The sequence below is a fragment of the Leucobacter manosquensis genome (genome assembly GCF_018304845.1).
Taxonomy (GTDB): Bacteria; Actinomycetota; Actinomycetes; order Actinomycetales; family Microbacteriaceae; genus Leucobacter; species Leucobacter alluvii.
The window spans coordinates 113,059-168,627 of sequence record NZ_JAFEVO010000001.1 but is presented as its reverse complement, the minus strand read 5'-3'; the positions used below and the strand labels follow the sequence as shown (position 1 = coordinate 168,627).

At 67.7% G+C, this 55,569-nt stretch carries 57 protein-coding genes, 1 tRNA gene, 1 other RNA gene and 1 pseudogene (2 of these 60 cut by a window edge); 27 read left to right on the top strand and 33 right to left on the bottom strand.

Features of this window, described 5'->3' with window-relative positions; all coding sequences use genetic code 11:
• Together ilvD and JSQ98_RS00815 are read right to left on the bottom strand one after the other, a co-directional pair.
• On the bottom strand, window positions 1-1,356 hold the 5' portion of the coding sequence (gene ilvD, locus JSQ98_RS00820) for a dihydroxy-acid dehydratase (protein ID WP_090147809.1). Its footprint begins 339 nt before the window's first position; the window shows 1,356 of its 1,695 coding nt (coding positions 1-1,356); the start codon lies at window positions 1,354-1,356; its stop codon lies off the left edge, out of view.
• A 113-nt stretch (window positions 1,357-1,469) separates the two neighbouring features.
• Window positions 1,470-1,709, bottom strand: a complete 240-nt coding sequence (locus JSQ98_RS00815; protein WP_090147806.1) for a hypothetical protein — start codon at window positions 1,707-1,709, stop codon at window positions 1,470-1,472.
• A gap of 138 nt (window positions 1,710-1,847) precedes the next feature.
• On the opposite strand from JSQ98_RS00815, the gene JSQ98_RS00810 reads away from it, so the two are divergent.
• The 4 genes from JSQ98_RS00810 (at window position 1,848) to JSQ98_RS00795 (ending at window position 3,556) form a co-directional block, all read left to right on the top strand.
• A complete protein-coding gene (locus tag JSQ98_RS00810) occupies window positions 1,848-2,057 on the top strand; it encodes a hypothetical protein (RefSeq protein ID WP_211647936.1) in 210 nt (69 codons plus the stop codon).
• Window positions 2,058-2,180: 123 nt separating this feature from the next.
• Window positions 2,181-2,253, top strand: a tRNA-Lys gene (locus JSQ98_RS00805).
• A gap of 77 nt (window positions 2,254-2,330) precedes the next feature.
• Window positions 2,331-3,140 (top strand): inositol monophosphatase family protein, encoded by an 810-nt coding sequence (locus tag JSQ98_RS00800; protein WP_211647934.1) that lies wholly within the window; start codon window positions 2,331-2,333, stop codon window positions 3,138-3,140.
• Window positions 3,137-3,556, top strand: a complete 420-nt coding sequence (locus JSQ98_RS00795; protein ID WP_211647932.1) for a DUF3054 domain-containing protein — start codon at window positions 3,137-3,139, stop codon at window positions 3,554-3,556. The genes JSQ98_RS00800 and JSQ98_RS00795 overlap by 4 nt, the downstream gene beginning before the upstream one ends.
• Window positions 3,557-3,612: 56 nt before the next feature.
• Here JSQ98_RS00795 and gap read toward each other — a convergent pair whose 3' ends face one another.
• From gap to JSQ98_RS00780, 3 genes are all read right to left on the bottom strand, one after another.
• Entirely contained in the window at window positions 3,613-4,611 is a 999-nt protein-coding gene (gap, locus tag JSQ98_RS00790) for a type I glyceraldehyde-3-phosphate dehydrogenase (RefSeq protein ID WP_211647930.1), read from the bottom strand.
• Window positions 4,612-4,759: 148 nt separating this feature from the next.
• On the bottom strand, window positions 4,760-5,701 hold the full coding sequence (locus JSQ98_RS00785) for a GlxA family transcriptional regulator (protein ID WP_211647929.1): 942 nt from the start codon (window positions 5,699-5,701) through the stop codon (window positions 4,760-4,762).
• An 84-nt stretch (window positions 5,702-5,785) separates the two neighbouring features.
• Window positions 5,786-6,274 (bottom strand): type III secretion system chaperone family protein, encoded by a 489-nt coding sequence (locus JSQ98_RS00780; RefSeq protein WP_211647928.1) that lies wholly within the window; start codon window positions 6,272-6,274, stop codon window positions 5,786-5,788.
• A gap of 178 nt (window positions 6,275-6,452) precedes the next feature.
• Between JSQ98_RS00780 and JSQ98_RS15320 the strand changes: the two genes are divergently transcribed.
• The 4 genes from JSQ98_RS15320 (at window position 6,453) to JSQ98_RS00760 (ending at window position 10,298) form a co-directional block, all read left to right on the top strand.
• Window positions 6,453-6,857, top strand: a complete 405-nt coding sequence (locus JSQ98_RS15320) for a Fur family transcriptional regulator (RefSeq protein ID WP_211647927.1) — start codon at window positions 6,453-6,455, stop codon at window positions 6,855-6,857.
• Between the two features lie 181 nt (window positions 6,858-7,038).
• Complete coding sequence (locus JSQ98_RS00770; RefSeq protein WP_211647926.1) at window positions 7,039-8,043, top strand: permease; 1,005 nt, start codon at window positions 7,039-7,041, stop codon at window positions 8,041-8,043.
• Window positions 8,033-8,830: a TIGR03943 family putative permease subunit gene (locus JSQ98_RS00765; protein ID WP_211647925.1), complete on the top strand. Its 798-nt coding sequence runs from the start codon at window positions 8,033-8,035 to the stop codon at window positions 8,828-8,830. The genes JSQ98_RS00770 and JSQ98_RS00765 overlap by 11 nt, the downstream gene beginning before the upstream one ends.
• Window positions 8,820-10,298 (top strand): hypothetical protein, encoded by a 1,479-nt coding sequence (locus tag JSQ98_RS00760; RefSeq protein WP_211647923.1) that lies wholly within the window; start codon window positions 8,820-8,822, stop codon window positions 10,296-10,298. Before JSQ98_RS00765 ends, JSQ98_RS00760 begins: the two co-directional genes overlap by 11 nt.
• A 27-nt stretch (window positions 10,299-10,325) precedes the next feature.
• Here JSQ98_RS00760 and rpmJ read toward each other — a convergent pair.
• Window positions 10,326-10,448 (bottom strand): annotated as a pseudogene (gene rpmJ, locus JSQ98_RS00755) (50S ribosomal protein L36).
• 80 nt (window positions 10,449-10,528) lie between these two features.
• Here rpmJ and JSQ98_RS00750 point away from each other — a divergent pair.
• Window positions 10,529-11,542, top strand: coding sequence for a GTP-binding protein (locus JSQ98_RS00750; RefSeq protein WP_211647921.1), 1,014 nt, complete (start codon window positions 10,529-10,531; stop codon window positions 11,540-11,542).
• A gap of 2 nt (window positions 11,543-11,544) precedes the next feature.
• On the opposite strand, the gene JSQ98_RS00745 is transcribed toward JSQ98_RS00750, so the two are convergent.
• The 11 genes from JSQ98_RS00745 to yczR form a co-directional block, all read right to left on the bottom strand.
• Window positions 11,545-12,171, bottom strand: a complete 627-nt coding sequence (locus JSQ98_RS00745) for a copper resistance CopC family protein (RefSeq protein ID WP_211647919.1) — start codon at window positions 12,169-12,171, stop codon at window positions 11,545-11,547.
• Window positions 12,168-12,920, bottom strand: coding sequence for a YcnI family copper-binding membrane protein (locus JSQ98_RS00740; protein ID WP_211647918.1), 753 nt, complete (start codon window positions 12,918-12,920; stop codon window positions 12,168-12,170). Before JSQ98_RS00740 ends, JSQ98_RS00745 begins: the two co-directional genes overlap by 4 nt.
• Window positions 12,921-12,986: 66 nt before the next feature.
• Complete coding sequence (locus JSQ98_RS00735) at window positions 12,987-13,592, bottom strand: hypothetical protein (RefSeq protein ID WP_211647917.1); 606 nt, start codon at window positions 13,590-13,592, stop codon at window positions 12,987-12,989.
• Window positions 13,593-13,647: 55 nt separating this feature from the next.
• Entirely contained in the window at window positions 13,648-15,144 is a 1,497-nt protein-coding gene (locus JSQ98_RS00730) for an amino acid permease (RefSeq protein WP_211647916.1), read from the bottom strand.
• A 252-nt stretch (window positions 15,145-15,396) separates the two neighbouring features.
• Window positions 15,397-15,769: a transfer-messenger RNA gene (gene ssrA / locus JSQ98_RS00725) on the bottom strand.
• Between the two features lie 152 nt (window positions 15,770-15,921).
• The gene (locus JSQ98_RS00720) at window positions 15,922-16,551 is read right to left on the bottom strand and encodes a TetR family transcriptional regulator (RefSeq protein WP_346728693.1); all 630 of its coding nucleotides are present in this window, start codon (window positions 16,549-16,551) and stop codon (window positions 15,922-15,924) included.
• Window positions 16,548-17,024, bottom strand: a complete 477-nt coding sequence (gene smpB / locus JSQ98_RS00715; protein WP_090147763.1) for an SsrA-binding protein SmpB — start codon at window positions 17,022-17,024, stop codon at window positions 16,548-16,550. Before smpB ends, JSQ98_RS00720 begins: the two co-directional genes overlap by 4 nt.
• 144 nt (window positions 17,025-17,168) lie before the next feature.
• On the bottom strand, window positions 17,169-18,083 hold the full coding sequence (gene ftsX / locus JSQ98_RS00710; protein ID WP_090147760.1) for a permease-like cell division protein FtsX: 915 nt from the start codon (window positions 18,081-18,083) through the stop codon (window positions 17,169-17,171).
• Window positions 18,080-19,243 (bottom strand): cell division ATP-binding protein FtsE, encoded by a 1,164-nt coding sequence (gene ftsE / locus JSQ98_RS00705; RefSeq protein ID WP_211647915.1) that lies wholly within the window; start codon window positions 19,241-19,243, stop codon window positions 18,080-18,082. Before ftsE ends, ftsX begins: the two co-directional genes overlap by 4 nt.
• 87 nt (window positions 19,244-19,330) lie before the next feature.
• A complete protein-coding gene (prfB, locus tag JSQ98_RS00700; protein WP_090147755.1) occupies window positions 19,331-20,440 on the bottom strand; it encodes a peptide chain release factor 2 in 1,110 nt (369 codons plus the stop codon).
• Between the two features lie 88 nt (window positions 20,441-20,528).
• Entirely contained in the window at window positions 20,529-21,992 is a 1,464-nt protein-coding gene (yczR, locus tag JSQ98_RS00695; RefSeq protein WP_090147753.1) for a MocR-like transcription factor YczR, read from the bottom strand.
• A gap of 61 nt (window positions 21,993-22,053) precedes the next feature.
• Between yczR and yczE the strand changes: the two genes are divergently transcribed.
• The gene (gene yczE / locus JSQ98_RS00690; RefSeq protein WP_211647914.1) at window positions 22,054-22,701 is read left to right on the top strand and encodes a membrane protein YczE; all 648 of its coding nucleotides are present in this window, start codon (window positions 22,054-22,056) and stop codon (window positions 22,699-22,701) included.
• A 26-nt stretch (window positions 22,702-22,727) separates the two neighbouring features.
• Here the strand turns inward: yczE and JSQ98_RS00685 are convergent, their stop codons facing one another.
• From JSQ98_RS00685 to JSQ98_RS00665, 5 genes are all read right to left on the bottom strand, one after another.
• Window positions 22,728-24,143: an APC family permease gene (locus tag JSQ98_RS00685; protein ID WP_090147747.1), complete on the bottom strand. Its 1,416-nt coding sequence runs from the start codon at window positions 24,141-24,143 to the stop codon at window positions 22,728-22,730.
• A gap of 152 nt (window positions 24,144-24,295) precedes the next feature.
• Window positions 24,296-25,096, bottom strand: coding sequence for an ABC transporter permease (locus JSQ98_RS00680; RefSeq protein WP_211647912.1), 801 nt, complete (start codon window positions 25,094-25,096; stop codon window positions 24,296-24,298).
• Entirely contained in the window at window positions 25,093-25,953 is an 861-nt protein-coding gene (locus JSQ98_RS00675; RefSeq protein WP_090147742.1) for an ABC transporter permease subunit, read from the bottom strand. Before JSQ98_RS00675 ends, JSQ98_RS00680 begins: the two co-directional genes overlap by 4 nt.
• 10 nt (window positions 25,954-25,963) lie before the next feature.
• Window positions 25,964-27,151 (bottom strand): ABC transporter ATP-binding protein, encoded by a 1,188-nt coding sequence (locus tag JSQ98_RS00670; RefSeq protein WP_211647909.1) that lies wholly within the window; start codon window positions 27,149-27,151, stop codon window positions 25,964-25,966.
• Complete coding sequence (locus JSQ98_RS00665) at window positions 27,148-28,350, bottom strand: ABC transporter substrate-binding protein (protein ID WP_211647907.1); 1,203 nt, start codon at window positions 28,348-28,350, stop codon at window positions 27,148-27,150. The genes JSQ98_RS00670 and JSQ98_RS00665 overlap by 4 nt, the downstream gene beginning before the upstream one ends.
• A 301-nt stretch (window positions 28,351-28,651) precedes the next feature.
• Between JSQ98_RS00665 and JSQ98_RS00660 the strand changes: the two genes are divergently transcribed.
• The 3 genes from JSQ98_RS00660 (at window position 28,652) to JSQ98_RS00650 (ending at window position 31,469) form a co-directional block, all read left to right on the top strand.
• Window positions 28,652-29,119, top strand: coding sequence for an AsnC family transcriptional regulator (locus JSQ98_RS00660; protein ID WP_090147736.1), 468 nt, complete (start codon window positions 28,652-28,654; stop codon window positions 29,117-29,119).
• A 2-nt stretch (window positions 29,120-29,121) separates the two neighbouring features.
• On the top strand, window positions 29,122-30,516 hold the full coding sequence (locus tag JSQ98_RS00655) for an aspartate aminotransferase family protein (protein WP_090147733.1): 1,395 nt from the start codon (window positions 29,122-29,124) through the stop codon (window positions 30,514-30,516).
• Between the two features lie 383 nt (window positions 30,517-30,899).
• Entirely contained in the window at window positions 30,900-31,469 is a 570-nt protein-coding gene (locus tag JSQ98_RS00650; RefSeq protein ID WP_211647897.1) for a hypothetical protein, read from the top strand.
• 122 nt (window positions 31,470-31,591) lie between these two features.
• On the opposite strand, the gene rpsO is transcribed toward JSQ98_RS00650, so the two are convergent.
• The gene (rpsO, locus tag JSQ98_RS00645) at window positions 31,592-31,861 is read right to left on the bottom strand and encodes a 30S ribosomal protein S15 (RefSeq protein ID WP_090147728.1); all 270 of its coding nucleotides are present in this window, start codon (window positions 31,859-31,861) and stop codon (window positions 31,592-31,594) included.
• Window positions 31,862-32,176: 315 nt separating this feature from the next.
• Between rpsO and JSQ98_RS00640 the strand changes: the two genes are divergently transcribed.
• Complete coding sequence (locus JSQ98_RS00640) at window positions 32,177-33,406, top strand: ammonium transporter (RefSeq protein WP_211647896.1); 1,230 nt, start codon at window positions 32,177-32,179, stop codon at window positions 33,404-33,406.
• A 126-nt stretch (window positions 33,407-33,532) separates the two neighbouring features.
• Window positions 33,533-34,369 carry an inositol monophosphatase family protein gene (locus tag JSQ98_RS00635; RefSeq protein ID WP_200329544.1) on the top strand — a complete coding sequence of 279 codons (837 nt, stop codon included), beginning with the start codon at window positions 33,533-33,535 and terminating at the stop codon, window positions 34,367-34,369.
• Between the two features lie 52 nt (window positions 34,370-34,421).
• Here JSQ98_RS00635 and JSQ98_RS00630 read toward each other — a convergent pair whose 3' ends face one another.
• Together JSQ98_RS00630 and JSQ98_RS00625 are read right to left on the bottom strand one after the other, a co-directional pair.
• On the bottom strand, window positions 34,422-35,363 hold the full coding sequence (locus tag JSQ98_RS00630) for an NTP transferase domain-containing protein (RefSeq protein WP_211647895.1): 942 nt from the start codon (window positions 35,361-35,363) through the stop codon (window positions 34,422-34,424).
• Window positions 35,357-36,640, bottom strand: coding sequence for a molybdopterin molybdotransferase MoeA (locus tag JSQ98_RS00625; protein WP_211647894.1), 1,284 nt, complete (start codon window positions 36,638-36,640; stop codon window positions 35,357-35,359). Before JSQ98_RS00625 ends, JSQ98_RS00630 begins: the two co-directional genes overlap by 7 nt.
• A gap of 76 nt (window positions 36,641-36,716) precedes the next feature.
• Between JSQ98_RS00625 and fdhD the strand changes: the two genes are divergently transcribed.
• Together fdhD and JSQ98_RS00615 are read left to right on the top strand one after the other, a co-directional pair.
• Entirely contained in the window at window positions 36,717-37,607 is an 891-nt protein-coding gene (gene fdhD / locus JSQ98_RS00620; protein WP_211647892.1) for a formate dehydrogenase accessory sulfurtransferase FdhD, read from the top strand.
• Complete coding sequence (locus tag JSQ98_RS00615; RefSeq protein WP_211647891.1) at window positions 37,604-39,928, top strand: FdhF/YdeP family oxidoreductase; 2,325 nt, start codon at window positions 37,604-37,606, stop codon at window positions 39,926-39,928. The genes fdhD and JSQ98_RS00615 overlap by 4 nt, the downstream gene beginning before the upstream one ends.
• Before the next feature lie 59 nt (window positions 39,929-39,987).
• Here the strand turns inward: JSQ98_RS00615 and fmdA are convergent, their stop codons facing one another.
• Genes fmdA through JSQ98_RS00600 form a run of 3 tightly spaced genes read right to left on the bottom strand, consistent with a single transcriptional unit; the run spans window position 39,988 to window position 42,210 of the window.
• On the bottom strand, window positions 39,988-41,241 hold the full coding sequence (fmdA, locus tag JSQ98_RS00610) for a formamidase (protein ID WP_090147707.1): 1,254 nt from the start codon (window positions 41,239-41,241) through the stop codon (window positions 39,988-39,990).
• Window positions 41,242-41,285: 44 nt separating this feature from the next.
• Window positions 41,286-41,516: a zinc ribbon domain-containing protein gene (locus JSQ98_RS00605; protein ID WP_234037265.1), complete on the bottom strand. Its 231-nt coding sequence runs from the start codon at window positions 41,514-41,516 to the stop codon at window positions 41,286-41,288.
• 43 nt (window positions 41,517-41,559) lie between these two features.
• Window positions 41,560-42,210 carry an AmiS/UreI family transporter gene (locus JSQ98_RS00600; RefSeq protein WP_211647890.1) on the bottom strand — a complete coding sequence of 217 codons (651 nt, stop codon included), beginning with the start codon at window positions 42,208-42,210 and terminating at the stop codon, window positions 41,560-41,562.
• A 229-nt stretch (window positions 42,211-42,439) separates the two neighbouring features.
• Between JSQ98_RS00600 and JSQ98_RS00595 the strand changes: the two genes are divergently transcribed.
• From JSQ98_RS00595 to moaA, 4 genes are all read left to right on the top strand, one after another.
• Window positions 42,440-42,838, top strand: coding sequence for a TOBE domain-containing protein (locus tag JSQ98_RS00595; RefSeq protein ID WP_211647889.1), 399 nt, complete (start codon window positions 42,440-42,442; stop codon window positions 42,836-42,838).
• 28 nt (window positions 42,839-42,866) lie between these two features.
• On the top strand, window positions 42,867-43,721 hold the full coding sequence (gene modA / locus JSQ98_RS00590; RefSeq protein WP_346728692.1) for a molybdate ABC transporter substrate-binding protein: 855 nt from the start codon (window positions 42,867-42,869) through the stop codon (window positions 43,719-43,721).
• Window positions 43,722-43,789: 68 nt separating this feature from the next.
• Window positions 43,790-44,560 (top strand): ABC transporter permease, encoded by a 771-nt coding sequence (locus tag JSQ98_RS00585; protein ID WP_336661444.1) that lies wholly within the window; start codon window positions 43,790-43,792, stop codon window positions 44,558-44,560.
• A gap of 57 nt (window positions 44,561-44,617) precedes the next feature.
• Window positions 44,618-45,703: a GTP 3',8-cyclase MoaA gene (gene moaA / locus JSQ98_RS00580; RefSeq protein WP_211647887.1), complete on the top strand. Its 1,086-nt coding sequence runs from the start codon at window positions 44,618-44,620 to the stop codon at window positions 45,701-45,703.
• A gap of 5 nt (window positions 45,704-45,708) precedes the next feature.
• On the opposite strand, the gene JSQ98_RS00575 is transcribed toward moaA, so the two are convergent.
• Window positions 45,709-46,122, bottom strand: coding sequence for a molybdenum cofactor biosynthesis protein MoaE (locus JSQ98_RS00575; RefSeq protein WP_090147694.1), 414 nt, complete (start codon window positions 46,120-46,122; stop codon window positions 45,709-45,711).
• A complete protein-coding gene (locus JSQ98_RS00570; RefSeq protein WP_211647886.1) occupies window positions 46,119-47,387 on the bottom strand; it encodes a ThiF family adenylyltransferase in 1,269 nt (422 codons plus the stop codon). Before JSQ98_RS00570 ends, JSQ98_RS00575 begins: the two co-directional genes overlap by 4 nt.
• 61 nt (window positions 47,388-47,448) lie before the next feature.
• On the opposite strand from JSQ98_RS00570, the gene JSQ98_RS00565 reads away from it, so the two are divergent.
• From JSQ98_RS00565 to JSQ98_RS00550, 4 genes are read left to right on the top strand one after another with little or no spacing between them, the layout of a single operon-like run.
• Entirely contained in the window at window positions 47,449-47,697 is a 249-nt protein-coding gene (locus JSQ98_RS00565; protein ID WP_090147690.1) for a MoaD/ThiS family protein, read from the top strand.
• Window positions 47,698-47,699: 2 nt separating this feature from the next.
• The gene (locus JSQ98_RS00560) at window positions 47,700-48,989 is read left to right on the top strand and encodes a molybdopterin molybdotransferase MoeA (RefSeq protein WP_211647885.1); all 1,290 of its coding nucleotides are present in this window, start codon (window positions 47,700-47,702) and stop codon (window positions 48,987-48,989) included.
• Entirely contained in the window at window positions 48,982-49,488 is a 507-nt protein-coding gene (gene moaC / locus JSQ98_RS00555) for a cyclic pyranopterin monophosphate synthase MoaC (RefSeq protein WP_090147685.1), read from the top strand. Before JSQ98_RS00560 ends, moaC begins: the two co-directional genes overlap by 8 nt.
• A complete protein-coding gene (locus JSQ98_RS00550; protein WP_211647883.1) occupies window positions 49,485-49,994 on the top strand; it encodes a MogA/MoaB family molybdenum cofactor biosynthesis protein in 510 nt (169 codons plus the stop codon). Before moaC ends, JSQ98_RS00550 begins: the two co-directional genes overlap by 4 nt.
• A gap of 27 nt (window positions 49,995-50,021) precedes the next feature.
• Here JSQ98_RS00550 and JSQ98_RS00545 read toward each other — a convergent pair whose 3' ends face one another.
• Window positions 50,022-51,473, bottom strand: coding sequence for an NCS2 family permease (locus JSQ98_RS00545; RefSeq protein ID WP_211647881.1), 1,452 nt, complete (start codon window positions 51,471-51,473; stop codon window positions 50,022-50,024).
• Window positions 51,474-51,662: 189 nt separating this feature from the next.
• Window positions 51,663-52,034, bottom strand: coding sequence for an FKBP-type peptidyl-prolyl cis-trans isomerase (locus JSQ98_RS00540; protein ID WP_090147678.1), 372 nt, complete (start codon window positions 52,032-52,034; stop codon window positions 51,663-51,665).
• A gap of 121 nt (window positions 52,035-52,155) precedes the next feature.
• Here JSQ98_RS00540 and JSQ98_RS00535 point away from each other — a divergent pair, with 121 nt between their 5' ends.
• The gene (locus tag JSQ98_RS00535) at window positions 52,156-53,022 is read left to right on the top strand and encodes a fumarylacetoacetate hydrolase family protein (RefSeq protein WP_090147675.1); all 867 of its coding nucleotides are present in this window, start codon (window positions 52,156-52,158) and stop codon (window positions 53,020-53,022) included.
• Between the two features lie 125 nt (window positions 53,023-53,147).
• Here JSQ98_RS00535 and JSQ98_RS00530 read toward each other — a convergent pair whose 3' ends face one another.
• Window positions 53,148-54,659 carry an aspartate ammonia-lyase gene (locus tag JSQ98_RS00530; protein ID WP_090147672.1) on the bottom strand — a complete coding sequence of 504 codons (1,512 nt, stop codon included), beginning with the start codon at window positions 54,657-54,659 and terminating at the stop codon, window positions 53,148-53,150.
• Window positions 54,660-54,822: 163 nt separating this feature from the next.
• Here JSQ98_RS00530 and JSQ98_RS00525 point away from each other — a divergent pair, with 163 nt between their 5' ends.
• A protein-coding gene (locus JSQ98_RS00525; RefSeq protein WP_211647879.1) for a glycerate kinase crosses the window boundary here: on the top strand, window positions 54,823-55,569 show its 5' portion. Its footprint extends 405 nt past the window's final position; 747 of the gene's 1,152 nt are visible here — the first part of the coding sequence; its start codon is at window positions 54,823-54,825; its stop codon lies off the right edge, out of view.

Sequence of the window (55,569 nt, the reverse complement as noted above, 5' to 3'; positions counted from 1 at the left end):
CATGCCCGGCCCGCCCTTCGGGCCCTCGTATCGGATGACGACGATGTCGCCCTTGCCGATACGCCCCTCGGTGAGGGCATCCATCGCGGCGCGCTCGCGATCGAAGACCCGCGCCGGCCCCTCGAAGAGCTCGGCGTCGAAACCGGCCGTCTTGACGACGGCGCCTTCCGGGGCCAAGGTGCCGTGGAGGATCGACAGGCCGCCCGTCGCGTGGATCGGATCGTCGAGGTGATGAATCACGGTGCCGTCGACGGGGTCCGGATTCAGTTCGGCGAGGTTCTCCGCCATCGTCTTTCCGGTGACGGTGAGCGCGTCACCGTGCAGCAGCCCAGCGTCGAGCAGCGCCTTCAGCACGACGGGCACGCCGCCCTGACGGTCGATGTCCGCCATGACGAACTTGCCGAACGGCTTCATGTCGGCGAGGTGCGGAACCTTCGATCCGATGCGGTCGAAGTCTTCGAGCGTCAGGTCGACTTCGGCTTCGCGCGCGATCGCGAGGAGGTGGAGCACCGCGTTCGTCGATCCCCCGTACGCCATGAGCAGCGTGATGGCGTTCTCGAACGCGTGCTTCGTCAGAATGTCTCGCGCGGTGATCCCCAAGCGCAGCATGTTGACGACCGCCTCACCAGACCGGTGGGCGAAGTAGTCCCGTCGTCGATCCGCGCTGGGCGGAGCCGCAGAGCCGGGAAGGCTCATACCGAGCGCCTCCGCGATCGACGCCATCGTGTTGGCCGTGTACATGCCGCCGCACGCGCCCTCGCCCGGAGCGATGGCGCACTCGATGCGCTTCAGATCCTCTTCGCTCATCGTGCCGGCCTTGCAAGCGCCGACCGCTTCGAAGGCGTCGATGATCGTGACTTCCTTCTCCGTGCCGTCGGTGAGCTTCACCCAACCGGGAGCGATCGATCCGGCGTAGAGGAACACTGAGGCCAGGTCGAGACGGGCCGCCGCCATCAGCATGCCGGGCAGCGACTTATCGCACCCCGCGAGCAGCACGGATCCGTCGAGCCGCTCCGCCATCATCACGGTCTCGACCGAGTCGGCGATGACCTCGCGTGAGACGAGCGAGAAATGCATGCCTTCGTGGCCCATCGAGATCCCGTCCGAGACCGAGATCGTGCCGAACTGCAGCGGGTACCCGCCACCCGAGTGGACGCCCTCTTTGGCGCCCTGAGCGAGGCGATCGAGGCTCAGATTGCAGGGGGTGATCTCGTTCCACGAGCTCGCAATGCCGATCTGGGGCTTGTCCCAGTCCGCATCACCCATGCCCACCGCACGGAGCATTCCCCGGGCCGCGGCCTTCTCGATTCCATCGGTGACGTCGCGGCTCCGCGGCTTCATGTCAATCTCTGCCATAACGCCATTCTAAGGGCTGACGCATGCGCGAACCGGCGCGTTGGCGGGTGGGCTCCGCGGGAACGCGAAAGCGGGGCCGGAGGAGCGCCCTCCGACCCCGCCCGCGGAGCGCGTTACTTGCCGCTGATGGGCAGCAGCGAGAACGGGAGCGCGAAGCCCAGGCTGGCCGCAGCGAGGCCGCCCGCGAACGTCCAGAGCTCGGCCGCGCCGAGTTCCGGGTTCACGCCGTAGCTCATGATGACGAACCCGCCCAGCACCAGCACGATCGAGATGACGAATACGATCGCCGTCACAGCGCTCACGGCTCCCTGCGAGCTCTCCTCGAACAGCGCGCCCGTCTCCTGCTTCGCCATACCGGCTTCTCCTTCATCGATCAGTGGTGACCCCGCACGCGCGAAGCCTGTCTCAGCCAGGCTACCGCAACCCCCTCCGCTCCGCGCACCCTCCCACTAGGCTGAAACGGTCATCATCACCGACCGCAGGGAGGCACCGTGTCTATCGGCAAGTACGTCACCAATCCCGGAGTGATCGGCGCCGCGTTCGGCGCCATGAGCACCGCACGCCGCACCGGCTCCATGCGCAAGGACTGGCGCCGCTATCTCGTGTGGGGCGCCTGGCTCGCGGGCCTCGCGCTCGCCATCGCCACCGTTTCCATGCAAGAGCAGGATGCGGAGGAGCAGGCGGGCCGCAAGCATCGCTGAGCCGAACCCGTGCGATCCGGCCGCGACGCGCGCGGGATCCCGCCATCGATTTGAACGGCCTCTCTCGATCGTGCTAGAGTTTCATCCGTTGCTCAGCGAGGCAAGACCTCGGAACAGCGATATGCGCCTTTAGCTCAGTTGGTAGAGCAGCTGACTCTTAATCAGCGGGTCCACGGTTCGAGCCCGTGAGGGCGCACAGATGGAAAGCCCGGTATCTCATACCGGGCTTTTCGCGTATCTGCCCGGTGGTTCCCGCTCATGGAAGGTGTGTCAATGACCCGAGCGCTCCCCTCTCCCGACCTCGCGTTCGCCCTCGATCTGGCGGACCTCGCGGACGGGATCTCGCTCCCCCGCTTCCGCGCCGCTGACCTCGCCGTCGACACGAAGCCCGATCGCACATTCGTGACGGATGCGGACACGGCGGTCGAACGCGCGCTGCGCGCCCATATCTCCGTCGAACGTCCGGGTGACGGATTTCTCGGCGAGGAATCCGGGCGGGAGGATCGGGGCGAGCGGCGATGGATCATCGACCCCATCGACGGCACCTCCAACTTCCTCCGCGGCGTGCCCAACTGGGCCACCCTCATCGCACTCGAGATCGACGGTTCGCCCTCCGTCGGCGTGGTCTCCGCGCCCGCATTCGGCGCTCGATGGTGGGCGGAGACCGGGCACGGAGCCTGGGGCCGTCAGCAGGGTGCCGATCCCCGTCGACTGCAGGTGTCGGCCATCGCAGAGCTCGAGCACGCGTCCCTCAGCTTTCAGAGCATCGAGCAGTGGGATCTCGCCGGGTACCTGGATCCGCTCATCGCGCTCAGTCGAGCGGTCTGGCGGGACCGGGCGTACGGCGATATGTGGTCGTACATGCTGCTGGCCGAAGGCCTCGTCGACATCGTCGCCGAGTTCGATGTGAAGCCCTACGATCTTGCTGCGCTCGTGCCCATCGTGCGCGAGGCCGGTGGGCGATTCACCGACATCGAGGGCGCTGAGAGCGCCTGGAACGGCAGCTCGCTCGCCACGAACGGTCGCCTGCACGGCGCGGTGCTGGATCTCCTCGAGCGCTCGCGAACGGAGTCGCAGTCATGAGCTTGTCGGCCCGAGAGCCAGCCGAGCGCTCCGCCCCGAAGCCACTCCGCTCAGCCGCCCTGGCGCTCGGAATCGATCTCGCGCTCGTTCTGCTCTTCGCCGGAATCGGCCGGAGCAGTCACGAGCGGGCGGCGACCGTGCTCGGACTCCTCGATACGGCGTGGCCCTTCATCATCGGTCTCGGCGTCTCGTGGCTCGCCGCACGAGTCGCTCGGCACCCGATGGCGATCATCAGGGCCGGCCTTCCGATCTGGGTCGGCTCCGTCCTCATCGGCATGCTGGTGCGAGCGGCCACCGGTGCGGGCACCGCCGTCCCGTTCGTCATCGTCGCCACCATCACTCTCGGCGTCTTCCTCATCGGCTGGCGCGCGATCGCAGCGCTCGTGATGCGCCTCCGCACTCGCACAGCGGCGTGAGCACGGCACTGGCCCTCTCGAATGAACGGGAGGGGCCAGTGCGAGTGCTCTTCGACTCAGTCGGCGAGCGTCGCGAGCACCTGAGCGGCGCGGTTCGAGAATCCCCACTCGTTGTCGTACCAAGCGGTCACCTTGACGTGCTTCCCGTCGGCGTACGTGAGCTCGGAATCGAAGATGGAGCTGTGCGGGTTCCCGACGATGTCGGAGGAGACCAGCGGCTCCTCCGAGTATTCGAGCACCCCGGCCAGTGGTCCGTCGGACGCGGCGCGGTAGGCGGCGAGAACTTCATCCCGCGTCACCTCCCGAGACACCACCGCGGTGAGCTCGACGATCGAGCCGACCGGAACGGGTACGCGGAGCGACCCTCCGACGAGCTTGCCGTCGAGCTGGGGCAGCACCTGGCCGATCGCGGTCGCGGCCCCGGTCGAGGTCGGCACGATGTTCAGGGCGGCGGCGCGGGCGCGGCGCAGATCGGAGTGCGGCGCATCCTGCAGACGCTGGTCGGCGGTGTAGGCGTGCACGGTCATCATCGTGCCCCACTCGATGCCGGCGAGCTCGTCGAGCACCTTCGCGAGCGGTGCGAGCGCGTTCGTGGTGCACGATGCGTTCGAGACGATGTGGTGCTGCTCGGGATCGTAGAGGTCGTCGTTGACGCCGACGACGAGTGTCAGGTCGGCGCCCTTCGCGGGAGCGCTCACGAGCACGCGCTTCGCTCCGGCCTCGATGTGCTTCCTCGCATCGGCCGCCTTCGTGAAGAAGCCGGTCGATTCGAGCACGACGTCGACCTGCAGCTCGGCCCACGGCAGTTTCGCGGGATCGCGCTCGCCCAGAATCTCGATGCGGCGGTCGCCGACCACGAGCGTCGTGCCGTCGACCGACACCGGCTGCTCGAGCTTGCCGTAGAGCGAATCGCGGGAGAGCAGATGCGCCAGGGTCGGCGCGTCTGTGAGGTCGTTGATGGCGACGACCTCGAGGTCGTTCTGCTGCTGCAGCAGAGCGCGCAGGACGCCCCGGCCGATTCGTCCGAATCCGTTGATGGCTACCCGACGGGTCATGGGTTCTTCGATCTCCTTCGCAATGATGTGCATGGTGGTCTGATTCCAGACTGGTACGTGAGCGGCGCTCACGCCAGTGGCCGCATTGCCATCATTCGAACGAATCCTGCCAGGATCTCGCAGCCGTTGAACACGGGTGCGAGCCGCATCATCCCGACTGCGAGAACGTGCGCCGATACGCGGTCGGAGCCGTGCCGAGCACCTGTCGGAAGTGCCGGCGCAGGTTCGTCGCGGAGCCCAGTCCGACGGCGGCCGAGATCGCGTCGACGCCGAGTTCCGTCTCCTCGAGGAGCTCCCGCGCGCGATCCACCCGGGCGCGCATCACCCACTGCATCGGCGTATAGCCGGTCTCATCGAGGAACCGTCGGGAGAAGGTGCGCTCCGACACGCGTGCGTGCTGGGAGAGACGCGCGATCGTCAACGGCTCGTCGAGGTGGCGGAGCGCCCACTCCCGCGTCTGCGTGAACCGCTCGCCGATCGACTCCGGCACGCTGTGCGGGAGGTACTGCGCCTGACCACCGCTGCGGTAGGGAGCGGCGACGAGTCGCCGAGCCGCATGATTCGCGACCGCCATGCCGGATTCGCGGCGCAGCAGGTGGAGACAGAGATCGATTCCAGAAGCGGCCCCCGCTGAGGTCAGCACCGAGCCCTCGTCGACGAACAGCACCCGGTCATCGACGCGCACCTTCGGGAACTGCTCGGCGAGGCGCCGCGCGTAGTGCCAGTGCGTCGTCGCCCGCCGACCGTCGAGCAACCCCGTGGCGGCGAGCGCGAACGCTCCGGTGGAGATCGCTGCGAGAATGGCGCCGCGATCATGTGCGGCGCCGAGCGCCGTGATGAGCGCCGCCGGCGGCGGCTCACGGTCGGGGAACCGGTATCCCGGCACGAAGATCAGATCGGCGGTCGCAAGCGACTCCAAGCCGTGCTCGACGTGATAGGAGAGACCGTCTCCCCCGGTGATCAACCCCGGCCTGACGCCGCATACCTCAACCGTGAACGGCATGCTGGCACGGTGCGTGAAGACTTGCGCGGGGATTCCGACGTCCATCGGCTTGGCCCCCTCGAGCACGACGACCGCGACCCGCTTCATGGGTGCCAGCCTACCGGGAGGCTCGCATCGCGCCGCTCTCACCCCGAGACGGCGCACGGCCGGCAGCAATAGCCTCTGGCGCGGTCAGTGCTGGGCCAGGTGACGCGCCCACGCTTCCGGAAACGCGTCGTTGAGGGTCGAGAAGAACGCCATGCTCGTACCGACTGCGCAACGGAGGTGCTGTGCGAGTTGCTCGTCGGTGACGCCGGGATCGTAATCGACCGTGTGCTCGGCGTTCAGCCGGAGCGACCCGTCGTCGTCGCGCCCGACGAACGTCTTCGGCCAGAGCCTGTCGGCATTCCACAGGTTGCAGAGCTCGAGCGCGCGGGAGTACTCCGACGCTCCGAGGCGTCCGCGCCAGTAGCCTCGCACGCAGAGCAGTGCGTCGGCTTCATCGTCGACGAGGAAGAAGAAGGACCCGTACTCCCACCCCCCGCGGATGTCGCCCTCGTCGTCGACGGTGTACCGCCACCCGATGGATTCGAGGACTACTGCGACCCGCTCCTTCGTCAGCCGTGCCAGCACCGCGTCGTCACCCGCGACTGCAGCGGTCCCCTCACCGGAGTACTCCATCTCGAGCGCTCCTTTCCGGTCGTTCGTCCAGATTATCCGGCGCGAGCGGCTCCCGAAAGCGCAACGCCGAGCACGCGATCCTGTTTCTTCTCCGACGCACGCGTTCGCTCGCGGGAGAACCCCGGTCAGGGCGCCGCTGCTACCATCGGGAGCGTCCACCGAACTCTGGAGCCGCATCGTGACCACCATCCGCACTCGGCGTACCGCGCAGGGCACCGCGGTGCGTACGGCGCTCGAATCCATGGCCGGGTTCATCTCGGCGCAGGAGCTGCACCGGCGGCTCGCCGACGGGGGCTCGAAGATCGGCATCGCTACCGTGTACCGGCAGCTCAACACCCTGGTCGAGAATCAGGAGGCCGACGCGATCTCGACCCCCGATGGGCAGTTGTATCGTGCCTGCGAGGATCCGCAGACGCACCATCACCACATGGTCTGCTCGAGCTGCGGCACGACGATCGAGATCGAGCCGCCTGACGAAGCATGGTTCACCTCCGTGGCCCGCACCCACGATTTCGAGATCCACTCCCACACGCTCGAGGTGTTCGGCATCTGCGCTGCGTGCCGCGCCGCGTCCTCGCAGTGAGACCGGATCGGGTCGGTGTCTGACGCTGACCCCGCAGGGGACGGAGCTGCCCCGACACGCGAGCAACGGTCAGGACCGCGCAGAGCCCCGCTTCTATACTGAGAACGATTATCGGCCCGGCGCTTCGAGATTCCCCCTCGTCTCCTGCGGCCGCATCGGCTCGGATCGGATCGGAGACAGCATGGAGGCGGTGAGGCACCGCTCGCGCGCCTTCGCACTCACCGGTCTCGCAGCACTTGCACTGCTCGCAGCCGTCGCACTGCGCGCAGCCACGCATCACGCGGGCGAGGCCCTCGCGCTGCCCACCGCCCTCGCCGATTTCGTCGCGCTGTCGCTCAGCGTCTTCATCGAGTCCCTCCCGTTCGTCTTCCTCGGAATCCTGCTCTCCACCGTCGTGCAGGTGTGGGTGCCCCAATCGGTCATCGACCGGGTGCTCCCGCGGCGCCCGGCCCTGCGACGCGCGGTGCTCTCGGTCACCGGGGTGCTCCTCCCGGTCTGCGAATGCGGCAATGTTCCACTCGCACGCGGGCTCATGATGCGCGGCTTCACGGTGTCGGAGGCGGCGACCTTCTTGCTCGCTGCTCCGATCCTGAACCCGGTCACCATCATCACGACCTACCACGCCTTCGGGTGGAGCGACGGCATTCTGGCGGCACGCGTGATCGGCGGGTTCGCGATCGCGAACCTCGCCGGGTGGCTGCTCAGCCGCTCGGCGAGTCAAGCAGCGCTGCTCACCGACGATTTTCGCACGCACTGCGAGCACGCGCACGAACGCCGACCCGGCGACCGGGTGCAGCGCAGCCTCGTCGGCGTCGCTGAGGAGACGAGTGCCCTGATGCCCGCGCTCATCATCGGATCGGCGCTGGCGGGAGCGATCCAGGTCGGCGCCCCTCGCGATCTGCTGGTCGCGCTCGGGGCCCACCCGCTCTGGTCGGTACTCGCCCTGGTACTGCTCGCATTCATCATCTCGATCTGCTCGAGTGTCGATGCGTTCTTCATCCTGTCGCTCAGCGCCACGTTCCTCCCCGGCAGCATCGTCGCATTCCTTCTCTTCGGAGCGATGATGGATGTGAAGATGCTCGCGCTGCTGCGCACCACGTTCACCGTCCGCGCGCTCGCACTGCTCACGAGCCTCGTGGCACTCTGCTGCCTGGTCATCGGTTGGGGTCTGAACCTTGTCGCGTGAGCAGTTCGATCGGTACTGGCGGGGTCTCGTGCTCAGCGGCCTGGGAATCGCGGCGATCATGTGGCTCGCATCAACCGGACGCCTGGGCTGGTACGTGCATCCACGGTACTTCTGGTTCACCGTCACCATCTGCGGGATCGCGGCGATCGCACTGTGCGCGGCCGTGCCCGTGCTGCATCGCGCCTCTCGTGCGGCGCGCGCGGTAGATCACGACCACGACCACGACCACGACCACGGACCCGGTGCGCCCCCAGCCCGTGCGCGTCGCTCTCCCGTGCAGCGTGCGCTCCCGACGATCGGCGCCGCACTGCTCATCGCGTCGACCGCAGCGGCGCTGCTCATCGCACCCCCGACGACGCTCTCCGTTGCGGCTGCCCAGCAACGCCAGGTCAACTCCGGGAGCGGCCCGGCCGACGGCTCCCCGGTCACCGGAGAGGACGCGGATCGCGACGCGCGAGACTGGGCGATGCTGCTGCGCCAAGGCGGTGGAGCAGAGGCCCAGGGACGCACGGCGAACTTCATCGGATTCGTGCTCCCCGGCACCGACGAGCCGGGCGACGTGTTCTTCGCAGCGCGCTTCGTGGTGTCGTGCTGCGCCGTCGACGCGCAGCCGCTCGGCGTACCCGTGCTCATGCCCGGCTGGGAGCGGGATCACCGCGAGGGAACCTGGGTGCAGGTCGAGGGCGTCTTCGTCGCGAACCCGGATGTGGCGAGCGACCAACCCGTCGTCCTGCGCCCGTTCAGCGTGACGCCGATCGATGAACCGGAGGATCCGTATGTCTACTGAGCGCCGGGCGAACCGGCGCATGCGGATATCGAGGATCACCGTCTTCGCGATCCTCGGCCTGCTCGCCGCCGGTCTCGCCGGAGCGAATCTGGTGCAGCCTCCGCGCCTCAAAGCACTCGATGCGAACACGGCGCTGCTCGTCTCCCGAACGGACCAGCGCGTGCAACTGCATCTGAGCCAGCCGATCGACGCCGTCGCCCCAGATGCGGTCACCGTCACCCCGGCGACCCCTATCGACGTCACCTCGGATGGCAGTTCGCTCACGATCCGATTTCTCGAGATGCTCGACACGGGAACCGAGTACCGCATCGAAGCCCGGGTACGGGGCGCGGCGACCGGCAGCGACGGCGTGATCGCGGCACCGGTGCGCACCCCTGATCCTGCGACGTACACGGTGAACCGCTCGGATGCAGGCGATCGGCTGCTCGAGCACCGCCTGCAGAACCCGGGCGCGACGCGCGCCGTGTTCACCGCGCCGCGGATCCAGGAGTATGCACGCACCGCAGCAGGGCTCGCCGTGGTCTCCCGCGACGAGACCGGGCGGGCCGCTCTCTCGATCCATTCGGAGTCCGGCGGTGGTACCGCACCGAGGAGCTTCACGGACCCCGATCCGTTTCGCATCATGTCTGCGGGGCATCTCGGTCAGCTCCGCAGCGAATCGAACAGCGGAGTGATCGGAGTTGTCGCCTCGGGCGTCGGCGACGACAGCACCGAATACGACCGCACCCTGCTCGTGATCGACCCGGCCACCGTCATCGTCTCGACCGTGGCCGACGTCGATGGAGCAGCGATACCCGTACGCGACTGGCGGTTCATCCCCGGCACGACGTCGCTCGTGTTCCAGAGCCCGGATGGACGACTGTTCGGCTGGGAAGCGGTACCCGAACCCCGTGTCTTCGATCTCGGGCTCACGGCAGATCTGCTCGACTTCATCCCTGGCACCACGACGCTCGCCATCGCAGGCGACTCCGGCGCGGCACTCGTCGACCTCTCGGGAGCGGTGACGGGCACGCTCGATGCGCCCCTCTCGCCCACCCCCATCGAGCCCCCGGAGGAATCCGAGGGCTCAGACCCCTCCGCTGTGCTCGCCGTCAGCTCCGACTCGACGCTCGCTCGACTCGCCCCGTCGGGGGCCGAGACTCACGCGACCGCGGAGAATGTCGACGGCCGCTCGGTGGGCTCTCCGCTCGGCGACGGCTCGCTCGCCGTTGGCGGCAGCGTGGAGGTGCGGGAGAACGGGAAGGCGCGCACGATCTTCACCCCCGCTGCCCAGTCGACCCGGATCGGGCGTGTATGCCTCTCCCCCAACGCAGAGTTCGCGGCGATCGAGACGGTCTCGGCGGGCGGCACCGCGGACGGCACGCCGGTGGCGCTCGGCTTCACCCAGACGACCACGAACTACGTGCGCATCGACTCCGGCGAAACGGTGCGCTCCGCGATCGGCGGCCTCAGCGATTGGTGCGAGTGAACCGCGGAGGCGTCGCCGCCGAGGCAGTCAGCCCTGGCGCCCCTGGTAGCGCGGATTGAGTGCGTTGATGACGTACACGCGGCCGCGTCGGCGTACGACCTGAGCTCAGGGTTGCCGCCGCAGTGACTTGAGTGATGATCGAACCTTCATCGGATGCTCCTCGAATGTTAATGATAAGGATTATCACTATAGTGGGTCGTGGGCGTTCGGCGCCGTCACGAGAGGAACCCATGGAGACCATCGAAATCACGGCCGTCGTCGGCGCGTGCGCACCGGAGCGTCGCGCCTTCGCGCAACGACGCGCGACGCAGATCGGCGCACCCCTGCTCACCGCGGCGCGGCTCTCCGCGAGCGCGGATCCCGTCCTCGAGGCCGTCACCGTCGCACCGTGGTTCGGGTCGTCGGGAGCCGTGGTGATCGAACTGCCGGCCGACGTGCGCGCGACCGACGTGATCCGCGCGTTCTCCGAGGACTCCGAGCGAATCCGTCTGACACATCTCATCTGCGTCGTCGACGCAGCCCACCTCCTCACCGACGTGATGCGCGACGACTACCTGCCGCAACGGGGCGACGCGCTCTTCGTCGCGCGGGCGGAACTGCTCATCACTCAGATGGAGCACGCGTCGCAGATCGTGCTCGTGAACTGGGAGTCGCAGGCGACAGCGCAGCTGGCCGCCCTCATGGCGCTCGTCCACCACCTCGCCCCCCGGGCTCGCCTGCGACTGCAGCAAGACGGTTCCGACCCGATCGCCCCGCCCACCGCGCTCTCACGATCGCAAGATCGGGCCGGCTGGATCGCCGTGCTGAACGATGAACTCGACCCGTACATGACGGACGCGCGGGTCACGGCATTCCGGTACACGCACGAACGGCCGCTGCACGCCGGCCGCCTGCAGGCGCTGCTCGACCATCGCATCGAGCCCGGCGAATTCGGCTTCGTCGTGCGCTCAGCCGGATTCTGCCGCCTGGCCAGTCGACCCCGAACCATCGCGAGCTGGGACCACGTCGGCCGAGTGATCTCTTTCGAACCGATCGGAGCCGGCGGGATCAGTCCTGCCGCCGAACTCCTCGCGATCGGCCAAGACCTGGCGTTCATCGGACTCGACCTCGACATCGCTGGGATCACCGCGGCGCTCGACGCGGTCGCCCTGACGGATGTCGAATTCTCGGCGGGGCCGGAAGCCTGGCTTCGACTTCCGGACCCCTTTCCCGAGTGGGTCACCGCGGAGGAGTCACCGGGGTAGCGTCAGGGTTCCGACCGCGGTCGTCGCAGAATAATGAAGGCCGCAGCGGCTACGGCGATCACGGCGAATCCGCCGACTCCGACTCCGATCCAGAGTCCGCTCACCGGGCTGCGGGTCTCGTCTGACCGGGACTCCTCGGCGGCATCCCCGGCGCCCGCTCCATCGGGGCCGGGCTCGACACCGGGGCTCGCGGCAACGGCTCCGCCGCAGAGCGGGGTCTCCGATCCCGCCCCCTCAGCGACATCGCCCCCGGGCGCATACGTGAACGAGGAGTTCTCGGCGATCGGGTGGCCGTCGGACGACACCACCCGCCACTGCACCTCGTACTCGCCCGGGGCGCCGAGCTCGACCGGCGCCGATACGACGGGACCGGCGAGCGTGGGGCAACCGGTCTCGTAATAGCGCCCATCCGGGCCGATGACCCGCACCAGGTTGCTGTTCTCGAGTCCGAGCGGCGCATTGTTGAACTGCAGCGCGATCTCCTCGAGCGCATCGACCGATGCCCCGTCGACCGGGTCGGCGCTCACCAGCTGATCATGCGCGTTCGCCGCAGTCGAGACCAGCGGGAGGGCGGCGAGCGCCAGCAGGGCGCCCGCCGTTCCTGCCAGAGCCTTGCGCGTGAGGGTCACGCCGATGCCTTCCGCGTCCGTGAGAGCGCGACCGCCCCGAGCAGCACGCCACCGGCGGCGATCACGAGCGCAGCGATGCTCAGTCCGAGGGTGACCCCGCCCGCGTCAGCTGAGGCTTCCGGGGCTTCCGGGGCTTCCGCGGCGGCACCGGCGGCAGCGTCCTGGTCGCCCGAGCCGGCATGATGATCGTCGGCCGGAGGCGCATCGTTGACCCAGAGCACGGGCGCTGGGTCGAGGGTATCGTCTTCCTCGATCTGCTCCGGAGTCGCGGCCCATTCAACCACTGTGCCATCGCTGTACGTCTGGGTGACGGGGATCGCGATGCTCCCCGTGTCGGCGACGGGGCCGACCGAGAGCGTGAACATCTGCACCTGCCCGGGCGCGATCCCTGCGCCTTCCGCCGTGTACACGACCTCGGTCGGCGCCTCACTCACCTCGTTTCCGAGCACATCGACGGGCTCTGGCAGCGTCTCTTCCGTGACCTCGGCCGTCCATCCTGCGACGGGCTGGTACGAGACGTGCGTGAACGGCGTGTCCTTCGGCAGGTGGAATTCGAGCTTCGTGGTGCTCGCCGTATCCGATTCGGTCGGAGCCCGGAAGGTGAGGTACGACCATCCTCCCGCTTCGACCTGATCGGGGGTGACCGTGACGTGGGCGGAGGCCGCGAGTGGCGCCGCGATCGCGAGAAGCGCTCCTGCGCCGATGCCGACGGCCGCGCGCGTGAATTTCTGGGTACGGGTGTGCTGCATGAGATGATCTCCGTTTGACTGCGTGCGGGCGTGACGACGTCGCGCCCGCGATGAAGGTGGGTGGGGTCAGGCCGCGCGCGGCGGACCCCTCCGTCGCATCTCAGTCAGGCTGGTTAGGCGCGGGGCGATGAAGCGCCACGCCGCCAGCACGGGCCGAGGATCGCCCTCGGGTCTGGGGGACCAGTCGAACAGCGCGGCGACGCGCTGCAGCCTCGCAAGGCCGAGAATCGCGACGAGCGCGCGTTCGCCGGCGCCGATCGCCAGCACGGTCAGCACTGCGGCGCACGCGTGGGCGATCCACATCGCGTGGCCTCCGTGCTCGAGGTGCACTGCGGCTTCCGCACCGCCGAACGGCAGGACCTGGGCAGACTGGGCGAGCTCGTGCTGATGCGCTCCGGCTCCGAGTTCGAAGGATCCCCCGCCGAGCCCGAGGCTCAGCAGACCGTGGAACGCGAACTGGCTCGCTCCGACTGCGAGCGCGAGCCGCGTCCACGAGAGCCGGCGGCCGGCGAGCGCGATGCAGACGGGCGCCGAGAAGACCAGGGCGAGCAGCAGCCCGAGCACCGGAACGGAGCCGCCATCAGCCACCGCGTGCGAGAAGACCGCGATGAACGACGCAATCGCCGCGACGACGAGCCCCCGGCTCGTCCGTTCGGCTCGCGATGACGTCACGCTCTGATCCTACCTCGGCGTCACCGCAGCGGAGGAACGAGGCGGGCGCGGGGTATCACGGACGCCCGGCCCGCCACTCCACTGCCGACCGCCGCTCCTGAGCCGCCTTCGCCATGTGATCCGCACGCAGCCGCGCATGCTCCGGGTTCTTGCGCAACAGGAGATATCCGATCCCCACGACGATGAACCACACCGGCGTGGCGATGAGCCCGATCAGCGTCTCGGGATCCTGCGTGAACGCCCACAGCAGGAAGACGAAGAACGCCATCACCACGTACGGCATCGATCGGCCGAGGGGCATCCTGAACGCGCTCGCCGCGTGCTCGTGCGGACGACGACGGCGATAGACCAGATAACTGATGAGGATCATCGTCCACACGAACATGAAGCAGAGCGACGAAATTGTCGTGACCACTGAGAAACCGGCCGATTTGTCGAGCCCGGTGAGCAGCAGCACCAACGAGCTCAGCAGCAGAACGCCGGTCAAGAACAGCGCGTTGCGCGGCACCTTCGCACGCGTCAGCTTGGCGAACACCCGCGGCGCATCGCCGCTCGTCGCAAGGGTGTAGACCATGCGCGAGGTCGAGTAGATGCCCGAGTTCGCCGACGAGGCCGCCGACGTGAGCACGACGAGGTTCACGAGATGCGCCGCCGCACCGATGCCTGCCAGCGAGAAGAGCATGACGAAGGGTGATTCGTCTTTACTGAACGCGACCCAGGGCACGACCGAGATGAGCACGACGAGCGATCCGACGTAGAAGAGCAGGATGCGGATCGGGATCGCCTTGACCGCCTTTGGCAGGTTCTGCTCCGGATTTCGCGTCTCGGCCGCGGCGGTGCCGACGAGCTCGACGCCGACGAAGGCGAAGACCGCGATCTGGAACCCCATGATGAACCCCATGAACCCGCCGCCGAAGAAGCCGCCGCCGATGGTGAAGAGGTTCATGAGCGACGCGGTCCCCTCGATCGTCTCGCCCGTGTGGGTGTCCGTGTACTGGTTCGTGAAGCCCGTCGCGATGAGCACGATGCCGGCGATGATGAGCGCGACGATCGCCACGATCTTGACCATCGCGAACCAGAACTCCGTCTCGCCGAATCCGCGCACCGACGGCAGATTGAGAAGCATCAGCAGCACGATGACGGCGACCGCCGGAATCCAGGTCGGCAGTACGGGCAACCAGTACTTCACGTAGACGGAGGCGATGACGATGACATCGGCGACGCCCGTCACGACCCAGCAGAACCAATACGTCCAGCCGAGGAAGAAGGCCGCTGCCGGCCCGAGGATGTCTCCGGCGAAATCGGCGAAGTTGCGGTAGTCGGTGCGGCTCAGGAGGAGCTCGCCCATCGCCCGCATCACGAAGTACAGCATGAAGCCGATGATCATGTATACGAGCACGACGGACGGACCGGCCACCGAGATCGTCTTCCCGGACCCCATGAAGAGCCCGGTGCCGATCGCACCGCCGATGGCGATGAGCTGGATGTGCCGGTTGCTGAGGGCCCGCTCGAGCCCGTGTTCGCGAGGGAGCTGCGCCCCAGATTTCAACATGTCCCGCTGCATTCCTTTCCTGCGCCGCCTCGATGCGGCATCGGGCTCAGAGCCCCGATCCACCGTATCGCGTCTTCCGCGCATGAGCGCACCGCGTCCGCTGAGCGGGATGCGGCGGGCGCGTGCGCCCGGTGCGACCCGGCGCAGGCGATGCAGTCGTCGACCCGAGCGCGCTCCGAGGATCGGAGCGGACGAGCCACGCGTGCTGCGTCGAGCATCGAACTCGACACCCAGTGCATAATGCGAACGTATCGGTGGAGCCGCGGGGAATTGAACCCCGGTCCACTTCGACGATTCCGTGCCTTCTACGAGCGTAGTTCGTGAAAACGTTCTACTCGGCCCCGCACTTTGCCACGAACACCTAGTGCGACAGGCCCAGCCTCAGAAAAAGTCCCGATACGCCCTGAGACTCGACGTACCAGCAAGCTTCCTAGATGACGCCAGAAAAACGGGGCGGAAGCTCACCCGATCTGACGGACTCGGTCTCGTGCTTAGGCAGCGAGAGCGAAGTCGGTGCGCTTAACGTTGGCACCTATGGTTTGCGAAGGGCGTTTACGAGATAACTCCGCGTCCTCGGCCCGCTTCTCACAGTCTCAAAATCGACGTGTCGAAACCGATCGGCCCCGTAGGTGCACCGGAATACCGGCGCGGTCGGGACGTTCGCATCATGCACTGTGGACTTGTCAGTTCCGGCGCGAAGGCCGGTTCCACCGGTGGATCACCGGAACGTCCAGTCTACCAGCTCGGGCGACGCGGGGCGAGTCTCTCCCCCTTCGCTCATTCCGCTCGCAGCGCACGCGGGTCGACACCGAGGCTCCACCCGGCGACGTCGGCCACGAAGTGCCGGAACGCGGGATGCTCGAAGGGTGACGCGTTGTTCGCATAGACGCCGATCGCGTCGACCGCCATGTAGATGCGGGTGCTCGCCCCGACCGGGTCGGTCGTCTGGAATGCACCGGACGCGACTCCCGCCTCGATCAGCGCGACCATCCGCGCCCGGTCGAGGGATTCCTGCTCGTCGATGGCGACGGCGAGGTTCGGAACCGCCCGCGCGAGGTGCCTCGCATTGAGCCAGAGACGGCACAGCTCGACGGCCTCCTGGCTCTCGGCTCGCCGAACGAACCCTGACATCTGCGCCAGCGGCGCATCTTCCTCGCCGAACAGCCAATCGCGCTCGGCCGTCACCGCGAGCACGAACGCTTCGATGACGAGGACCTCGACGGCGGAGAAGTAGTGGCTGATCAAGCCGGGACGAACCCCGAGCGGCTCGGCTACCGCGCGGAGTGTCACGCGCTCGAGTCCGTCGCGGCGGGCGATGGCGGCGGCCTCCGCGAGAATCTCGGCCCGACGCACCTCGGCCGACTTGCGCACCCGCGACGGGGAAGCATCGCCTCCCACGCGCGTCACTCGCCCATGCGGTTGCGCTGGCGCATGGCGCGCTCGGCTTCGCGCTTGTCCTGCTGCTCGCGCAGCGTCTGCCGCTTGTCGTACTCGCGCTTACCGCGAGCGAGCGCGACCTCGACCTTCGCGCGGCCGTCCAGGAAGTACATCTTCAGGGGGACGATCGTCATGCCGCCCTCTCGCGTCTTCTGCCACAGCTTGTCGATCTCCTGCCGGTGCAGCAGCAGCTTCCGCTTGCGGCGCGGCGCGTGATTCGTCCACGAACCGTTCAGATACTCGGGAATGTACGCGGCATCGAGCCACGCCTCACCGTTCTCAATGAAGACGTATCCGTCGACGAGCGAGGCGCGCCCCATGCGGAGGGACTTCACCTCACTGCCGGTGAGCACCATTCCAGCCTCGTAGGTGTCGAGGATCTGGTATTCGTGCCGAGCCTTCTTGTTCGAGGCGATCAGCTTCTCGCCGGTCTCCTTGGGCATGGCACATCCTCTCTCTCGCGCGGCCGGACCTCCCAGCATAGCGCGATGCGCACCGGCAGTACGCAGGCGATCCGCGTTCTGCGAGGCCGCACGCGGGCGCGGCGGGATGCAGAACGCGGATCGCTGCGCCGATCTCCGGCTTGCCTACACCCGCAAGTAGCGGGTGATCGCGATCTTCGCGGCGATGGCAGAGAGCACCACGCCGACGAGTATGAGTATCGGCGGCACCACGAGCGATTGCTCGACCGTGATGTAGCTCGTGAACGGCACCTCGGTCGCCAGGAATCCCTGGACGAAGAACTTCACGATCGCGACGGATGCGGCGCTCGCGAGCACCGCGCCGATGAGTGCGGCGATGATGCCCTCCAATATGAAGGGCGTTTGTATGAACCGGTTCGAGGCGCCGACGAGGCGCATGATGCCGATCTCCCGACGGCGCGAATACGCCGACAGCCGGATCGTGGTCGAGATGAGGAGCATCGCGGCGATGAGCATGAGACCGGCGATGGCGATGGCGGTGTAGCTCGCGACGCCGAGGAACAGGAAGATGCGATCCAGCAGACTGCGCTGATCCGAGACGCTTTGCACGCCGGGGATGCCGGCGAAGGTCTCCTGGATGATGTCCGAGCGCGACGGGTCCTTCAGTTTGATCCAGAACGTCTGGTTCAGCTGCTCCGGTCTCGTGATCTCGACGATCGGGTTGCCCTCGAACTGCTTCGTGAACTCCTCGTACGCCTGATCGTGATCGACGAAGAACGAATCGTCGATGTAGGGAGCGAGTGTGTCGGAATCGAGCGCGGCCTGCACGGCGGCGATCTCCTCCTCCCCGGCATCCGTCCCCGAGCACGTCGCACTCTGGTCGTAGTCGGTACACAGGTAGACCGCGACCTGAGCGCGGTCGAACCAGAACGTCTTCATCTGCTGGATCTGCAGCTGCATCAGAATCGCTGCACCCACGAACGTGAGCGATACGAAGGTGACGAGCACCACCGAGATCACCACGGAGAGGTTGCGACGGAAGCCGCTCCAGACCTCTCCCAGTACCAGTCCCACCCTCATCGCACGGGCCCCACATCTGTCTGGTCGTCGTCTGGTCGTTTCAACCCGAGGCGTTCGGCGAGGCTCCCGGTCTCCGCCATCTGCACCGGGTCGAGGGGCTGGGCCGGCTCGAGGAAGCTCGGGATGGCGCGACCGCGCGGTCCGTCCGCGTGCACCGTCTCATCGATGTCGTCGTGATCCGCGTCATCGTCGCCGAACGGGTGGGGCTCCTCGAATACCGAGGCCTCCTTCGGGCGCTCCGCGGGCGGAGCGACGGGATCGTGCCGCTCCTCGACCTGCGGATCGGGGGCTGCCGCCGCGACGACCTCTGCGGCGGCGTCGATGAGTGCCGGATCGCGTTCCGCGCTGCCCTGCACCGCCGCCGACCGCGCGGCCTCGTCGAGCATTTCGGGCGCGAGTGCTGCACGCACCACGGCCTCGGAGGTGCGCAGCACCTGCACGCTCGCGTCTGAAAGATCTGCGATGGGGATGGAAGCGGTCTCGCCGTAACCGCCGCCCACTTCGTCGCGCACGACGACGCCCTGCGAGAGCTCGACGACGCGCTGCTGCATGATGTCGACGAAGGTCGCTTCGTGCGTCGCCATGACGACCGTGGTGCCAGCGGCGTTGATCGCGCGCAGGAGCTGCATGATCCCGAGGCTGGTCGCGGGGTCGAGGTTGCCCGTCGGCTCGTCCGCCATGAGGATCGCCGGCTTGTTGACGATAGCGCGGGCGATGGCGACGCGTTGCTGCTCGCCGCCGGAGAGTTCGTGCGGGAACCGCTTCGCCTTATTGGCGAGACCGACCATCTCGAGCGTGTCGGGTACCGCCTCCTGAATGAAGCCGCGCGACTTGCCGATGACCTGCAGCGTGAAGGCGACGTTGTCGTAGACGGTCTTGTTCGTGAGCAGACGGAAGTCTTGGAAGACGGTGCCGAGATTGCGGCGGAAGTACGGGACTTTGCGCGAGGAGATCTTGCTGAGGTCCTGCCCCAGCACGTGGATCTTCCCGGCACTCGGCTGATCCTCGCGCAGGATCAACCGCAAGCAGCTGGATTTCCCAGAACCGGAGGCGCCGACGATGAAGACGAACTCGCCGCGGTCGACCCTGAGGTCGATACCGTCGAGCGCGGGTTTCGCGGTGCCCCGGTATTTCTTGGTGACGTTCTCGAAGAGGATCATGACGAGACGACTGTACGCCCTGACGCCCGGGGCGATGCTGAGGCGCGCTGGTGCGGCCTCGCTTCGGGTGAACTCCCAGTCGCGGTCTCAGTCGTTCTTGGAGAGCGAGCGCCACCGGATTCCCGCAGCGATGAAACCGTCGAGATCGCCGTTGAAGACGGCCTCCGGCTGCGAGGCCTCGTGCCCCGTGCGCAGATCTTTGACGAGCTGCTGCCCGTACAGGAAGTAGGAGCGGATCTGGTCGCCCCAGCTCGCCGTGATGCTGCCCGCGAGTTCTTTCTTCTTCGCGGCCTCCTGCTCGCGCTGCAGCAGGAGCAGTCGCGTCTGGAGCACGCGCATGGCGGCGGCGCGGTTCTGGATCTGTGACTTCTCGTTCTGCATCGAGACGACGATGCCGGAGGGGATGTGCGTGATGCGCACGGCGGAGTCCGTGGTGTTGACCGACTGGCCGCCCGGGCCAGAGGATCGGTAGACGTCGACGCGGATGTCGCTCTCGGGCACCTCGACCTCCGTCGCCTCCTCGAGCAGCGGAATGACCTCGACGCCTGCGAAGCTCGTCTGGCGCTTGTCGGCCGAGCCGAACGGGCTGATGCGGGCGAGGCGATGGGTGCCGGCCTCGACCGAGATCGTGCCGAAGGCGTACGGCGCGTCGATCTCGAACGTCGCGGACTTGATGCCGGCGCCCTCCGCGTACGAGGTGTCGAGCACCTTCGTCGGGTAGTCGTGCTGCTCGGCCCAGCGCAGGTACATGCGCAGCAGCATCTCGGCGAAATCAGTGGCGTCGTCGCCGCCTGCGCCGGAGCGGATCGTGACGACTGCGGCGCGCTCGTCGTATTCGCCCGAGAGCATCGTCTGCACCTCGAGATCCTGGATGACCTTCTCGAGCGCGACGAGCTCCGCCGCGGCCTCCGCAGCCGAATCGGCATCGTCGGCCTCTTCGGCGAGTTCGATGAGCACCTCGAGGTCGTCGAGGCGCTGCTCGACGCTCCGCACGCGCTTCACCCGCGCCTGGCGATGGGAGAGGCCGCTCGTCACCTTCTGAGCGGCTGCGGGATCGTCCCAGAGGTCGGGGGCCGCGGCCTGCTCCTCGAGCTCAGCGATCTCCCGATCGAGCTTGGGCAGATCCAGCACCGCAGCGATGTCTGCGTACGTCGAGCGGAGTGCGCGGATGCGGGCGGAGAAGTCGAGATCGAGCATGGTGCTCAAGCTTACTCGCCGGATCGCCAACGCTGGTGGTCGCAGTTCTGCGCGGCTGAGGATCCGGGGGCCGGTATTCGGGCTCGAGTCAGATCACGGCCTCCGTGAACGGCCGCGCCGCCGCACCGCCCGCCCCGCTGCGCCACGCGCGCGCGAGACGATCCACCGCCTCATCGAGCGTCGCCTCCGGCGCCGAGAAAGGCAGGCGCACGAACCGTTCGAATGTGCCCGGGCTCCCGAAACGCGGGCCTGGCGGCAGATGCAGGTCGAGCTCGGCCGCGGCTCGACTCAACCGGGAGCTCGCGCGCTCGCCGATGTCGACCCAGACGCAGACTCCGCCCACCGCCGGCGAGGGCGTCCACTCCGGAACGCGCTCCGCCAGCCGTTCGACGAGGAACCGATGGCGGGCTGTGAGCTGGTGAGACCGTTCGACGAGGATGTCGTCGTACTGCTCGAGCGCGTGGAGTGCGAGCACTTGCTCCCACGTTCCGGTGCCGAGGTCCCCGATGCGGCGCGCCGCCTCCAGGCGTCCGATCAGATCGGGAGCAGCCCGAATCCAGCCCACGCGCATGCCGCCCCAGACCGTCTTTCCGACCGATCCCACCGTGAGAATCGCATCGTGATGATGCTCCTGCTCGGCATGCGCCGCGAACGGGACGATGGGCACCGGCTCCCCCAGCGAGAGTTCAGCGGTGGTCTCGTCGGCGATGATGTACGCACCCTGACCGGCGAGCGCGGTGATCAGGCGCGACTTCAACCCGACCGGCATGCGGAGGCCGGTCGGGTTGTGGTGATCCGGAATGAGATAGGCGAGTTTCGGCGACGTGCGCTCTGCGATCTCCAGCATGCTCGACGCGTCGTACCCGTCGTGCGAGCCGATGCCGCCTCCACCGACCGGCAGCTCGGCGAGCAGCGCACCCGTCGCCGCGATCGCCTCTCTGGCGTGCGGATAGCTGGGCGATTCGACGAGGCTGCGATCCCCGCGTCGCAGCAGGGTGCGGGCGATCAGGAAGATGGCGTGCTGCGCGCCCAGTGTCACCATGATCTGCTCCGGCGTCGTGGGGAGGCCGCGCGCGGTGTACCGTTCCGCCAGCGAGGCGCGCAGCTCCGGGAGCCCGAGTGTGTCGTAGCCGATGAGCCGAAACGCGGCAGCGTGCTCCGTCGCGGCGCGCGCATTGAGTTCCGCGAGCCCGCTCCACGGCTCGGGGCACGCGCTCGACAGGTCGATTCCGCCGATCGTGCCAGCCCAGAGTCCCTCCCGCGTCGTTCCGCTGCCGCGCACGACGGTGCCGGAGCCGCGCCGCGAGCGCACGACCGCGGTCTCGCGCAAGCGCTGGTACGCCGCGGCCACCGTGGTGCGGCTCACCCCGAGCGACTCCGCGAGCGGGCGTTCGGCCGGCAGCGTGGTGCCCGGCACGATGCGGCCGTCGCGCACGAGCAGCGTCACGCTGTCGGCTAGTTCGAGGTAGCCGTGCCCCGCCCCGCGCCAGCGTCCGAGCAACTCGGTCAGTCGGCGCGCGCTGAGGCGCTGCCCGGTCCACGTCTCGTTCATGAGGCCACGCTATGCGAATTGGCCTCTTGCTGGCAATGCCAATATGAGGTGGACTGCTCGCATGCTCCGACGATTCGCGCGCCTCATCCCCGGCCTCCTGCTCTACGGCGTCGCCGACGCATTCATGATCCGCGCAGCACTCGGCGTCGACCCGTGGACGGTCTTCGCGCAGGGGCTCTCGATGCAGACCGGTCTCGGAATCGGCATTCTCACCAACATCATCGGGCTGCTCGTGCTGCTGCTCTGGTGGCCGCTGCGCCAGAAGCCCGGCATCGGCACGCTGCTCAACATCATGCTCGTCGGGCCCGGCATCGAGCTCGGCCTGTGGCTGCTCCCGACACCCGGATCATTCTGGCTGCGCGTCGCCTACTTCTCCATCGGGCTGCTCCTGCTCGCCGTCGCGAGCGGCATCTACATCGGCGCGAACCTCGGGCCGGGCCCGCGAGACGGCCTCATGACGGGCATCCACCTGCGCTTCGGCACGCCGATCTGGATCGGCCGCACCGCCGTCGAAGTCACCGTTCTGCTCATCGGCTGGTTGCTCGGCGGAAACGTCGGCGTCGGAACCATCGTCTTCGCCGCGCTGATCGGCCCGCTCTGCTCGATCACGCTCCCCCTCTTCGGCGGCCGCGCGATCCGGCGTCGCGACACGAGCCCCCGCACGACGAAGCCCGCCGCGTCGACCGAGGAGGAATCCCTCTCGGCCTGACGCGACGGGCTCCGCCCGCACCGGAGTCAGTCGTCGACCGACACCTTGTTGAAGCCGGTGACGGGCTGGCTCTCGTCGAACGACGCCACCTTCTTCTGGAATCCGCGCGTGATGACGAGCAAGTAGACGAAACCGAGGCCCGTCCAGATCAGGCCGCCGAGCAGCGCGTGCCCGTCGAGGTTCACCCACAGGAGGCCGGTGAGCAACGTACCGATCACCGGCATCACGATGTAGTTGAAGATGTCCTTCGGGGTGCGGCGACGCCCCTTGCGAATCGCGAACCAGGCGATCACCGACAGGTTGACGAAGGTGAAGGCGATCAGCGCGCCGTAGTTGATGTATGCGGCGATCATCTCGAGCGTGAAGGCGATCGCGAGCAGGGAGATGGCACCGGTGAGCACGATGTTGAAGGTCGGCGTGTGCGTGCGCGGGTTCACGTATCCGAAGAATTTCTGCGGCAGCACGTTGTTGCGGCCCATCACGAGCAGCATGCGCGACACCGATGCGTGCGACGCGAGACCCGATGCGAGCGTCGCTGCGAACCCGGCCGCGGTGAGCACCGCGGAGAGCACCGTGCCGCCGACGAGGTCGCCGATGATCGGGAGCGTGCTGTCCTCCACGTACTGCATGTCGCCGCCCGGGGCGAACTCGTTCCAGTCCGGGAAGCGCTGCTGGGTGAAGTACCCGGCGATGAGGAAGATCGCGCCGCCGATGACCACGGTGAGCAGAATCGCCTTCGGCATGATCTTCGGCGTCTTCGCCTCCTCCGCGTACATCGTGACGGCGTCGAAGCCGATGAAGGAGAAGCAGACGATGGTCGCTCCGGCGAGCACCGCTCCGAACTCGACGCCGTTGTGGAAGAAGGGCTTCACGGTCACGACGCCGTTCTCGCCGGCGCCGCCGGCGAGCTGCACGATCACCATGAAGACGAAGATGGCCATCACGACGATCGAGAAGATGAGCAGCAGCATGTTGACGTTCGACGTGCCGCGCATGGTGAGGTAGATGACCGTCGTGACGAACAGCACGTAGACGATGACCCAGACGGCGCCAGGGATGCTCGGGAAGAACGCCTCGAGATAGCTGCGCACGATGAGGCAGTTCACCATCGGCAGCAGCATGTAGTCGATCAGCGCCGTCCAGCCGACCAGGAAGCCGACGTTCGGGTGCATCGACTCCCGCGCATACGTGTAGGCGGACCCGGCGCTGGGGATCGCTCCCGCCATCTTCCCGTAGCTGACCGCGGTGAAGATCATGACGATGAGAGCCACGGTGTACGCGAGGGGCACGACGTTGTTCGTGTCGCGCGCCACGAGACCGAACGTGTCGAATACCACCGTCGGGGTCATATAGCCGAGGCCGAGGCCGACGATCGCCCAGAGCCCGAGGCTCCGCTTGAGGCGAGCACCGTTCGACGAGGCCGGTGCAGACAAAGCGGTCATGTTCTCTCCTTCAAGAACGCAGCTGCGTCGCACGACCAGAATCCGCTCGGCAGCCCTATTGCGGCGACGAGGAATTCGCCAAGCACACATCCTGCACCCGCGCGGTGCTGTCGCGCAAGCCGGACGTGCGAATTGCACGCCCGGCCCGACGGCTACACCCGAGCGAGTCGCTTCCGCTTGGAGATGTTCACCATCTGGACGACGATCACGAGCAGCAGCGCCGACACGAACACGATCGACGCCAGCACGTTCGCCTGGGCGGGCACCCCCTTGAGCGCCGACACGTAGATGAACTTCGGGAACGTCGTCGCCGTGCCCGAATTGAAGTTCGTGATGATGAAGTCGTCGAAGGAGAGCGCGAAGCTCAGCAGCGCGGCGCCGATGATGCCGGGCGCCAGCATCGGCAGTGTCACGCGCCAGAACACCTGCCCGGGCGACGCGTAGAGATCGCGCCCGGCCTCCTCGATCGCCGGGTCGAGGCTCGCCACTCTGGCTTTCACCGCGACGACGACGTACGAGATGCAGAACATCGTGTGAGCCAGGATGATCGTGCCGACGCCCTTCTCCACTCCGGCGAGGAGGAACTGCGCTGCGAGCCCGGCCCCCAGCACCACCTCGGGCGTCGCCATCGGTGTGAAGAGCAGCAGACTCACCGTCGATCGTGCCCGGAAGCGGTAGCGCACGAGCGCGATGGCGATCATCGTGCCCAGTGCTGTGGCCGCGACGGTGGCGACGACTCCGATGAGAATGCTGTTCCCGAAGGCGGTGCACACCTGCGGCGCACCGCACGGGTTCTCCCAGTTGCGGAGCGTGAAGCCGCGCCAGAGGATGTTGTTGCGGCCGGAGTCGTTGAAGGAGAACACGATGACGTGCAGGATCGGGAGCAGGAGGTAGATGAGAACGATCGCGCTCATGACGGGCACGAACGCCCTCCCCAGGCTGAAGTGCTTCACAGCAGATCCTCCGCCCCGCTCTTGCGCACGTACGTGGCGACGAACACCAGGATGATCACCATCAGGATGATCGAGAGCGCTGCTGCCATCGGATAGTTCTGCGTTTGCAGGAAGTTCGACTCGATGACGTTGCCGATCATGGTCGTGGAGGTGCCGCCCAAGAACTCGCGCGATGCGTTGACGTAGTCGCCCGACATCGGGATGAAGCTGAGCAGCGTCCCCGAAACGATCCCCGGCATGGAGAGCGGGAGCGTGACCCGGCGGAACGTGGTGAGAGGCGACGCGTAGAGGTCGGACCCGGCTTCGAGCAGCCTGAGATCGAGCGCTTGGAGCGAGGCGTACATCGGCAGCACCATGAACGGGATGAAGTTGTACACGAGCCCGAAGATGACGGAGAAATGGGTTCCCACCAGCTCGCTCGGCAGGATCGCCTTCCACGCGAGCGTGCGAAGCAGGAAGCTGATGAAGAACGGCGCGACGACGAGGATCAGCAGGATCCCCTGGAGCATCGGCCGCGAGCGCACCTTCACGCCGATCAGGTACGCGAGCGGATAGCTGATCAGGAGGCCGATGATCGTCGCAGAGATCGCGTAGACGAACGATCGCGCGAGGTGCGGCCCGTACTCCTGCAGCGCGGTCCAATAATTCGAGAACTGGGCGGCAGCGACGTACTGCCCGATCCCGCCGGCGTCGGCGGGAGCTTGGAGCGACGTCAGCGCGAGCTGGAAGAACGGGGCCACGAAGAAGAGCAGCATGTAGGCGACGCCCGGTGCGAGCAGCACCAGCGCGACCCAGCCGCGCTTCCGGGGGGCCTGATCGGCCTGCTTCGCGCTCGTCGAGAATGCGGTGAGAGCCACGATCGGTCCCCTACTCTGCGAGAGCGGCTCGGGACGCGATGGCTCGCGTCGACAGGCCCGCATCGACGATGCCGGCGTCGAGCGGATCATCCAGCAGTCCGAACGTGTGCTCGACGCGCCAGCTCAGCCAGACCTCGTCGCCCAGCGCGGCGGTCGGGCCGGCCTGCAGATTCTGAGCGAAGACCTGCACGTCGCCGGCTCCTGGCACCGCTACGGTGTACTGGGTGCTCACGCCGATGAACGACACATCGGTGACCCTCCCCGGGCCGACTGCGTTGGTCAGCGCGTCGGGTTCGGGCTCCGCATGCGCAAGCGTCAGCTTCTCCGGCCGCACGCCGATCGTGATCCGACCGCTGTCGCGCTCGCTCCGGTTACGGGGCACCGAGAGCCTCATGCCGCGGAACTCGGCGTGGAGCACCTGGTCCGTCGTTCCTGCGACCTCTACCGGGAAGAGATTCGACTGACCGAGGAAGTTCGCGACGAAGACGGTCCGCGGCAACTCGTACAGCTCTTCCGGCGCCCCCATCTGCTCGATCCTCCCCTGGTGCATCACCGCGACCGTATCGGCCATCGTCATGGCCTCCTCCTGATCGTGGGTGACATGCAAGAACGTCAGCCCGACCTCCTGCTGAATCTGCTTGAGCTCCTGCTGCATCTGACGCCGGAGTTTCAAGTCCAGCGCGCCGAGCGGCTCATCGAGCAGGAGGAGCGCCGGCCGATTCACCACCGCTCGCGCCAGCGCCACGCGCTGCTGCTGCCCGCCCGAAAGCTGGGCGGGCTTCCGATCCGCGACGTGGTCGAGTTCGACCAGGCGCAGCGCTTCGTGCGCCTTGGCGGCGGGGTCGGAGATGCGACGTCGGCGCAAGCCGAACGCGACGTTCTCGAGCACCGACATGTGCGGGAAGAGGGCGTAGGACTGGAACACCGTGTTCACCGGTCGCCGGTGAGGGGTCAGATCGGTCACGTCCTGTCCGCCGATGAGGATGCGCCCGGCCGTGGCCTCCTCGAGACCCGCGACGAGGCGCAGCGTCGTCGTCTTGCCGCAACCCGACGGACCGAGCAGTGCGAAGAAGGAGCCCGCCGGAATCGTCAGATCGAGATGTTCGATCGCGGTGAATCCCGGAAAGCGCTTCTGAATGCCGACGAGTTGGAGATCCGCCCCCGACTCAGCGAATTTCCTGTGGTCCCCCACGCTCACAGCCCCAGCACGTTCTGGAACTGGGTGGAGTACTGCTTGTCCTCCTCGGCCGTGAGCGTGCGGAACGGGCGAAGGTGCTCCCAGTCCTGCTCCGTCGGGAAGATGAGGGGATTGTCGGCGTTCTCAGGATTCACCTGCTGCATGGCTTCCTGCGTCCCCTTCACTGGCGGCACGAACGTCACATAGTCGGCGACCTGCGCCATGACTTCAGGGTCGTAGTAGTAGTCGATCATCTCCTCGACACGCGCCTTCGCCTCTGGCGTCGTGCCGTTGGGAACTGTGAAGGAGTCCGCCGCGATCATGCCGCCCGACTCGGGGATCTCGAGCGTCCACTGGTTGTCGTTCTCGGCGTTCAACATGATGACGTCGCCCGACCACGCCATCGCGGCCCAGGCGTCGCCAGTGATCAGATCCTGCGTGTAGCTGTTGCCCTTCACGTTGCCGATCTGCCCGCTCTGCAGCGCATCGTCGAGCCACGCCATCGCGGCGTCGAACTCGGTGTCGCCCCAGTCGCCAGCAGGATCGTGCCCCAGACCGGCGAGGATCATGCCGACGGTGTCGCGCATCTCGCTCAGCACGACGACCTTCCCCTTCAGGTCGGGAGCGAGGAAATCGTCGAGCGTCTTGATGCCCTTCGGCACGGCCTCCGTATTCCACACCCAGCCCGATGCTGGGAGCTGCCACGGAACCGAGAACTTGCGCCCGGGATCGACGTCGAGCGCATCCCACTGCGCATCGACGAGGTTCGCCGTGACGTTCGGGAGGTTCTCGTAATCGAATTCCTGCACCTGATTCGCCGTGATGAGACGCCCGTTCATCCAGTCGGTCATCGTGATCGTGTCGTAGCCGGTGTGGTCGCCGAGCTGCAGCTGATCCTTGATCTTGCCGTAGAACGTATTGTTGTCGTCGATGTCCTCGACGTACTGGACGTCGTAGCCGGCCTGTTCGACGAAGGCGTCGAGCGTCGGATACGAGCCGGTCGCGTCGTCGAAATCGAGGTAGTACGTCCAGTTCCCCCAGATCACACCGTCACCGCCACCACCACCGCCGCCGCCCGAGCACGCGCTCAAGCCGAGTGCCCCGAGGCCCGCCGCTCCCACCGCGACGCCCCGGAGGAGCTGACGGCGGTCGAGCTGCTTTCCTCTGATCATCCCGACGATGCTGCGGACGATCGGATCTTCTGGCTGACGAAAGACCATGAGATATCTCCTTTGATTCTCATAACGACGGCACGCCACCAATCGGGCGACAGTGCCAGGGGTGCCTCGAATATGTCATAGACCCGAGTTCCCTGCCAAGGAACCGCTCCAAGTGATTCGCATTCGTCATCGAACGGTTACCGTCGCGCGACTCGGCATCGGGCTCCCGCATCCACACGGTGACCGGAGGAGCCGCTTCCCGCCGCTGCACTCACGCGAGAACGTGGAAATACGCTGAATCACGATCGGTCTTCTTCGGATTCCTTTGCGTTTTTGTGGTTTGACTGCAAGAATCAGAAGCGTGAGCAGCAAACGCAATGCGCCAGCGCTCGATTCCACGTCGAAAGCGATCATCGAGCAACTTCAGCGCGATGGCCGCCGATCGTACGCCGAGATCGGGAAGGCGGTCGGCCTCAGCGAGGCCGCCGTGCGCCAGCGCGTGCAGAAGCTCACGGATGCCGGGGTCATGCAGATCGTTGCCGTGACCGACCCGATGCGCTTGGGCTTCACTCGCCAGGCCATGCTCGGCATCCGCGTTTCCGGCGACACCAGGGTCGTCGCCGATCGCCTCGCTGAAATGTCGGAGATCAGTTACGTCGTGCTCAGCGCGGGCTCCTACGACATCCTCGCCGAGGTCGTCTGCGAGGACGACGATGGGTTGATCGAATTGCTCAACGAACAGATCCGAAAGATCGAAGGCGTTGCATCGACCGAATCCTTCGTCTACCTCCAACTCACCAAACAGAAATACGACTGGGGAACACGATAACCATGTCTTACGATCCCACTGCAGCGGTAGACACTGCCGCGCTCCAGGCCTCGGCCAAGAAGCACATGTGGCCGCACTTCACCAACCGCAAGGTGCTCAATGACGGCATCCCCGTCATCACGCGCGCCGAGGGCCACCACATCTACGACTCCGCCGGCAAGCAGTACATCGACGGCCTCGCAGGGCTCTTCGTGGTCAATGCCGGCCACGGTCGCGAGCGCATCGTGCAGGCTGCGGCCAAGCAGATGCAGCAGCTCGACTTCATGCCGATCTGGTCGTACGGCCACCCGGCAGCGATCGAGCTCTCCGAGCGTCTCTCGAGCTACGCGCCCGGCGACATGAACAAGGTCTTCTTCACCACCGGTGGTGGCGAAGCTGTGGAGTCGGCGTTCAAGCTGGCGAAGCACTTCTGGAAGATCAAGGGCCAGCCGATGAAGCACAAGGTCATCTCGCGTTCGGTCGCCTACCACGGCACCCCGCAGGGCGCGCTGGCCATCACCGGCATCCCCGACATGAAGAAGTTCTACGAGCCGCTCACCCCCGGTGGTCACCGCGTGCCCAACACGAACTTCTACCGCGCCGACGAGATGGGCGCCCCCTCCGACGACCTCGAGGCCTTCGGCCAGTGGGCGGCGAACCGCATCGAAGAGGCGATCCTGTTCGAGGGCCCCGACACCGTCGCGGCCGTCTTCCTCGAGCCGGTGCAGAACTCGGGCGGCTGCTTCCCCCCGCCCCCCGGATACTTCAAGCGCGTGCGCGAGATCTGCGATCAGTACGACGTGCTGCTCGTCTCGGACGAGGTCATCTGCGCCTACGGCCGCATCGGTGAGTTCTTCGCCTCGACCGCTCTCGGGTACGAGCCCGACATCATCACCTCGGCGAAGGCGCTCACCTCGGGCTACGTCCCGCTCGGCGCGATGATCGTCTCCGACAAGGTGTCGGAGCCGTTCAACTCGACCGACAACACCTTCTACCACGGCTTCACGTTCGCCGGCCACCCGGCCGCGGCGGCTGCCGCGCTCGAGAACCTCGACATCTTCGAGGAAGAGGACCTCAACGGGCGCGTTCGCGAGAACAGCCCGCTGTTCCGCGCCGAGCTCGAGAAGCTGCTCGACATCGACATCGTCGGCGACGTGCGCGGTGAGGGCTACTTCTTCGGCATCGAGCTGGTGAAGGACAAGGCGACCAAGGAGACGTTCACCGAGGAGGAGTCGGATCGACTGCTTCGCGATTACCTCTCCCCCGCACTGTGGGAGGCCGGCCTCTACTGCCGCGCTGACGATCGTGGAGACCCCGTCATCCAGCTCGCTCCGCCGCTGACCATCGGTCCGTCGGAGTTCGCGGAGATCGGCGGCATCCTCCGCAGCGTCCTCAAGGACGCGTCTTCGAAGATCTAAGACGCATTCCCCGGATACGGGTGTGGCCCTCTCGCGCAAGCGAGGGGGCCACACCCGTATCCGGGGCCTCCCGCACCGCTCCAGCCCTCTGCCCGCTCCGGCCCTCCGGCCCGCTGGCCGACCGCGAGGGTTTCTGCCGAGCTCGAGCATTGCGCGTTGTCCACAAGCACTGGGAGACGGCGCTCCTTCGGGTGTGCATGCGCCCGCTGAGAGCGATCAATCGGCCCGGCCCGTCGGCGCAGGCGTTCGCGTCGCTCCACATCGAGCACCCGACTCCGAGGGTGTGTGCCGAACGCGAGCGATTCTCCGGGCAATCTTCGCTCACCTTCGGCCCTCACCCTCGAGGTCGGCGAGATCGAAGCGACCGGGTTAGGCTTCACGCTATGAGCAGCTTCGATCCGCACCAGCCCGCGCAGCCGGACCAGCCCGCGCAGCCGCACCAGCAATACGCGCAGCCGCATCAGTCCGCGCAGCCGCACCAGCAATACGCGCAGCCGCAGTACGCCCAACCACAACAGCCGCAGGCGCCGCAACCGCCGCAGCCCCGACAGCAATACGCGCAGCCGCAGCCGCAGCAACCCCAATACGCGCAGTCGCCGCCGTACGCGGCGCCTCATCAGGCGCAGCGCGCGCCGGGCGGACTGAATGTGCCGGGCATCATCGCCCTGGCGGTCCTGCTTCTGACCTCGTTGATTCCGCTGTTCACGCCGGTGATCTACAGCACCGCGTCCAGTTCGGGCTCGTTCTCGGCGGTGTCGACAGTCATTTCGATCGTGCACGTGCTGCTGCTGCTCATCGCGGGGGCGCTCGCCGTCATGGGCCTGCTCGCGAAGCATCTCTCGCGCTGGCGCTGGGCGGCCATCGGCGCGGCAGTATCGGCGGCGCTCGGCCTCGTCTCGTTCGTGCTCTCGTGGTTCGGTGGTCTGCTGCTCAGCATTCCCGGCATGTACTGAGAACCGTTCCCCGATCTGAGACGCCCGGCCGAGCCTTCACGGAAACGCAGAAGCGCCCGCCACCGTGAGGTGACGGGCGCTTCGCAGATGGTGCTTCCGGCGATCGCCGGAGGACCTGCAGATTAGCGGCGCAGACCGATGCGCTCGATGAGCGAACGGTAACGCGCGATGTCGACGTTCTGGAGGTACCCCAGAAGACGACGGCGCTGGCCGACGAGCAGCAGGAGGCCACGACGCGAGTGGTGGTCGTGCTTGTGCTCCTTGAGGTGCTCGGTCAGATCCTTGATACGACGGCTGAGCATCGCGACCTGAACCTCAGGGGAACCGGTATCGCCAGGCTTTGTCGCGTATTCTTCGATGATCGCCTTCTTGACATCTGCTTCAAGTGCCATAGGGATCCCCTTCCTCTTGCTGCGCGGCGCCTTCAGCGGGATGCTGGGGCTCTCTTTATCCGCGGCCGTTCGAACGGCAACCTGTACAGCTTAGCACCGATCCGACACCCACGCCCGTTCGCCGGGATCGGCGCACGGGCAGCACCCGCGCACGCGCACCGCGAGCGCTCCGCCCCGGCGTCTCGGCGCCTGCGTCACCGGAACGAAACACACACGGCACGCGACCGAAATCGCAGCGAGACGGTCGCGAAACAGCCGCGGCGCACACTGGTTCCACTGTGGCGGCCACGGCCCGCTCGAGAGAAAGGCACCAGCATGGAACTCACTCCTTCTGACGTGTGGACGCTTACGAGCGCAGCCCTCGTTCTGATCATGACACCGGGGCTCGCCCTGTTCTACGGCGGTCTCGTTCGCGTGCGATCGGTCGTCAACATGATGCTCTTCAGCGTCAGCGCGATGGGCGTCGTCGGGGTCCTGTGGATCCTCTTCGGCTACAGCATGAACTACTTCGCGGAGGGAGAGAGCGGATTCGCCGGGAGCCCCTTCAAAGATTTCGGCTTGATCAACACCGACCCGGCGAGCTTCATCGGCGTCGGCTTCGGCGCAGTGTTCGCGATGATCACGACCGCGCTGATCTCGGGTGCGATCGCCGACCGCGTCGGGCTCGGTTCGTGGGTGCTCTTCTCCGGCGTGTGGGCGACGTTCGTGTACTTCCCGGTCGCAGCCTGGGTGTGGGGCGGCGGCTGGATCCAGAATCTCGGCAGTGCGCTGGGCCTGCCAGACGTCATCGATCTCGCCGGCGGCACCGTGATCCACATCAATGCCGGGGCTGCGGCGCTGGCATTGGCGCTCGTCGCGGGCAAGCGCATCGGCTTCGGGAAGGGTTCGCATCAGCCCCACAGCATCCCGCTCGTCACCATCGGCGCAGCACTGCTCTGGTTCGGCTGGATCGGCTTCAACGGCGGTCTCGCGACGGAGACCGGTGAGGCCGGCCTGATCCTGGTCAACACGCTCGCGGCTCCTGCCGCAGGTATCGTCGGCTGGATCCTCGTCGATGTGATGCGCGGCAAGAAGCCCGGCGTGATCGGCGCGGCATCGGGTGCGGTCGGCGGCCTCGTCGCGATCACTCCGGCAGCCGCAAGCCTCTCTCCGGTGTGGGCGCTGCTGCTCGGCGTGATCGCGGGAATGGCGTGCGCTCTCGCCATCGAGTGGAAGTACCGGCTCGGATACGACGATTCGCTCGACGTCGTTGGGCTGCACCTCGTCGCGGGCGTGATCGGCTCGCTCTACCTGGGGTTCTTCGCCTTCTCCGACGGCCTCTTCACCGGAGGCGACGCCGGACTGCTGCTCGTGCAGTCGATCTCGGTGGTCTCGGTGATGATGTACTCCTTCGTCGTCTCCCTGGTCATCGCACTCGGCGTGAAGCTCGTCACCGGGCTCCGCGTTCCGCCGCAGGTCGAGGAGGCCGGCATCGACTTCGCCGCGCACGGCGAAGAGGCGTACGCGTACGCCTCCCCCGAGGTGGTCTCGGCGCCGACGCGCTGATTCCCTCTCCCCAGAACGCGGGGCCCGGTCGATGACGCTCGGGCCCCGTTCTGCTGTCCGGATCCGGCCCCCATTGCCCGGCCGGCGCTTCCCGCTGCTGCACCGGCCTCGACTAGGCTCGGGAGCATGATCGACTCCCCCGCAGCTGCACCGACCGCCCACGACCCGAAGGGTCTCGCCGCGATCGCTGCGAGGATCGCCGAACGAGCTGCCGCGCGCATCCTCGAGCTTCGCGCCCAGGGCGTCGACGTGGCTGCGAGCAAGTCGAGCGCTACCGATGTGGTGACCGCCGCTGATCAGGAGTCGGAGCGGCTCATCGTCGCGGCGATCCAAGACGTACGGCCCGATGACGGCATCCTCGGCGAGGAGGGGACCGGCATTGCCGGCACGAGCGGCATCACCTGGGTCATCGATCCGATCGACGGCACCGTCAACTACCTGTACGACCTCCCGGCCTACTCGGTGAGCATCGCCGCCACCGTCGCCGATGAGACCGCATACGGAGACGGCCGCCGCGCCATTGCGGGCGCCGTGTGCAACCCGCGAACGGACGAACTCTTCGTCGCCTGGGAGGGGGGCGGAGCGACTCGCAACGGCGAGCCCATCCGCATCACGGGCCAGGACGACCTCTCACTATCGCTCGTCGCCACCGGTTTCGGTTACACCGCGGAGCGCCGCACCGAGCAGGCGGAGATGGTGGCGCGAGTGATCCCCCGAGCCCGCGACATCCGGCGCTACGGATCGGCAGCCTACGATCTCTGCATGCTCGCCGCCGGTCGGCTCGACGCCTACTACGAGCAGGGGCTGCAGCCCTGGGATTATGCGGCCGGAGTCTTGATCGCGAGCGAGGCCGGTGCGACGCTGATCGGCCGCGACGCCGCGACGCCGCCTGGAGAATCGTTCATGGTCGTCGGGGCGGCCGGCCTCGTCGAGGAGCTCCGCTCGCTCGCGCTCGGCGAATAGCACCGGTCGGCGGCGGCTCGCGCGCCGACCCGGCGCGCCGCCGGCGGCCGAGTCACTCCGAGTCGGTTCGGTCGGCTTTCCACGCGGCTGCGCGATCGGTGAGCTGATGGGCGAGCGACTGCAGTCGTGCCGGATCGGCCTCCCCCGACCGACCGTACGCGACGCCCAGCAGAAATGTCGAGAGCGGTGCCGCTGGCCGGGCGACGTCATGGGCGACGTCGCGGGCGACGTCGAGCACGGTTCCGATGCGCACGGTCTCGGGACCGACATCGAGCTCGGCTGCGGCGGCGGCGAGCCAGGCGTCCAGGGCCTCCGGCGGGAGATGGTTCGACTGCGACATGGTTCCTCCATGGGTGTTGGATGCTGATCCGGTGGGTGCGGCCGAGCTGGCTTCAGCGAGCGACCCTGGCGACGACCGCGCCCGTGCGAGGTCGGCGGGTGTGTCGATGTCGGCAACGGTCGAGGCGTCTGCGTCCAGCCAGCGGATTTCGAGCGCGGCCGTGACGCGTCGGAGCGGCTCGTCGGCGACGGCACCGTCGAGCGCCGCGATGGCGCGAGTCAGCGCCGCTACGCGATAGCGGCCCGCGAGCCACTGCGCACGGCCGTCGGGATCTCGCAGCAGTGTCGCGTCTTCACCGCCGGCGGGCGCGTGGTCGCGCAACCGTGCGACCACGAGGTCCGGTCGCACGAGATCGCAGGCGAGCAGCAGCACCTCGTCGACCGAGCAGTCGATCGCCGCGAGGCCGGCGGCGAGCGCGGCGAGCGGCCCGGAGTACGGGGGATGCTCGCGCACTGCGACGCAACCGCGCGGCGTCGCGTCAGTCGCGCCCACCACGACGGGGCGCATCACTCCGATACCCCGCACGGCGGCGACGACCCGATCGATCAGGCGCACTCCCCCGAGTTCGATCGTCGCTTTGTCGACTCCGCCGAGCCGGGATCCACGACCTCCGGCGAAGATGATCGCGCCGAGGCCGCCTGAGGCGTTCACCATGCGACGATCACCGTCTCCACCGTCTCCCCCGCGCTCACGTCGCCACGACCAGGCTCGACGATCGCGTAGCCATCGGCCGCCCCGTGCCCGCCGACGGCGTGCGAGTATCCGCGCGCGTCGACGGCGGGCGAGCAGCGGAGCCCGTGCGGCGTGCTGCGGATGCGGACGGGGAGCACCTGCGTCCGTTCCGCGCTGCCCCGCCACCCGTGGTCGGCGACGGCAGGAACGCTCGGACGGTGCAGGCGTCCGGCGCCCTGCATGCGGAGGAGCGCCGGACGCACGAAGAGCTCGTAGCTGACGGCGGCGCTGACGGGGTTGCCGGGAAGCGCGAAGATCATCGCCCCGCCTCGGAGGCGCCCGAAGGACTGCGGTTGCCCGGGCTTCACGGCGACCCGCACGGCACGCACGTCGGGTTCGATCGCGAGCGCGATCCTCACGATGTCGTGCAGCCCCGGGCCGACGCCTCCCGTGGTGATCACCGCGTCGACTTCTCCCGCGAGTTCGGCGAGTCTCGCGGCGAACCCCTCGGCATCGTCGTCGCACACGGAGACCGACACCGGCTCGATCCCCTCCTCCGCGAGGAGCCCGGCGATGAGCACGGAGTTCGACTCGGGGATCTGACCGCGCTCGAACGGCCCGCTTCCGGTGTGCAGCTCGGCTCCGGTCGCGATCACCGCGACGCGCGGTCGGCGTCGCACGCTCACCTCTGAGACCCCCGCGGCGGCGAGCGCCGCGATTCGGCGCGCGCCGAGCCGTTCGCCGGAGTGCGCGAGGAGACTTCCGACCGCTGCGTCCTCGCCGCGGCGGCGCACGTGGGTTCCCGGCACGACCTCCCGCTGCACCAGCACACGGCGTTCGGCCCACGCAGCTCCGACGACGTCGGCAGCCGTCTGCTCCACGGGAATCACGGCATCGGCCGAGCTCGGCACGGGCGCACCCGTCATGATGCGCACCGCGGTGCCGCGCTCCAGTCGCGGGTCGACGCCGTCGCCGGCCGCGACTTCTCCGATGATGCGCAGCTCCACGGCCGACCCGGGCGCAGCGCCAGCCGTGTCAGCCGCTCGCACCGCGTAACCGTCCATCGCCGAGTTGTGCCAGAGCGGAAGGGCGACGGCGGCGGCCACGTCGTCGGCGAGGTACAGGCCCGTCGCCTTCCGGAGCGGCACGGCCATGACGGGAAGCTCGGACGCGGCGCCGAGCACGGCGCGTCGATGCTCGTCCACCGGGACCGGTGTGCTGGCAGGCGCTGCGACGGTGCTCCGGCTTGCCGCACCCATGCCACCACGCTCCCGAATTCGGTGTGCGCCGGTACGGCGCCTTGCTCCCGATCACCTTCGATGATATCCAAGAGGTGTGTCACGTATCGCAGCGCGTCGAAGAGTGACCCGCCTCACTGTGGGCGGATCCCGAGTCCGACGAGCCGATTTCCTCGCCGTCGAAGAACCGCTCGAGATCCGCGTCGGCGGAACGCCGCTCGCGGTGACCATGCGCACCCCTGGACACGATGTCGAGCTGGCCGCTGGGTTCCTCGTCTCCGAGGGGGTGATCCACCAGCAGCACGACTTCTCCGCGGCGATTCACTGCGCGAGTGACGGAGAGCCGAACACGTACAACGTGCTCGACGTCGCCCTCGGGCCGGGAGTCGCACCGCCCGATCCGAGTCTCCAGCGGAATTTCACCACGACGAGTTCGTGCGGTCTGTGCGGCAAGGCGACGATCGACGCCGTGCACACGCGCTCCCGCTTCGACGTCGCAGAGGATCCGCTCCGGATCGACGCCGCCATGATCATCACGTTCCCCGATCAGCTGCGCGCCCAGCAGGCCGTCTTCGAGCGAACGGGCGGCCTCCACGCCGCCGCCCTCTTCGACGGGCGGACGGGCGAGATGCTCGTGCTGCGCGAAGACGTCGGTCGCCACAACGCGGTCGACAAGGTCATCGGCTGGGCCCTCCTGCAGGGGCTGCTGCCCCTGCGATCCGTGGTGCTGATGGTCTCGGCTCGCGCGAGCTTCGAGCTCACGCAGAAGGCTCTCATGGCGGGGGTTCCCATGCTGACCGCCGTCTCGGCCCCCTCGTCGCTCGCGGTCGAGCTCGCCGAGTCGTCGGGAATCACCCTCGTCGGCTTTCTGCGCGGGGAATCGATGGTCGTCTACAACCGCGACGACCGCATCACCGACGTCGCGCACGAATCACCAGATCCAGCCGGCAGTGCCGTCGGCCCCCTCGAGAAAGCAGTGCATCCATGAGCCCCAAGGCCCCCCGCGACGACTTCTCCGACGCCGACATCGAAGTCACCGAGCCGAAGGACTATGCCGCGGGGCTCGGCGGCGTCTTCCACTCGATGGAGCCGGCGGTCAAAACACTGGGTCTCGCGAAAACCGCGAAGCTCATGACGAAGATCAACCACAAAGACGGCTTCGACTGCATGAGTTGCGCCTGGCCCGACCCCGAGCACCGCAAGATCGCGGAGTTCTGCGAGAACGGCGGCAAGGCGGTGACCTGGGAGGCGACGCCCGTGACCGTCCCCCGCTCGTTCTGGAAGGAGCACTCGCTCACGTCGCTCGAGGACAAGACCGAGTACTGGCTGGGCATGCAGGGGCGGATCACCGAGCCGGTCTACAAGCCGGCGGGTTCCGATCATTACGAGCCGGTCAGCTGGGACCGGGCCTTCGACATCGCCGCGGGGCACCTGAACGCCCTGGATCACGCGGATGAGGCGTCGTTCTACACGAGCGGCCGCGCGTCGAACGAGGCGGCGTTCATCTACCAGCTGTTCGCTCGCGTCCTCGGCACGAACAACCTGCCCGACTGCTCCAACATGTGCCACGAGTCGACGGGCACCGCGATGACGTACACGGTCGGCATCGGCAAGTCCACGATCGCCTACAACGACTTCCTCGAATCCGACCTGATCATCATCATGGGTCAGAACCCGGGCACGAATCATCCCCGCATGCTCACCGCTCTCGAGGAGGCGAAGGAGAACGGGGCGAGCGTCGTCGCGGTGAACCCGCTGCCCGAGGCCGGCCTACTCGGGTACAAGGACCCGCAGAAGGTGCGGGGGTACGTCGGCAAACCGCTGCAGATCGCCGACCAGTTCCTCAAGATCCGCTCCGGCGGCGACGCCGCACTGCTGCAGGCCGTGTCCAAGCGCGTCATGGAGGCCGAGCGACGCGCCCCCGGCACCGTGCTCGACCACGAGTTCATCTCCGAGTACTGCGACGGCTTCGAGGAGTTCGCGGAGCACATCGTGCACGTGGACGACGCGGCGGTGGAGCGCGCGACCGGGCTCTCCTCGGCGGAGATCGACGAATTCGCCGAGCGGTACGTGCGCGCCGGTCGCGTGATCATCTGCTGGGCGATGGGCATCACGCAGCACCGTCGGAGCGTCGACACCATCAAGGAGATCATCAATCTGCTGCTGCTCCGCGGCAACATCGGCAGGCCGGGAGCCGGCGCGTCTCCCATCCGCGGCCACTCGAACGTGCAGGGCGACCGCACGATGGGCGTCTGGGAGCAGATGCCCGATTCCTTCCTCGATGCGCTCGGCGCTGAGTTCTCCTTCGAGCCTCCGCGCGCGCACGGGGTGGACGCCGTGCAGGGGATCCGAGCGCTCGACGAGGGCAAGATCAAAGTGTGGTTCGGACTCGGCGGCAATCTGCTCGGCGCGATCTCCGACACGAATCTCGCCGAATCGGCGATGCGTCGCACGCGGCTCAGCGTGCAGCTCTCGACCAAGCTCAACCGCTCGCATGTGATCACCGGCGAAGAGGCGCTGATTCTGCCGGTGCTCGGGCGCACCGAGGTCGACGTGCAGCTCAGCGGGCCCCAATACGTCACCGTCGAGGACACGGTGTGCGCGGTGCACGCCTCGCACGGGCAGGTGCCGCCGATCTCCGAGCACGTGCGCTCGGAGATCGCGATCGTCGCCGGGATCGCGCACGCGACGCTGGGCACTCGTCACGGGATCGACTGGCTCGCCATGATCGACGATTACGACGTGATTCGCGATCACATCTCCCGCGTCGTCCCCGGGTGCGCGGATTACAACGCGAAGACGCGACGGAAGGACGGCTTCCTGCTGCCGAACGGACCCCGCGACGAGCGCCGGTTCGATACCGCAACCGGCAAAGCGCGCATCACGGTGAACGAGCTCGAGCACGTGGAGTGCCCGCCCGGACGCCTGATCCTGCAGACCATTCGTTCGCACGACCAGTTCAATACGACGATCTACAGCCTGAACGACCGCTACCGCGGCATCAAGAAGGGGCGCTCGGTCATCTTCGTGCACCCTGACGATCTCGCTGAGCTCGGGTTGGCCGACGGGCAGACCGTCGACATCTTCAGTGAGTGGAAGGATCAGCCGGACCGCGTGCTCCGCGGGTTCCGCACGGTCGCGTTCCCCACGGCACGCGGGTGCGCGGCAGCGTACTTCCCGGAGGCCAATGTGCTCGTGCCGCTCGACAGCACCGCACTCGAGAGCAACACACCGGTGTCGAAGGCGGTCGTCGTCCGGCTCGAACCCTCGAACACCCCGGTGGGCGTCGGGCGCCCGGTCACCGTGTGACACGCGGCCAGCGCCCGCTTCCGCCTCGTGAGACGGGAGCGGGCGCTGGCCCGGCCGGGTCAGGCTGCGGCGCGCGGCGCACCGATTCCCGGGTCGATCTGCGTGGGCCCCGCCTGCGACGGGCGCGGGTCGAAGTCGAAGATCTCGGTCGGCAGGTACACGGTGGAGCAGGAGTTCGGAATGTCGACGACTCCTGAGAGGCGCCCCTCGATCGGAGCGGCTCCGAGCAGCAGATAGGCCTGCTCCGGGCTGTAGCCGAACTTCGTGAGGTAGTCGATGGCGTGCAGACAGGCTCGCTGGTACGAAAGGTGCGAGTCGAGATAGCGCTGCTCGCCGTCGAGGGTCACCGAGGTGCCAGAGAACGCCAGCCAGTGGCTGTACTGCGGTTCGACGTTGCCCGGCATGAAGATCGCGTTCTCGTGCACGCCGTAGGTCTCCATGCCGCCCTTGATGAGATCGACGCGCAGATCGATGAACCCGCCCATCTCGATCGCACCGCAGAAGGTGATCTCCCCGTCGCCCTGCGAGAAGTGCAGGTCGCCGACCGACAGGTTGGCGCCGTCGACGAACACGGGGTAGAACACGCGAGAGCCCTTGGTGAAGTTCTTGATGTCCTGGTTGCCCCCGTTCTCGCGCGGCGGCGCGGTTCTCGCCGCTTCGCCTGCGACGCGCGTCCAGTCCTCACTCCCCAAGCCCCCCAGCACCGCGTGATCGGCCTCCGGCGGAAGCGCGAGCGGCGGAACGCGATCCGGGTCGGTGGCGATGAGCGCCGCCTCGCGGGCGTTCCATTTCGAGAGCAGGCCGGCCGATGGCGCCGTGCCCATCAGCCCGGGATGAATGATGCCGGTGAACGAGACGCCCGGGATGTGCCGGGATGTGGCCGTCTGCCCCGAGAAATCCCACACCGCCTTGTACGCATCCGGGAACTGATCCGTGAGAAAACTGCCGCCGTTGCGCTTCGCGAAGATGCCGGTGTACCCCCAGCCCTGACCGGCGAGCGGCCCCGAATCCTCTTGCGGGATCGGGCCGACGTCGAGGATGTCGACGATGAGCAGGTCGCCCGGCTGAGCCCCTTCGACGCGGAACGGCCCGCTCAGGGTGTGGACGGTCAGGAGCGGTGCATCGAGGATGTCTTGCGCGGAGTCATCGTTGACGATCGCGCCGTCGAACCACTCCCGGCAGTCGACGCGGAACGCATCTCCGGGCTTCACGGTGGCGACCGGAGGGATCTCAGGGTGCCAGCGGTTGTGGCCGACCTTTTCCTGCTCGGTGAACTTCTTCGACGAATCCAGTTGGAATACATGTTCGGGCATCAGCTCGTCCTCTTTTCCTGTAGCGGGTGGTACGGATCTCTCAGCTATGGCTTCGGAAGTTTCGCGTGGAGCGGGTTTCGGGTGACCGGCTGCCGCGACGCAGCGCCGCGAGCGGGGAGACGATCCACCGTCTGCGGATCGTGCGCGCTGCGAGAGCTTCGTTCGAGCAAGCCGTAGGCGCTGCTGCCCGCAGCCGAAAGGTGCGGTGCGGTGATCGCACGAGTGGCGGTCGCACCGCACTTCGTGCACGCCGTCTGCCGAGGCACCTCGCTCATCGAGTACATCGCGTCGAAGGCGCACCCCTCGGCGCAGCGAAAGCTATAGTTCGGCATCGGTTCGACCTCCGGTCATGGTGCCGGCCGCGACACGGCCGGATCTCTGCTGGCGGGGGCGACCGAGCACCCACGCCGCGGCGAAGCACGCTGCGAACACCGCGGCCGCTATGAGCGCCGGCGCTGCGCCCGTGACGTAGGTTCCGGTCAGGAGCATGAGGGCGGGCACGGCGCCCGTGCCGATGCCGAGCAGCAGGGTGAACCACCCCGTGACGCGCGTCAGCCGATCGTGTCCGCGGGCGAGCACGAGGAAGAAGAGCAGCCAGAGCACCGCCCAGGACCACCAGATCACCCCGAAGACGGGGTCGCCCAGGTGCGTGAACTGCACGACGCCGTAGACGACGGCGCAGGCCGCGACGAAGATCGAGAACCAGCCGAGCCCCTCTCCGCTCGCGCCGGTCAACGTGTTCCACGCGACGTAGAGGTAGGTGAACCCGAAGAGATACAGGCCCGATGCACCGAGAATCACCGATGCGTCACCATCGGCCTGCGCGATGATGATCGTCGGGAACACCACCTGCATGCCCCCGACGAACAGGTTCATGGCCGCCGCCGCACGTGCGGGAACGACGTCGAGCAGCATCAGACCGTTGATGAACAGCACGGCTCCGACGTAGAGCAATCCGACACTGCTCATTGCGTTCTCCTCTCGCTGCACTGCGTGAAGAGCGACCGGGAACGTACCTCGGTCAGGCTCGGCGGCTGCGCACGAATGTGGACGACCGCTCTGCTCCAGAAGCTAGTGCGAGTTCCAAAACAAGTCAACAGCGCACGGTGTCCACCGGCGCCGGAAGCCGCGGTCGCCGACGGCACATGCGGAGGTCGGGCCTCACCTTTCCCGCACCTGCGGAGATAGACTCTCAGCCATGACGCATTTCAGGATCAGTGAAGCGGCGGTGCTGCTGGGTGTCAGCGACGACACGGTCCGCAGGTGGAGCGGGGAGGGCCTCCTCGAAGCCGGCGTCGATGCAGCGGGTCGGCGCACCGTCAGCGGCGCCTCGCTCGCCCGACGCGCCCTCGATCTCGCGCCGGGCTCCGCCGCACCGGGCATGACCCGGCAGAGCGCACGCAATCGCTTCACCGGAATCGTCACCGGCGTGCAGCGCGAGGGTCTGGTGGCGCAAGTCGAGTTGCAGTGCGGTCCGAATCGCATCGTGTCGCTCATGACCGCCGAGGCGCTCGACGATCTCGACATCGAGGTGGGGTCGAGAGCGACCGCCATCGTCAAAGCCACGACCGTCATGATCGAAACCGAGCGCTGCTGACGCAGCGCCCCTGATTCGAGGAATCTCCGTGCCCCGCCGCATCTCCCCCACGCGCCAGCAGGCGCGCGCCAGAACGACCGCAGCCGTCGCCGTCTGCACCGTGATCCTCGCCCTCGCCGGCTGCGGCGCCCCCGGCGCGCCCGGGACTGCACCGGCAGCTGATGCCGACGACCCTGGGCTCTCCGGCCGGCTCACCGTGGCCGCAGCGGCTTCGCTGCAAGATGTCGTCACCGAGGCCGCAGAAGCCTTCACCGCCGACCATCCGGATGTCGCCTTCGACGCGCTGACCTTCGACGGTTCCTCGGTGCTCGCCACGCAGATCATCGGCGGCGCCCCCGTCGACGTCTTCGCATCTGCCGACGAGCGCACCATGTCGAGCGTCGGCGATGCCGGGTTGCTCGCCGCCGAGCCCGTGCGGTTCGCGACCAGTGTTCTCGAGATCGCGGTGGCTCCGGGAAACCCCCTCGCGATCGACTCACTTGAAGACCTCGCCCGGCGCGGAGCCGACGAGCGAAGGCCGACGGTCGTGGTGTGCGCCGCTGAGGTTCCCTGCGGCGCTGCCGCTCAGCAGTTGCTCGAGCGCGACGGAGTATCGCTGCAACCCGCGAGCGAGGAGCAGAACGTCACGGCGGTCATGACCAAAGTGGCTTCCGGGGAGGCCGACGCCGGATTGGTCTATCGCTCCGATGTGCTGCGCTCAGCGGGCAGGGTCGAGGGCGTCGAGATCCCGGGTGCGGGCGACGCCGCTGGGAGCTATCTCATCGCCCCGATCGCCGGGTCGCGTTCCGAGGCGGCTGCGCGTGCGTTCGCCGACTCCCTCCTCGCCGCCAGCGTGCAGTCCCGGCTGGCCGAACTCGGTTTCGGCACGGTGGACTCCCCGTGAACGGCGGATCGCGCACGCGACACGCGCCCGCCCGTACAACTCAGCGACGCCGCCGGGAGGTTCCCGGCGTGGTGATCGCCCCCGCGCTCCTCGGCGGCGCGCTCCTGGTGCTGCCGCTCGTGGCACTGCTCGTCCGCATGAACTGGTCGGCTCTCCCCGCGACGCTCGCCGATCCGGCGACCGGCAGTGCACTGGCGCTCTCACTCATCACCGCGGCCTCCGCCACGCTCTGCTGCATCGCGCTCGGCGTGCCACTCGCCGTGGTCCTCTCCCGAGCGAGCGGCTGGTGGTCGGTCGCCCTGCGCGGCATCGTCACGCTCCCGCTCGTACTGCCGCCGCTCGTGGGCGGTCTGGCACTCCTCTCACTGCTCGGCCGCGGCGGAGCGCTCGGCGATGTGCTCGCGGAGGCGGGAATCCGCATCCCGTTCACCACAGGCGCCGTCGTCATCGCGCAGACGTTCGTGTCGCTCCCGTTCCTCGTCATCTCCGTTGAGGGGGCGCTGCGCGCGCTCACCCCGGCATTCGGCGACGCCGCGGCCACACTCGGCGCCACGCCCGCGACAGCGCTCTTCCGCGTCACACTGCCCATCATCCGCCCCGGCCTGACCGCCGGGATCATTCTCTGCTTCACCCGTGCGCTCGGGGAGTTCGGCGCTACAGCTCTCTTCGCCGGGAACGCCGGCGGCACGACTCGGACGGTGCCCCTCGCGATCTACACGGCGTTCAACGGTGCCGGCGTCACGCAGGACACGGCGTTGACGCTGTCGCTGATCCTCATCGCGATCGCGCTCGTCTCACTCGCGCTCGTGCAGGGGCGAACGGCCGCACGCGCCATGTAGGGCTCCCCGGCGGAGGCCGGGGAGCAGCTGCTAGGGTGGCGCGCAGGAGGTGCCGCGATGCTGAAGCTGAGGCCCGTTTCGCGGGCCACCGGGCGCGCGCAGCGATTGCCCTCTGTCGGTCTCCCCGACGCTCAGGGGCGCGCGCTCCGCGACCTGCGCATCTCGATCACGGATCGCTGCAATTTCCGCTGCGTGTACTGCATGCCGAAGGAGCTCTTCGGCAGCGACCACCAATTCATGGAGCGCGACGAACTGCTGAGTTTCGATGAGATCGTGCGCGTCGCAGGCAGCGCCGTCGACCTCGGCGTCGACAAGCTGCGCCTCACCGGCGGCGAGCCGCTGCTGCGGCGGGGCATCGAGGAGCTCATCTCCAGACTCGCAGCACTGCGCACCCCAGACGGACGAAAGCCGGATCTGGCGCTCACGACGAACGGCTCCGCGCTGCGCGTCAAAGCCGCCGCCCTGCGCGAGGCCGGACTCGACCGGGTGACGGTCTCAGTCGACTCGCTCGATGAGTCGCGATTCCAAGCGATCAACGACGTGCGGTTCCCGCTCGCCAGAGTCTTCGACGGCATCGCTGCGGCCAACGCGGCCGGGCTCGGCCCCGTGAAGGTGAACGCCGTCGTCAAGCGCGGCGTGAACGACGACGAGATCGTTCCGCTCGCGGAGCATTTCCGGGCGGAGGGCCAGATCCTGCGCTTCATCGAGTACATGGACGTCGGCGCGAGCAACGGCTGGGTGCTCGACGACGTCGTGCCGTCGGCGGAGATCATCGAGCGCATCAATGCGGTGCACCCCCTCGTACCGGTCGCGGAGACCCGACCGGGCGAGACCGCCAAGCGCTGGCGATACCTCGACGGGTCAGGCGAGATCGGGGTCATCTCGAGTGTCACAGGCGCGTTCTGCGGAACCTGCACCCGTGCGCGCGTGTCGGCCGACGGCAAGCTCTACACCTGCCTGTTCGCGTCGCGCGGCTTCGATCTGCGCGAGTTGCTGCGCTCAGGGGCCGACGACGACCAGCTGCGAGGGGCCCTCGCAGACGTGTGGTCGGTGAGAGACGATCGATACTCGGAGCAGCGCGCGCAGCTGGGCGATGCGGCTGCGGATCGCGAGCGGATCGAGATGTCGTATATCGGAGGGTGATCGAGCTAGAGCCCGACCCACTCGCTGATCCCGTCGGCGAAGTGCTGGCGCTTCCAGATCGGCACCTCGTGCTTGATGCGCTCGACGAGTCGCTCGATGGCCGCGAAGGCTTCGGCCCGGTGCGGCGCAGAGGCCGCGGCGACGAGCGCGGCGTCACCGATGCTCAGTTCACCGACGCGGTGCACGGCGGCCAGTCGCAGCCCCGAGCGCTCCTGCTCCGACGCGACGCACGCGGCGATGAAGCGCTCGGCCTCCGGGTGCGCCCGATAGTCGAGCGCCGCCACATCTCGGCCCCCATCGTGATCGCGCACGATCCCGTGGAAGGTCACCAGCGCGCCGCACGTCGGATCGTCGACCGCGGCGACCACCTGCTCGGCGTCGATCGACGTGTCGGTGATACGGGCGAATATCTCAGTCATGCGTCCTCCTCGGCCCGCGCGTCGGATCCACGCGCGCCTGCTTCCCCTCTGACGATCAGATCGGGTGCGGCGCTCGCGAGTCGCGAGATCCCGCCGCGCACGAAGCGAACCTCGTCGATCCCCTGCGACACGAGCGCTGCTGTCGCGCGAACGGAACGGGGATCGCGCTCGCAGTACACCCAGATCGGCCCATCGGCACCGTTCTCGAGCATGCCCTCCAGGCTCTGGATATCACCGGTCTCGATATCGTCCACCGAGAGCCGAATCGCGCCGCGCACGCGACGTTCAGCGAACTCCTCGGCGGACCGCACATCGAGCACGCGCGACGGCTCACCCGTGCGCAGCGTCTCCGCGAAGGCTTCGGCGCTGACCCCCCGTGACTCCGGCAGCGTCGGTGACGGAGTCGTTCCGCAGAACATCTCGTAGTCCACCAGACCGGTGATCGGCGCCGCGAGCGGATCCCGGTTCACCGCGATCTCACGCGTACGGGCCGCGAGTGCGTCGTAGAGCAGCACCCGCCCGATCAGCGGCTCCCCGATGCCCGCGATGAGCTTCAGCGCCTCGGTCGCCATGAGCGTGCCGATGGTGCCGCAGAGGCCGGGAAGCACTCCCCCGACCGCGCAGTTCAGCACGCTCTCCGGCGTCGGCGGGGCGGGGAACAGATCGCGGTACCCGGGACCAAAGCGGTGCCAAGCGACGCCTACCTGCCCGGAGAACTGCAGAATCGCTCCCCACACGAGCGGAGTTGCGGTGAGCTCCGCCGCGTCGTTCGTAAGATAGCGGGTGGGAAAGTTGTCGCTGCCGTCGAGCACGAGATCGTACGCCTCGAACAGGTCGAGCGCGTTCGTCGCGCTCAGCCGCACACGATGGCGATCCACCGCGATACTCGGATCCAGGGCGAGCACGGTCTCCGCGAGCGCATCGACCTTCGCGCGCCCGATGTCGGAGGTTCGATGCGTGGTCTGCCGGTGGAGGTTCGACATCTCGACGACGTCGTCATCGAGCAGCCCGATGCGGCCCACGCCGGCTCCGGCGAGAAACGGGACGCTCGCGCACCCCAAGCCGCCCGCGCCGATGACGAGCACCTTCGCATTCGCGAGTCGCCGCTGCGCTTCGTCGCCGAACCCCGGCAGCACGATCTGCCGCTGCGCGCGAATCACGGCTTCTGCGGGGAGCGCCTCGACCGGAGCCACGAGCGGCGGGCGCCGGCCGGCGGCGCGTTCCGGTTCCGGTCGCGTCGCACGAGAATCACCGACCCCAGACATGGCACTCATTCTACGAGCCATGCACGCCGGCGCACGCACGAGGGTTCGCTAGCATGGCGGTATGCCTCGCATCACTCTGAGATACTTCGCAGCCGCGGCGGAAGCCACGGGCCGCGAGGAAGAGCTGTGGGAGACGACGGGTGATGCGACGCTCGCCGCACTTCGCACCGAGTTGGTCGAGCGCTACGGCGACGACATGCAACGGGTGATCCGCTCGGGTTCCTTCCTCGTGGACGGCACGGTGCGATGCGATGACGGGAAGATCGTCGGCGACGTCGTCGACGTGCTCCCCGCCTTCGCGGGAGGATGACGATGCGCAGCCACGCCGAGCACGCAGCGGTCGTCGCCGAGCTCGTGCTTCCGCTGCTCGAAGATTTGGCGCTGCGCGCGCCCGAGCTGATTCCCATCGACGACCGTGCGCTCTCGGGCCGAGTGGCCGCCCACGACATCGCCGCCGCTCTCGCGCTGCCGCCCTTCGACAACTCGCAGATGGACGGCTATGCGGTGCGCACCGCAGACTTCACCGGTGCTCCGCCGTTCGTGCTGACCGTCGGCCCCACAGCCGCGGCGGGCGACCCGCCGTTCATGTGCCCGCCGGGCGCCGCCTGTCCCGTCATGACGGGTGCCGCTGTTCCGTTCGGAGCCGACGCCGTGATCCCGATCGAGCAGGCGGATCCGCCGCGATTCGGGCGGTTGCACCGCCCGACCGGCACGCCACTGCCTCTCGCATCGCCCGAGGAGACCGTCGCCTTCGCCGAGGCTCCGTCCGCCGGTGCGTTCGTGCGGGCGCAGGGATCCGATCACCGGCCCGGCGCACCACTGCTGCGCGCCGGGACCCGGCTGCGCCCGACATCGATCGGTCTCCTCGCGAGCGCAGGCATCTCGACGGTCCCAGTGCGTCTGCGCCCGCGCGTCCTGCTGCTCTCGACGGGCGACGAGGTCACCGCCCCGGGTGAGCCGCTCGGGCCCGGGCGCATCTACGACGCGAACGCGCCGATGCTGGCGGCTGCCCTGCGCGAGGCGGGAGCCGACGTCACCACGCGACGGGTCGCCGATCGCCCCGAAGCGCTTCGCGCATGCATCGAAGCCGCGGGGACCCACGATCTGCTGGTCACCTCTGGCGGCATCAGCGCGGGGGCCTTCGAGGTGGTGCGGGATGCCTTCGGCGGCGATTCCGATGCTGCGCACTCGACGGGCGATATCAGCTTCACCGGGATCGCGATGCAGCCAGGAGGTCCGCAAGGCGCCGGTTCCATCGTCGTCGACGGGCGGCGACTCGTCACCCTCTGCTTCCCCGGAAACCCTGTGAGCTCCGCCATCTCCGCAGAGCTCTTCCTCCTGCCGCTACTTCGCGCGTACGCCGGAGCGCCGGCGCACGGCGAGCGCTCGACGGCCGTGCTCGCACACGACGCGGATTCGCCCGAGCACAAGCATCAAGTGCGTCGCGGTCGCTTCCTCGACGATGGCACGGTAGCCCTGACGCCGCCGAGCTCGCACCTGCTTGCGGATCTCGCCCGCGCCGAACTGCTCGCCCACATCCCCATCGGAGTCGCCCATCTCGCGGCCGGCTCCCCGATCGAGATACAGAGGTTCGATGTCTGAGAACGCTCCCCGACCGACCGCTGCAGATGCAGGAGAGCTCACTCACCTGCGCCCGGACGGCAGCGCGCACATGGTCGACGTCAGCGATAAGGCCGTGACGAAGCGCACAGCGACCGCGGAGGCGTACCTCGAGACGCGCGCCGATGTGGTGGAGCGTCTCGCGACGGGTGACCTGCCGAAGGGAGAGGCACTCGGTACGGCGCGCATCGCCGGCATCATGGCGGCCAAGCGCACCCCCGACCTCATCCCGCTCTGCCACCCGCTGCCGCTCTCGAAGGTCGCGATCGACTTCGAGTGCGAGTCCGATCGGGTCCGCATCACCGCCGCTGTGACGACGCGCGGTGTGACGGGCGTCGAGATGGAGGCGCTGACCGCGGTGAGCGTCGCCGCACTGACCCTCTACGACATGATCAAGGCGGTCGACCACCACGCGGTCATCACGAGCACCCGTGTGCTGGCCAAAGCTGGCGGCAAGAGCGGCGACTGGGAGATCTCGTGAGCGAAGCTCCGCGTGCGGCGCGCGTGATCGTCGCGTCGACGAGTGCGGCCGCCGGGAAAGCATCGGACACCACCGGTCCCCTCATCGCCGAATGGCTGCGCGAACACGGCTTCACCACCGGTGACCCCTCCGTCGTCGCCGACGGTGACGACGTGGCGCGCGCCGTGCGAACCGCGCTGGCCGAAGCGCCAGCGGTGATCGTGACGACCGGCGGCACCGGGGTGTCCCCCAGCGATCGCACCCCGGAGGCCGTCGAGCCGTTGCTCGAGGTGCAGGTGCCGGGGCTCATCGAGGAGCTGCGGAGACGAGGAGTCGCGACGCTCCCCGCCGCGGTGCTCACCCGGGGTGTGGCAGGGTTCGCCGGATCCTCGTTCATCATCACACTCCCCGGCTCGGCCGGCGGCGTGCGCGACGGTCTCGCCGTGCTCGAGACGACCCTCGAGCACTTGCTCGCGCAGCGCTCCGGCGGAACGCGATCCCACGACGGGCACGCGCCGCGACGCTGACCGCCGCATTCCGCGCCCGAGCGAGGACTAGACGCCGAGCGCCGCCTCGATCGGCCCGCGCGCGAAGAACAGCACGAAGCCGGCCCCGACGACCCACAGCAGCCAGTGCACCTGCTTCGCGCGCCCGGAGAAGGCGTGCACCAGCACCCAGGCCACGAAGCCGGCGCCGATGCCGTTCGCGATCGAGTAGGTCATCGGCATGACGGCGACCGTCAGGAATACCGGGAGCAGCACGCGGAAGTCGGTGAGGTCGATGTGCTTGATCTGCGCCATCATCAGCGCGCCCACGATCACCAGCGCTGCTGCGGCCACCTCGGTCGGCACGATCTGCGTGAGCGGGGTGAAGAACATCGCGAGCAGGAACATGAGGCCCGTGACGATGTTCGCGAACCCGGTGCGCGCCCCTTCGCCGATGCCGGCCCCCGACTCGATGAAGACCGTGTTCGACGATGACGACGTCAAACCGCCCGCGATGGCGCCGACGCCCTCGACGACGAGCGCCGACTTCAGACGCGGGAAGTTGCCCTGCGCATCGGCGAGTCCCGCCTCGCGCGACAGGCCCGTCATCGTGCCCATGGCATCGAAGAAGTTCGTGAAGAGCAGGGTGAAGACGAGCATCACGATGGTGACGACACCGACGCGCCCCAGATCGAAGCTGACCGCTCCGACGAGCCCGAGGTCCGGGATGCCGAACGGCGCTCCGTCGAGCGCCGGCACTGTGAGCCCCCAACCGCCCGGGTTCTCCGTTGCGGCACCGAGATTCCAGATGGCTTCCACGACGACCGCGATGACCGTGCCGGAGACGAGACCGATCAGCAGGCCGCCCTTGACCTTCGCCGCGACCAGCACTCCGGTCAGGATCAGCGTGACCACGAAGATCAGCGTCGGGACGGTGACGACCGAGCCCCCGATGCCGAGCCCGACGGGCGGAGACGCGCTTCCCGTCGCCGTGACGAACCCGGAGTTGACGAAGCCGATGAAGGCGATGAAGAGACCGATGCCGACCGTGATGGCGAGCTTCAGCTCGACCGGCACGGCATCGAAGATCATGCGGCGGAGGCCCGTCGCGGCAAGCAGAACGATGAGCACGCCGTTGATGACGACGAGCGCCATCGCCTCCGGCCAGGTGACCTGGCCGACGACGGAGAAGGCGAGGAACGCGTTGATGCCCAACCCCGCTGCGAAGCCGAACGGAAGCCGCGAGACGATGCCGAACAGGATCGTCATGACCCCGGCCGTCAGAGCGGTGACGGCACTGACCGCCGGGAACGAGAGCGTGTTCCCCTCGACGTCAACGCCGCTCGTCAGGATGATCGGGTTCAAGATGACGATGTAGGCCATCGTCACGAAGGTGACGAGCCCGCCGCGAATCTCAGTTCCGAAGGATGAGCCGCGCTCGGTGATCTTGAAATAGCGGTCGACACCTCCCCACGCACCGGTGGGTTTCCGCTCGTCCGTCACCTGCTGCGCCTCCGTCACGGGCAGCTCCTCTCCGTCACACTGGGTGTTCGCTGAACACGGAAACGCTACCACCGCATGCGCGCCAGGTCGTCCCGGAACGACAACGACCGAGGATCGCTCGCGAAAAGGAGCGATCCTCGGTCGAAGGATCGGCGTGCTGTCAGCTGCTCAGTTCTTCAGCTGCTCAGCCGACGGTGCGTCGAACGATCAGCTCACACCGAGCAGATCGATCACGAAGATCAGGGTCTTGCCCGACAGGGGATGCCCTCCCGACGTGCCGTACGCCTGAGCGGCGGGAACGATGAGCTTGCGACGCCCGCCCACCTTCATGCCCGGGATCCCGACCTGCCACCCCTGGATGAGCGCGCGCAGCGGGAAGTTGATCGATTCACCGCGGCCCCACGACGAATCAAATTCCTCACCCGAGTCGTACTCGACTCCGAGGTAGTGCACGTCGACGGTCGAGCTCGCGAAGGCCTCCTCGCCGGTGCCCTCCACGATGTCGACGATCTGCAGTTCAGTCGGCGCCGGTCCCTCGGGGAACTCGATCTCGGGCTTCGTCTGCGGTGTTTCAGTCATGCCCTCATTCTCGCGGATTCTCCGCTGCCGCCGCCTCCGAGTTCGCCCACAGGGGAACTGCGTGCGGTCGTCGAATATGGACGACGCGAACAACGGGCCAGGCTTCCGGTAACCTTTCACTGTGAGATTCGCACACTTGATCCCTGCTCCGGCCGCTGCCCCAGAGCTGGTCGTCGTCGACGACAGCCGCTACCTCTCGCTGCGCGCAATCGGCCAGCCGTACCAGACGCTGCAGCAGCTGATCGAGGGCGGCGACGATGCCCTCGCCCAGGTGCAGAGCGCCGTCGCAGCGGCCGACGACGACGCCTGGGCGCGACTCGAGGGGGCCACGTACGCTCCGGCCGTCATCGGCGCTCCGATCGTTCTCGCGGTCGGCCTGAACTACGACGAGCACGCGAGCGAGCTCAGCCTCGACAACGACTCCGGCCCCGTGCTCTTCTCCCTCTTCCCGAACTCGCTCGGTGCGCACCTCGGTCAGGTGCCGCTGTCGAGCGACGTGAGCACCGAGGTCGATTACGAGGGCGAGCTCGGGGTGATCATCGGCAAAGCGGCGAAGAACGTCTCGCCGGAAGACGCTCTGGAGCACGTGTTCGGCTATACGGCGATCAACGACGTAACGGCGCGCGATATCCAGTTCCAAGAACCGCAGTGGTCGCGCTGCAAGTCCTTCGACGGCTTCACACCGATCGGCCCGGTCGTCGTAACCGCGGACCAGATCCCCGACCCCCAGGCGCTGCATCTGACGACCGATGTCGATGGACTGCGCGTGCAGGACTCCACGACCGGCTTCATGATCCGCACCGTTGCGCAGCTCATCTCCTCGATCTCTCAGGAGTCGACGCTGCTGCCCGGCACCGTCATCTCGACCGGTTCCCCGGGTGGTGCCGGTCGCTCGCGCAAGCCGCCGCTCTACCTGCGCCCCGGCACGGAAGTCACCGTGACGATCGAGGGCATCGGTTCGCTGACGTCGCACTGCGTCGAGGCGTAAGCGCTCGGTCGGCGCGCAGGCGTTCAGGGCTCTCTTCGGCGAGCACCGCGACGGACCGCCTGGGTGACACACGCAGAACGGCCGGTGGAATTCGAGGATCCCACCGGCCGTTCTGCGTCTCCCGTCTACTTCGCGGGCTTCTTCGACACCTGGGTGCCCTCGCCGTCCTCGATCTTCTCCGGTGCGGGGATCGCCGCATCGCTGATCACATCGATCACGTCGGTCTCGGGCGCGAGCCCCGCGAGCTTCGACGGCTGCAGAATCTCGTCGAGCTGCGCCTGATCGAGCAGACCGCGGGACGTGACGAGCTCCGATACCTTCTCGTTCGTCGCGAGCGCCTCCTTCGCGAGCTTCGCGGCGGCAGCGTATCCGATGACCGGCGCAAGCGCGGTGATAACGGTCACCGAGCGCGACACCATGTCTTCGAGGCGCTCCTCGTTCGCCGTGATGCCGTCGACGCAGTTGACGCGCAGCGTCTGACAGGCGCGCTCGAGCCACGTGATCGACTGGAAGAGAGAGTGCGCGATGACCGGCTCGAACGCGTTCAGCTGCAGCTGCCCGGCCTCGACCGCCATCGAAACGGTGACGTCGGCGCCGGCGACGGAGTAGGCGACCTGCGTGACCGCTTCGGGGATCACCGGGTTCACCTTGCCCGGCATGATCGACGAACCGGCCTGGCGGGCGGGAAGGTTGATCTCACCGAACCCGGCCTGCGGACCGGAGGAGAGCAGTCGGAGATCGTTCGATATCTTCGAGAGCTTCAGAGCGCTGCGCTTGAGTGCTCCGGAGAAGGTCACGAACACGCCCGTATCGCTCGTGGACTCCACGAGATCGCCCGCGGTCTCCAGCTCGAGCTCGGTGATGTCGCGGAGGTGCTTGATCACCGTCTCCTTGTACCCCTTCGGCGCGTTGATGCCCGTGCCGATGGCGGTCGCGCCCATGTTGACCTCGCGCAGCAGCGCCACGGCCTCGCGCAGCCGATCGATGTCCTCGCGCAGCGTCACGGCGAAGGCGTTGAACTCCTGGCCGAGCGTCATCGGCACCGCGTCCTGCAGCTGCGTGCGGCCGACCTTGATGATGTGCGAGAACTCACGGCCCTTCGCGGCGAACGACTCCGCGAGCAGGCCCAGCTCGTCGAGCAGGCTCCCGAGCGAGAACGCGAGCGCGATCTTGATCGCGGTCGGGTAGGTGTCGTTCGTCGACTGGCTGTGGTTCGTGTGGTCGTTCGGGTTGATGAATCCGTAGTCGCCCTTGGCGTGGCCCGCGAGCTCGAGCGCTCGGTTCGTGATCACCTCGTTGGCATTCATGTTCGTCGACGTACCTGCGCCGCCCTGGATCACGCCGACCACGAACTGATCGTGCAGCATGCCCGTCTTGATCTCTTCGCAGGCGCGATCGATGAGGGTGGCGCGCTGCTCGTCGAGCGCCCCGATCTCGAGGTTCGCGCGCGCCGCCGCCTGCTTGACGCACGCGAACGCGCGGATGAAATCGGGGTAGACCGATACCGGGCGGCGCGCGATCGGGAAGTTCTCGTGGGCTCGTGCCGTGTGCACCCCCCAGTAGGCAGACGCGGGAATCTCGACACTGCCGAGAGAGTCCGTTTCAGTGCGTGTCTGTGCTGACAAGAAGTCGCTCACCGGGAATCATGGCTCCATACTCGTGGAAAGGCGGGCCTGCCGCCAGGACGGTCTCAGCCTACCGCTCAAACGTGCACGGCGACGAAGGATCGCGTGGCCGCCGAACAATCATCGATGACCGCCCGCTCTGCTCTGCGCGACCGTGAACCGGTAGCGTGAACGTATGCGAATCGTCGTGGCTCCGGATAAGTTCAAGAACGCTCTTGACGCCCGGAGCGTGGGCGATGCCCTGGCCGACGGCATCCGCTCAGTGGAAGCGGATGCCGACATCAGTGTGGTGCCCATGGCGGATGGCGGCGAGGGCACCCTCGACGCGGCCATCGCCGCAGGGTTCGCCGTGTCGCGGGTGACCGTGACCGGACCGCTCGGCGCTCCGGTCGACGCCGAGTTCGCCCAGCACGCCACGACGGCGGTCATCGAGCTCGCCCGGGCGTCGGGCCTGTCCCTCGTAGCGCCCGGCCATCGCGATGCGCTCGGAGCGTCGTCGCGCGGCACCGGCGAGCTGATCGCTGCGGCGCTCGCGCACGGTGCGACCTCGATCATTCTCGCAGTCGGCGGGAGCGCATCGAGCGACGGCGGAGCCGGCATGCTCGCGGCGCTCGGCGCACGGCTGCTCGACGCTCAGGGCGAGCCGCTGCCCGACGGCGGCGGCGCGCTGCGCGACCTCGAGCGCATCGAGCTCGACACCCTCGACCCGCGTCTCGCCGATACCCGGTTCGTCCTCGCGAGCGATGTCGATCATGTGCTCCTCGGACCCCAGGGTGCCGCGAGCGTCTTCGCGCCGCAGAAGGGAGCGAGCGTCGCGCACGTCGCACAGCTCGAGCTCGGTTTGACCCGATTCGCCCGTATCCTCCGCGCCGAGCTCGAACGCCGCGCTCCCCGCGACCGGGTCAAGGACTTCGCGCAGCAC

Bases quoted from the DNA above. Each gene is read 5' to 3' on its own strand.
- JSQ98_RS00760 (WP_211647923.1), top strand. From the start codon at position 8,820: ATGTCTACTGAGCGCCGGGCGAACCGGCGCATGCGGATATCGAGGATC.
- fmdA (WP_090147707.1), bottom strand. From the start codon at position 41,241: ATGCCCGAACATGTATTCCAACTGGATTCGTCGAAGAAGTTCACCGAG.
- gap (WP_211647930.1), bottom strand. From the start codon at position 4,611: ATGACCCGTCGGGTAGCCATCAACGGATTCGGACGAATCGGCCGGGGC.
- JSQ98_RS00665 (WP_211647907.1), bottom strand. From the start codon at position 28,350: ATGGTCTTTCGTCAGCCAGAAGATCCGATCGTCCGCAGCATCGTCGGG.
- JSQ98_RS00600 (WP_211647890.1), bottom strand. From the start codon at position 42,210: ATGAGCAGTGTCGGATTGCTCTACGTCGGAGCCGTGCTGTTCATCAAC.
- JSQ98_RS00630 (WP_211647895.1), bottom strand. From the start codon at position 35,363: ATGGTGAACGCCTCAGGCGGCCTCGGCGCGATCATCTTCGCCGGAGGT.
- JSQ98_RS00650 (WP_211647897.1), top strand. From the start codon at position 30,900: ATGAGCAGCTTCGATCCGCACCAGCCCGCGCAGCCGGACCAGCCCGCG.
- smpB (WP_090147763.1), bottom strand. From the start codon at position 17,024: ATGCCCAAGGAGACCGGCGAGAAGCTGATCGCCTCGAACAAGAAGGCT.
- JSQ98_RS00740 (WP_211647918.1), bottom strand. From the start codon at position 12,920: ATGCAGCACACCCGTACCCAGAAATTCACGCGCGCGGCCGTCGGCATC.
- JSQ98_RS00730 (WP_211647916.1), bottom strand. From the start codon at position 15,144: ATGTTGAAATCTGGGGCGCAGCTCCCTCGCGAACACGGGCTCGAGCGG.
- JSQ98_RS00540 (WP_090147678.1), bottom strand. From the start codon at position 52,034: ATGACTGAAACACCGCAGACGAAGCCCGAGATCGAGTTCCCCGAGGGA.
- JSQ98_RS00575 (WP_090147694.1), bottom strand. From the start codon at position 46,122: ATGACTGAGATATTCGCCCGTATCACCGACACGTCGATCGACGCCGAG.
- rpsO (WP_090147728.1), bottom strand. From the start codon at position 31,861: ATGGCACTTGAAGCAGATGTCAAGAAGGCGATCATCGAAGAATACGCG.
- moaC (WP_090147685.1), top strand. From the start codon at position 48,982: ATGTCTGAGAACGCTCCCCGACCGACCGCTGCAGATGCAGGAGAGCTC.
- yczR (WP_090147753.1), bottom strand. From the start codon at position 21,992: ATGAACGAGACGTGGACCGGGCAGCGCCTCAGCGCGCGCCGACTGACC.
- ftsX (WP_090147760.1), bottom strand. From the start codon at position 18,083: ATGAGGGTGGGACTGGTACTGGGAGAGGTCTGGAGCGGCTTCCGTCGC.
- JSQ98_RS00685 (WP_090147747.1), bottom strand. From the start codon at position 24,143: ATGACCGCTTTGTCTGCACCGGCCTCGTCGAACGGTGCTCGCCTCAAG.
- JSQ98_RS00780 (WP_211647928.1), bottom strand. From the start codon at position 6,274: ATGGAGTACTCCGGTGAGGGGACCGCTGCAGTCGCGGGTGACGACGCG.
- JSQ98_RS00560 (WP_211647885.1), top strand. From the start codon at position 47,700: ATGCGCAGCCACGCCGAGCACGCAGCGGTCGTCGCCGAGCTCGTGCTT.
- JSQ98_RS00570 (WP_211647886.1), bottom strand. From the start codon at position 47,387: ATGTCTGGGGTCGGTGATTCTCGTGCGACGCGACCGGAACCGGAACGC.
- JSQ98_RS00655 (WP_090147733.1), top strand. From the start codon at position 29,122: ATGTCTTACGATCCCACTGCAGCGGTAGACACTGCCGCGCTCCAGGCC.
- JSQ98_RS00770 (WP_211647926.1), top strand. From the start codon at position 7,039: ATGGAGGCGGTGAGGCACCGCTCGCGCGCCTTCGCACTCACCGGTCTC.
- yczE (WP_211647914.1), top strand. From the start codon at position 22,054: ATGCTCCGACGATTCGCGCGCCTCATCCCCGGCCTCCTGCTCTACGGC.
- moaA (WP_211647887.1), top strand. From the start codon at position 44,618: ATGCTGAAGCTGAGGCCCGTTTCGCGGGCCACCGGGCGCGCGCAGCGA.
- JSQ98_RS00785 (WP_211647929.1), bottom strand. From the start codon at position 5,701: ATGAAGCGGGTCGCGGTCGTCGTGCTCGAGGGGGCCAAGCCGATGGAC.
- ftsE (WP_211647915.1), bottom strand. From the start codon at position 19,243: ATGATCCTCTTCGAGAACGTCACCAAGAAATACCGGGGCACCGCGAAA.
- JSQ98_RS00565 (WP_090147690.1), top strand. From the start codon at position 47,449: ATGCCTCGCATCACTCTGAGATACTTCGCAGCCGCGGCGGAAGCCACG.
- JSQ98_RS00750 (WP_211647921.1), top strand. From the start codon at position 10,529: ATGGAGACCATCGAAATCACGGCCGTCGTCGGCGCGTGCGCACCGGAG.
- JSQ98_RS00605 (WP_234037265.1), bottom strand. From the start codon at position 41,516: ATGAGCGAGGTGCCTCGGCAGACGGCGTGCACGAAGTGCGGTGCGACC.
- JSQ98_RS00800 (WP_211647934.1), top strand. From the start codon at position 2,331: ATGACCCGAGCGCTCCCCTCTCCCGACCTCGCGTTCGCCCTCGATCTG.
- JSQ98_RS00615 (WP_211647891.1), top strand. From the start codon at position 37,604: ATGAGCCCCAAGGCCCCCCGCGACGACTTCTCCGACGCCGACATCGAA.
- JSQ98_RS00815 (WP_090147806.1), bottom strand. From the start codon at position 1,709: ATGGCGAAGCAGGAGACGGGCGCGCTGTTCGAGGAGAGCTCGCAGGGA.
- JSQ98_RS00795 (WP_211647932.1), top strand. From the start codon at position 3,137: ATGAGCTTGTCGGCCCGAGAGCCAGCCGAGCGCTCCGCCCCGAAGCCA.
- JSQ98_RS00635 (WP_200329544.1), top strand. From the start codon at position 33,533: ATGATCGACTCCCCCGCAGCTGCACCGACCGCCCACGACCCGAAGGGT.
- prfB (WP_090147755.1), bottom strand. From the start codon at position 20,440: ATGCTCGATCTCGACTTCTCCGCCCGCATCCGCGCACTCCGCTCGACG.
- JSQ98_RS00625 (WP_211647894.1), bottom strand. From the start codon at position 36,640: ATGGGTGCGGCAAGCCGGAGCACCGTCGCAGCGCCTGCCAGCACACCG.
- JSQ98_RS00595 (WP_211647889.1), top strand. From the start codon at position 42,440: ATGACGCATTTCAGGATCAGTGAAGCGGCGGTGCTGCTGGGTGTCAGC.
- JSQ98_RS00640 (WP_211647896.1), top strand. From the start codon at position 32,177: ATGGAACTCACTCCTTCTGACGTGTGGACGCTTACGAGCGCAGCCCTC.